The 54,737-nt window shown below is 51.5% G+C and carries 63 protein-coding genes and 1 pseudogene (1 of these 64 running past the window's edge); 40 read left to right on the top strand and 24 right to left on the bottom strand.

Going from position 1 to position 54,737, the window contains the following annotated elements; translation table 11 throughout:
* Nucleotides 1-230: the 5' end (the start) of a transcriptional regulator CecR gene (gene cecR, locus OGX80_RS11505; protein WP_049011134.1), read on the bottom strand. The gene continues 448 nt to the left of window position 1, outside the view; only the first 230 of its 678 coding nucleotides appear in the window; its start codon is at nt 228-230; the stop codon falls past the left edge of the window.
* Nucleotides 231-459: 229 nt separating this feature from the next.
* Here cecR and rhlE point away from each other — a divergent pair, with 229 nt between their 5' ends.
* Nucleotides 460-1,818, top strand: coding sequence for an ATP-dependent RNA helicase RhlE (rhlE, locus tag OGX80_RS11500; protein ID WP_115181812.1), 1,359 nt, complete (start codon nt 460-462; stop codon nt 1,816-1,818).
* A 96-nt stretch (nt 1,819-1,914) separates the two neighbouring features.
* Nucleotides 1,915-4,092, top strand: coding sequence for an ATP-dependent DNA helicase DinG (gene dinG, locus OGX80_RS11495; RefSeq protein ID WP_012133178.1), 2,178 nt, complete (start codon nt 1,915-1,917; stop codon nt 4,090-4,092).
* On the opposite strand, the gene OGX80_RS11490 is transcribed toward dinG, so the two are convergent.
* The 5 genes and pseudogenes from OGX80_RS11490 to OGX80_RS11470 form a co-directional block, all read right to left on the bottom strand.
* Nucleotides 4,079-4,582, bottom strand: coding sequence for a fimbrial protein (locus OGX80_RS11490; RefSeq protein WP_115182345.1), 504 nt, complete (start codon nt 4,580-4,582; stop codon nt 4,079-4,081). The genes dinG and OGX80_RS11490 overlap by 14 nt on opposite strands.
* A gap of 5 nt (nt 4,583-4,587) precedes the next feature.
* Nucleotides 4,588-5,577: a fimbrial protein gene (locus OGX80_RS11485; protein ID WP_115181811.1), complete on the bottom strand. Its 990-nt coding sequence runs from the start codon at nt 5,575-5,577 to the stop codon at nt 4,588-4,590.
* A gap of 22 nt (nt 5,578-5,599) precedes the next feature.
* On the bottom strand, nt 5,600-8,143 hold the full coding sequence (locus OGX80_RS11480) for a fimbria/pilus outer membrane usher protein (RefSeq protein WP_142757159.1): 2,544 nt from the start codon (nt 8,141-8,143) through the stop codon (nt 5,600-5,602).
* A gap of 30 nt (nt 8,144-8,173) precedes the next feature.
* Entirely contained in the window at nt 8,174-8,848 is a 675-nt protein-coding gene (locus tag OGX80_RS11475; RefSeq protein WP_115181810.1) for a fimbrial biogenesis chaperone, read from the bottom strand.
* A gap of 69 nt (nt 8,849-8,917) precedes the next feature.
* A pseudogene (locus OGX80_RS11470) lies at nt 8,918-9,452 on the bottom strand (fimbrial protein).
* Nucleotides 9,453-9,705: 253 nt separating this feature from the next.
* Between OGX80_RS11470 and ybiB the strand changes: the two are divergent.
* Nucleotides 9,706-10,674, top strand: a complete 969-nt coding sequence (gene ybiB, locus OGX80_RS11465) for a DNA-binding protein YbiB (protein WP_012133171.1) — start codon at nt 9,706-9,708, stop codon at nt 10,672-10,674.
* A gap of 121 nt (nt 10,675-10,795) precedes the next feature.
* Here ybiB and ybiJ read toward each other — a convergent pair whose 3' ends face one another.
* The 3 genes from ybiJ to mcbA all read right to left on the bottom strand — a co-directional run bounded on the left by ybiJ (nt 10,796) and on the right by mcbA (nt 12,062).
* On the bottom strand, nt 10,796-11,056 hold the full coding sequence (gene ybiJ, locus OGX80_RS11460; RefSeq protein ID WP_012133170.1) for a DUF1471 family protein YbiJ: 261 nt from the start codon (nt 11,054-11,056) through the stop codon (nt 10,796-10,798).
* Between the two features lie 287 nt (nt 11,057-11,343).
* Nucleotides 11,344-11,610 (bottom strand): DksA/TraR family C4-type zinc finger protein, encoded by a 267-nt coding sequence (locus OGX80_RS11455; protein WP_047457957.1) that lies wholly within the window; start codon nt 11,608-11,610, stop codon nt 11,344-11,346.
* Nucleotides 11,611-11,801: 191 nt separating this feature from the next.
* Nucleotides 11,802-12,062 (bottom strand): DUF1471 family periplasmic protein McbA, encoded by a 261-nt coding sequence (gene mcbA, locus OGX80_RS11450; protein ID WP_012133167.1) that lies wholly within the window; start codon nt 12,060-12,062, stop codon nt 11,802-11,804.
* Nucleotides 12,063-12,349: 287 nt separating this feature from the next.
* On the opposite strand from mcbA, the gene rlmF reads away from it, so the two are divergent.
* Nucleotides 12,350-13,276 (top strand): 23S rRNA (adenine(1618)-N(6))-methyltransferase RlmF, encoded by a 927-nt coding sequence (rlmF, locus tag OGX80_RS11445; protein WP_115181809.1) that lies wholly within the window; start codon nt 12,350-12,352, stop codon nt 13,274-13,276.
* Here rlmF and ybiO read toward each other — a convergent pair.
* The 6 genes from ybiO to rhtA all read right to left on the bottom strand — a co-directional run bounded on the left by ybiO (nt 13,273) and on the right by rhtA (nt 19,904).
* Nucleotides 13,273-15,507, bottom strand: coding sequence for a mechanosensitive channel protein (gene ybiO / locus OGX80_RS11440; protein WP_115181808.1), 2,235 nt, complete (start codon nt 15,505-15,507; stop codon nt 13,273-13,275). The genes rlmF and ybiO overlap by 4 nt on opposite strands.
* Before the next feature lie 118 nt (nt 15,508-15,625).
* On the bottom strand, nt 15,626-16,348 hold the full coding sequence (glnQ, locus tag OGX80_RS11435) for a glutamine ABC transporter ATP-binding protein GlnQ (RefSeq protein ID WP_012133163.1): 723 nt from the start codon (nt 16,346-16,348) through the stop codon (nt 15,626-15,628).
* Nucleotides 16,345-17,004, bottom strand: coding sequence for a glutamine ABC transporter permease GlnP (gene glnP, locus OGX80_RS11430; RefSeq protein WP_012133162.1), 660 nt, complete (start codon nt 17,002-17,004; stop codon nt 16,345-16,347). The genes glnQ and glnP overlap by 4 nt, the downstream gene beginning before the upstream one ends.
* A gap of 95 nt (nt 17,005-17,099) precedes the next feature.
* A complete protein-coding gene (glnH, locus tag OGX80_RS11425) occupies nt 17,100-17,846 on the bottom strand; it encodes a glutamine ABC transporter substrate-binding protein GlnH (RefSeq protein ID WP_012133160.1) in 747 nt (248 codons plus the stop codon).
* A 364-nt stretch (nt 17,847-18,210) separates the two neighbouring features.
* The gene (dps, locus tag OGX80_RS11420) at nt 18,211-18,714 is read right to left on the bottom strand and encodes a DNA starvation/stationary phase protection protein Dps (protein ID WP_012133159.1); all 504 of its coding nucleotides are present in this window, start codon (nt 18,712-18,714) and stop codon (nt 18,211-18,213) included.
* Between the two features lie 305 nt (nt 18,715-19,019).
* Entirely contained in the window at nt 19,020-19,904 is an 885-nt protein-coding gene (gene rhtA, locus OGX80_RS11415; RefSeq protein ID WP_012133156.1) for a threonine/homoserine exporter RhtA, read from the bottom strand.
* Between the two features lie 353 nt (nt 19,905-20,257).
* Here rhtA and ompX point away from each other — a divergent pair, with 353 nt between their 5' ends.
* Nucleotides 20,258-20,773 (top strand): outer membrane protein OmpX, encoded by a 516-nt coding sequence (ompX, locus tag OGX80_RS11410; RefSeq protein ID WP_012133153.1) that lies wholly within the window; start codon nt 20,258-20,260, stop codon nt 20,771-20,773.
* A 151-nt stretch (nt 20,774-20,924) separates the two neighbouring features.
* Here the strand turns inward: ompX and OGX80_RS11405 are convergent, their stop codons facing one another.
* The 5 genes from OGX80_RS11405 to OGX80_RS11385 all read right to left on the bottom strand — a co-directional run bounded on the left by OGX80_RS11405 (nt 20,925) and on the right by OGX80_RS11385 (nt 25,480).
* A complete protein-coding gene (locus OGX80_RS11405) occupies nt 20,925-22,511 on the bottom strand; it encodes a phosphoethanolamine transferase (protein ID WP_115181807.1) in 1,587 nt (528 codons plus the stop codon).
* 287 nt (nt 22,512-22,798) lie between these two features.
* Complete coding sequence (mntS, locus tag OGX80_RS11400) at nt 22,799-22,927, bottom strand: manganase accumulation protein MntS (RefSeq protein ID WP_047457949.1); 129 nt, start codon at nt 22,925-22,927, stop codon at nt 22,799-22,801.
* Nucleotides 22,928-23,095: 168 nt separating this feature from the next.
* Complete coding sequence (locus OGX80_RS11395; protein WP_286451992.1) at nt 23,096-24,136, bottom strand: phage integrase; 1,041 nt, start codon at nt 24,134-24,136, stop codon at nt 23,096-23,098.
* Nucleotides 24,137-24,154: 18 nt separating this feature from the next.
* Nucleotides 24,155-24,874 carry a hypothetical protein gene (locus tag OGX80_RS11390; protein WP_286451993.1) on the bottom strand — a complete coding sequence of 240 codons (720 nt, stop codon included), beginning with the start codon at nt 24,872-24,874 and terminating at the stop codon, nt 24,155-24,157.
* A gap of 24 nt (nt 24,875-24,898) precedes the next feature.
* Nucleotides 24,899-25,480 carry a phage repressor protein CI gene (locus tag OGX80_RS11385; protein WP_286452001.1) on the bottom strand — a complete coding sequence of 194 codons (582 nt, stop codon included), beginning with the start codon at nt 25,478-25,480 and terminating at the stop codon, nt 24,899-24,901.
* Between the two features lie 145 nt (nt 25,481-25,625).
* Here OGX80_RS11385 and OGX80_RS11380 point away from each other — a divergent pair, with 145 nt between their 5' ends.
* The 10 genes from OGX80_RS11380 to OGX80_RS11335 all read left to right on the top strand — a co-directional run bounded on the left by OGX80_RS11380 (nt 25,626) and on the right by OGX80_RS11335 (nt 31,145).
* Nucleotides 25,626-25,847 carry a regulator gene (locus OGX80_RS11380; protein WP_200089712.1) on the top strand — a complete coding sequence of 74 codons (222 nt, stop codon included), beginning with the start codon at nt 25,626-25,628 and terminating at the stop codon, nt 25,845-25,847.
* Between the two features lie 30 nt (nt 25,848-25,877).
* Entirely contained in the window at nt 25,878-26,381 is a 504-nt protein-coding gene (locus tag OGX80_RS11375) for a phage regulatory CII family protein (protein WP_200089710.1), read from the top strand.
* An 8-nt stretch (nt 26,382-26,389) separates the two neighbouring features.
* Nucleotides 26,390-26,617 carry a phage filamentation protein Fil family protein gene (locus OGX80_RS11370; RefSeq protein ID WP_160880273.1) on the top strand — a complete coding sequence of 76 codons (228 nt, stop codon included), beginning with the start codon at nt 26,390-26,392 and terminating at the stop codon, nt 26,615-26,617.
* Nucleotides 26,607-27,035, top strand: coding sequence for a hypothetical protein (locus tag OGX80_RS11365; protein ID WP_160880271.1), 429 nt, complete (start codon nt 26,607-26,609; stop codon nt 27,033-27,035). Before OGX80_RS11370 ends, OGX80_RS11365 begins: the two co-directional genes overlap by 11 nt.
* Nucleotides 27,035-27,436, top strand: coding sequence for a hypothetical protein (locus OGX80_RS11360; protein WP_160880269.1), 402 nt, complete (start codon nt 27,035-27,037; stop codon nt 27,434-27,436). The genes OGX80_RS11365 and OGX80_RS11360 overlap by 1 nt, the downstream gene beginning before the upstream one ends.
* 67 nt (nt 27,437-27,503) lie before the next feature.
* Nucleotides 27,504-27,737, top strand: a complete 234-nt coding sequence (locus tag OGX80_RS11355) for a DUF2732 family protein (RefSeq protein WP_286471224.1) — start codon at nt 27,504-27,506, stop codon at nt 27,735-27,737.
* On the top strand, nt 27,728-28,057 hold the full coding sequence (locus tag OGX80_RS11350) for a DUF3850 domain-containing protein (protein ID WP_286471223.1): 330 nt from the start codon (nt 27,728-27,730) through the stop codon (nt 28,055-28,057). The genes OGX80_RS11355 and OGX80_RS11350 overlap by 10 nt, the downstream gene beginning before the upstream one ends.
* On the top strand, nt 28,047-28,913 hold the full coding sequence (locus OGX80_RS11345; protein WP_286471222.1) for a DNA adenine methylase: 867 nt from the start codon (nt 28,047-28,049) through the stop codon (nt 28,911-28,913). Before OGX80_RS11350 ends, OGX80_RS11345 begins: the two co-directional genes overlap by 11 nt.
* Nucleotides 28,910-29,122: a hypothetical protein gene (locus OGX80_RS11340; RefSeq protein WP_160880259.1), complete on the top strand. Its 213-nt coding sequence runs from the start codon at nt 28,910-28,912 to the stop codon at nt 29,120-29,122. Before OGX80_RS11345 ends, OGX80_RS11340 begins: the two co-directional genes overlap by 4 nt.
* A gap of 1 nt (nt 29,123) precedes the next feature.
* Nucleotides 29,124-31,145: a replication endonuclease gene (locus OGX80_RS11335; protein ID WP_160880294.1), complete on the top strand. Its 2,022-nt coding sequence runs from the start codon at nt 29,124-29,126 to the stop codon at nt 31,143-31,145.
* Between the two features lie 297 nt (nt 31,146-31,442).
* On the opposite strand, the gene OGX80_RS11325 is transcribed toward OGX80_RS11335, so the two are convergent.
* From OGX80_RS11325 to OGX80_RS11315, 3 genes are read right to left on the bottom strand one after another with little or no spacing between them, the layout of a single operon-like run.
* A complete protein-coding gene (locus tag OGX80_RS11325) occupies nt 31,443-31,766 on the bottom strand; it encodes an Ogr/Delta-like zinc finger protein (protein WP_160880257.1) in 324 nt (107 codons plus the stop codon).
* Nucleotides 31,763-32,824, bottom strand: coding sequence for a phage portal protein (locus tag OGX80_RS11320; protein ID WP_286471220.1), 1,062 nt, complete (start codon nt 32,822-32,824; stop codon nt 31,763-31,765). The genes OGX80_RS11325 and OGX80_RS11320 overlap by 4 nt, the downstream gene beginning before the upstream one ends.
* Complete coding sequence (locus OGX80_RS11315; protein WP_172773937.1) at nt 32,821-34,608, bottom strand: terminase large subunit domain-containing protein; 1,788 nt, start codon at nt 34,606-34,608, stop codon at nt 32,821-32,823. Before OGX80_RS11315 ends, OGX80_RS11320 begins: the two co-directional genes overlap by 4 nt.
* Before the next feature lie 161 nt (nt 34,609-34,769).
* On the opposite strand from OGX80_RS11315, the gene OGX80_RS11310 reads away from it, so the two are divergent.
* The 23 genes from OGX80_RS11310 to OGX80_RS11205 all read left to right on the top strand — a co-directional run bounded on the left by OGX80_RS11310 (nt 34,770) and on the right by OGX80_RS11205 (nt 51,763).
* Nucleotides 34,770-35,573 (top strand): GPO family capsid scaffolding protein, encoded by an 804-nt coding sequence (locus OGX80_RS11310; protein ID WP_286471228.1) that lies wholly within the window; start codon nt 34,770-34,772, stop codon nt 35,571-35,573.
* Between the two features lie 62 nt (nt 35,574-35,635).
* Nucleotides 35,636-36,658, top strand: coding sequence for a phage major capsid protein, P2 family (locus OGX80_RS11305; protein ID WP_233644175.1), 1,023 nt, complete (start codon nt 35,636-35,638; stop codon nt 36,656-36,658).
* Nucleotides 36,659-36,661: 3 nt separating this feature from the next.
* Nucleotides 36,662-37,360, top strand: a complete 699-nt coding sequence (gene gpM / locus OGX80_RS11300) for a phage terminase small subunit (RefSeq protein WP_172773934.1) — start codon at nt 36,662-36,664, stop codon at nt 37,358-37,360.
* 99 nt (nt 37,361-37,459) lie between these two features.
* On the top strand, nt 37,460-37,912 hold the full coding sequence (locus OGX80_RS11295) for a head completion/stabilization protein (protein ID WP_172773933.1): 453 nt from the start codon (nt 37,460-37,462) through the stop codon (nt 37,910-37,912).
* Nucleotides 37,909-38,415 (top strand): phage tail protein, encoded by a 507-nt coding sequence (locus OGX80_RS11290; protein WP_172773932.1) that lies wholly within the window; start codon nt 37,909-37,911, stop codon nt 38,413-38,415. Before OGX80_RS11295 ends, OGX80_RS11290 begins: the two co-directional genes overlap by 4 nt.
* Nucleotides 38,412-39,119, top strand: coding sequence for a hypothetical protein (locus OGX80_RS11285; RefSeq protein ID WP_160880244.1), 708 nt, complete (start codon nt 38,412-38,414; stop codon nt 39,117-39,119). The genes OGX80_RS11290 and OGX80_RS11285 overlap by 4 nt, the downstream gene beginning before the upstream one ends.
* The gene (locus OGX80_RS11280; RefSeq protein WP_286471218.1) at nt 39,116-40,243 is read left to right on the top strand and encodes a DUF2586 domain-containing protein; all 1,128 of its coding nucleotides are present in this window, start codon (nt 39,116-39,118) and stop codon (nt 40,241-40,243) included. Before OGX80_RS11285 ends, OGX80_RS11280 begins: the two co-directional genes overlap by 4 nt.
* Nucleotides 40,240-40,695: a phage protein gene (locus tag OGX80_RS11275; RefSeq protein ID WP_172773929.1), complete on the top strand. Its 456-nt coding sequence runs from the start codon at nt 40,240-40,242 to the stop codon at nt 40,693-40,695. Before OGX80_RS11280 ends, OGX80_RS11275 begins: the two co-directional genes overlap by 4 nt.
* 10 nt (nt 40,696-40,705) lie before the next feature.
* Complete coding sequence (locus tag OGX80_RS11270; RefSeq protein WP_160880241.1) at nt 40,706-41,002, top strand: phage holin family protein; 297 nt, start codon at nt 40,706-40,708, stop codon at nt 41,000-41,002.
* The gene (locus tag OGX80_RS11265; RefSeq protein WP_000175564.1) at nt 40,999-41,340 is read left to right on the top strand and encodes a M15 family metallopeptidase; all 342 of its coding nucleotides are present in this window, start codon (nt 40,999-41,001) and stop codon (nt 41,338-41,340) included. The genes OGX80_RS11270 and OGX80_RS11265 overlap by 4 nt, the downstream gene beginning before the upstream one ends.
* Nucleotides 41,340-41,678 carry a hypothetical protein gene (locus OGX80_RS11260; RefSeq protein WP_172773928.1) on the top strand — a complete coding sequence of 113 codons (339 nt, stop codon included), beginning with the start codon at nt 41,340-41,342 and terminating at the stop codon, nt 41,676-41,678. Before OGX80_RS11265 ends, OGX80_RS11260 begins: the two co-directional genes overlap by 1 nt.
* The gene (locus OGX80_RS11255) at nt 41,650-41,838 is read left to right on the top strand and encodes a hypothetical protein (protein WP_160880239.1); all 189 of its coding nucleotides are present in this window, start codon (nt 41,650-41,652) and stop codon (nt 41,836-41,838) included. The genes OGX80_RS11260 and OGX80_RS11255 overlap by 29 nt, the downstream gene beginning before the upstream one ends.
* A complete protein-coding gene (locus OGX80_RS11250) occupies nt 41,825-42,082 on the top strand; it encodes a putative phage tail assembly chaperone (protein WP_172773927.1) in 258 nt (85 codons plus the stop codon). The genes OGX80_RS11255 and OGX80_RS11250 overlap by 14 nt, the downstream gene beginning before the upstream one ends.
* Nucleotides 42,079-42,273: a DUF6890 family protein gene (locus OGX80_RS22410; RefSeq protein WP_419866916.1), complete on the top strand. Its 195-nt coding sequence runs from the start codon at nt 42,079-42,081 to the stop codon at nt 42,271-42,273. Before OGX80_RS11250 ends, OGX80_RS22410 begins: the two co-directional genes overlap by 4 nt.
* The gene (locus tag OGX80_RS11245) at nt 42,270-44,237 is read left to right on the top strand and encodes a phage tail tape measure protein (protein ID WP_286471217.1); all 1,968 of its coding nucleotides are present in this window, start codon (nt 42,270-42,272) and stop codon (nt 44,235-44,237) included. The genes OGX80_RS22410 and OGX80_RS11245 overlap by 4 nt, the downstream gene beginning before the upstream one ends.
* Nucleotides 44,234-44,563, top strand: a complete 330-nt coding sequence (locus tag OGX80_RS11240) for a DUF2590 family protein (RefSeq protein ID WP_172773925.1) — start codon at nt 44,234-44,236, stop codon at nt 44,561-44,563. Before OGX80_RS11245 ends, OGX80_RS11240 begins: the two co-directional genes overlap by 4 nt.
* Complete coding sequence (locus tag OGX80_RS11235) at nt 44,560-45,744, top strand: baseplate J/gp47 family protein (protein WP_286471216.1); 1,185 nt, start codon at nt 44,560-44,562, stop codon at nt 45,742-45,744. Before OGX80_RS11240 ends, OGX80_RS11235 begins: the two co-directional genes overlap by 4 nt.
* Nucleotides 45,737-46,324 carry a phage tail protein gene (locus tag OGX80_RS11230; RefSeq protein ID WP_160880234.1) on the top strand — a complete coding sequence of 196 codons (588 nt, stop codon included), beginning with the start codon at nt 45,737-45,739 and terminating at the stop codon, nt 46,322-46,324. Before OGX80_RS11235 ends, OGX80_RS11230 begins: the two co-directional genes overlap by 8 nt.
* 9 nt (nt 46,325-46,333) lie before the next feature.
* A complete protein-coding gene (locus tag OGX80_RS11225) occupies nt 46,334-48,268 on the top strand; it encodes a phage tail protein (RefSeq protein WP_286471215.1) in 1,935 nt (644 codons plus the stop codon).
* A 14-nt stretch (nt 48,269-48,282) separates the two neighbouring features.
* Nucleotides 48,283-48,828 (top strand): tail fiber assembly protein, encoded by a 546-nt coding sequence (locus OGX80_RS11220; RefSeq protein WP_233644163.1) that lies wholly within the window; start codon nt 48,283-48,285, stop codon nt 48,826-48,828.
* A complete protein-coding gene (locus tag OGX80_RS11215) occupies nt 48,818-49,543 on the top strand; it encodes a hypothetical protein (protein ID WP_286471212.1) in 726 nt (241 codons plus the stop codon). The genes OGX80_RS11220 and OGX80_RS11215 overlap by 11 nt, the downstream gene beginning before the upstream one ends.
* Nucleotides 49,515-50,060 (top strand): baseplate complex protein, encoded by a 546-nt coding sequence (locus OGX80_RS11210; protein WP_233644161.1) that lies wholly within the window; start codon nt 49,515-49,517, stop codon nt 50,058-50,060. Before OGX80_RS11215 ends, OGX80_RS11210 begins: the two co-directional genes overlap by 29 nt.
* Nucleotides 50,060-51,763, top strand: coding sequence for a hypothetical protein (locus OGX80_RS11205; RefSeq protein ID WP_233644160.1), 1,704 nt, complete (start codon nt 50,060-50,062; stop codon nt 51,761-51,763). Before OGX80_RS11210 ends, OGX80_RS11205 begins: the two co-directional genes overlap by 1 nt.
* 518 nt (nt 51,764-52,281) lie before the next feature.
* On the opposite strand, the gene OGX80_RS11200 is transcribed toward OGX80_RS11205, so the two are convergent.
* Entirely contained in the window at nt 52,282-52,779 is a 498-nt protein-coding gene (locus tag OGX80_RS11200; protein ID WP_160880228.1) for a hypothetical protein, read from the bottom strand.
* Between the two features lie 305 nt (nt 52,780-53,084).
* Here OGX80_RS11200 and mntR point away from each other — a divergent pair, with 305 nt between their 5' ends.
* Nucleotides 53,085-53,558, top strand: a complete 474-nt coding sequence (gene mntR / locus OGX80_RS11195) for a manganese-binding transcriptional regulator MntR (RefSeq protein WP_115181806.1) — start codon at nt 53,085-53,087, stop codon at nt 53,556-53,558.
* On the top strand, nt 53,555-54,664 hold the full coding sequence (locus OGX80_RS11190; protein ID WP_115181805.1) for an anion transporter: 1,110 nt from the start codon (nt 53,555-53,557) through the stop codon (nt 54,662-54,664). Before mntR ends, OGX80_RS11190 begins: the two co-directional genes overlap by 4 nt.
* The last annotated feature ends 73 nt before the right edge of the window (nt 54,665-54,737 follow it).

The following is a 54,737-nucleotide window of genomic DNA, read 5'->3' as shown; positions in this document are numbered from 1 at the left end:
TGAGGGCGAAACTGGGCGCCGATGAAATCGGCTATCCACTGGGCGCAGGCGAGGTATAAATCCTCTTTGGAGCCAAAGTAGTAAGTGATGGCGGCGATATTTTGTCCGGCCTGGGCGGCAATGTCGCGCGTGGTGGCATGGAGGCCGTATTCGCCAAACTGCGCCAGCGCAGCGGCGATAAGCTGGCTTTTGGCCTGTTCGCCTTTCGTCGTCATGGTTGGGGTATTCATCGCGCAACCCAATTCTTAATCAATCGATTGATTAAGATTATGACCGATAATTGTTCTTGTCCAGTGTGGTGGTTTATTTTGTTTTTTCCAGTCACGGGGATAATTTATGCGGTATGTCACAAAAACTGCTACACTCCGCCCCTTCATGACATTGTGGTTTTTGTCATCCCTCTTGTGAGTATCTCCCTGAAAACTACACCGGTAACGGTCGGGGCGGTTCGGAGTAGTTATGTCTTTTGATTCCCTTGGGTTGAATCCTGATATTTTGCGCGCGATTGCCGAGCAGGGTTACCGTGAACCTACCCCTATTCAGCAGCAGGCGATCCCTGCGGTGCTGGAAGGCCGCGACCTGATGGCCAGCGCCCAGACGGGGACGGGTAAAACAGCCGGTTTTACGCTGCCGCTGTTACAACATCTGATCACGCAGCAGCCGCACGCGAAGGGCCGTCGCCCGGTACGCGCGTTGATTCTGACGCCGACCCGTGAGCTGGCGGCGCAAATTGGCGAAAACGTCCGGGATTACAGTAAATACCTGAACATTCGCTCTCTGGTCGTGTTTGGCGGCGTCAGCATTAACCCGCAGATGATGAAACTGCGCGGCGGCGTTGACGTGCTGGTGGCAACGCCGGGGCGTTTGCTCGACCTGGAACATCAAAACGCGGTGAAGCTGGATCAGATTGAGATTCTGGTGCTGGATGAAGCTGACCGTATGCTCGACATGGGCTTTATCCACGATATTCGCCGCGTGCTGGCAAAACTGCCGCCGAAACGCCAGAACCTGCTGTTCTCCGCCACATTCTCCGATGACATTAAAGCGCTTGCTGAGAAGCTGTTGCATAACCCGCTGGAAATTGAAGTGGCGCGCCGTAATACCGCTTCTGAGCAGGTGACCCAGCACGTTCATTTCGTGGATAAAAAACGCAAGCGTGAACTGTTGTCGCAGATGATTGGCAAAGGCAACTGGCAGCAGGTGCTGGTCTTTACCCGTACCAAACACGGCGCTAACCATCTGGCGGAACAGCTGAATAAAGACGGCATTCGCAGTGCGGCGATCCACGGTAATAAATCTCAGGGCGCGCGTACCCGCGCACTGGCTGATTTCAAATCCGGCGATATCCGCGTCCTGGTGGCGACCGACATCGCGGCGCGCGGGCTGGATATCGAAGAGCTGCCGCATGTGGTGAACTATGAGCTGCCAAACGTCCCGGAAGATTACGTGCACCGTATCGGCCGTACCGGCCGTGCCGCCGCGACCGGCGAAGCGTTATCGCTGGTCTGCGTTGATGAACACAAACTGCTGCGTGATATCGAGAAGCTGCTGAAAAAAGAGATCCCGCGCATCACCACGCCGGGTTATGAACCGGACCCGTCAATTAAAGCGGAGCCGATTCAGAACGGTCGCCAGCAGCAGCGTAGCGGCGGTGGTCGCGGCCGAGGCCAGGGACAGGGACAGGGCGGAGCAGGCCGTGCCCAGCAACCGCGTCGCAATGATGGCGGGGCGCCGAAAGCCAAACCGCGCAGCGGAGAAGGTAAGCCAGGCGGCGATAAACCGCGTCCGCCGCGCCGCCCGCGCAGACTGGCGGATTAATTGCGAGCCCGGCCGAAAGGTCGGGCTTTTCTTTTTGCGACCCGCGCCAGAAAGTGCCACAATAGTGGCTGTTTATACAGTATTTCAGGTTTTCTCATGGCATTGACCGCTGCGCTTAAAGCGCAAATCGCCGCCTGGTATAAGGCGCTTCAGGAGCAGATCCCCGACTTTATCCCCCGTGCGCCGCAGCGGCAGATGATTGCCGATGTCGCCAAAACGCTGGCGGGTGAAGAAGGGCGTCATCTGGCGATTGAGGCGCCGACCGGGGTCGGGAAAACCCTCTCTTACCTTATTCCCGGTATCGCCATCGCCCGCGAAGAACAAAAAACGCTGGTGGTGAGCACCGCCAACGTGGCGTTGCAGGATCAGATCTACAGCAAAGATCTCCCGCTGCTGCGCAAAATCATTCCTGACTTGCGGTTTACCGCCGCGTTTGGTCGTGGGCGCTACGTTTGCCCGCGTAATCTGGCGGCGCTGGCCAGCAGCGAACCGAATCAACAGGATCTGCTCGCGTTTCTGGATGACGAACTGACGCCGAATAATCAGGAAGAGCAAAAGCGCTGCGCCAGGCTAAAGGGCGATCTTGACAGCTACAAGTGGGACGGGTTGCGCGATCATACCGATATCGCCATTGACGACGCGCTCTGGAAGCGCCTGAGCACCGATAAAGCCAGCTGCCTGAACCGCAATTGCCATTACTACCGCGAATGCCCTTTTTTTGTCGCCCGACGGGAAATTCAGGAAGCTGAAGTGGTGGTGGCGAACCATGCGCTGGTGATGGCGGCGATGGAGAGCGAAGCGGTGCTGCCGGAGCCGAAAAATCTTCTGCTGGTGCTGGACGAAGGCCACCATCTGCCGGATGTCGCGCGCGACGCGCTGGAGATGAGCGCTGAGATCTCCGCCCCCTGGTATCGCCTGCAACTGGATCTGTTCACTAAGCTGGTGGCGACCTGCCTGGAACAGTTCCGCCCGAAAACCACGCCGCCGCTGGCGAATCCTGAGCGCCTGAATGCGCACTGCGAAGAGTTGTACGAGCTGATTGCCTCGCTCAACAACATCCTGAATCTGTATATGCCCGCGACGCAGGACGCTGAGCACCGCTTTGCGATGGGCGAGTTACCGGATGAGATCATGGCGATCTGCCAGCGACTGGCGAAGCTGACGGAAATGCTGCGTGGGCTGGCGGAGCTGTTCCTTAACGATCTCAGCGAGAAAACCGGCTCGCACGATATTGTGCGCCTGCACCGGGTGATTTTGCAGATGAACCGCGCGCTGGGCATGTTTGAGGCGCAAAGCAAGCTCTGGCGGCTGGCGTCGCTGGCGCAGTCTTCCGGTGCGCCGGTCTCGAAGTGGGCCACGCGGGAGGCGCGCGATGGGCAGATACACGTCTGGTTCCACTGTGTGGGCATTCGCGTCAGCGATCAGCTTGAAAGGCTGCTCTGGCGCAGCGTGCCGCATATTATTGTAACGTCGGCGACCCTGCGTTCGCTTAACAGCTTCTCGCGCTTGCAGGAGATGAGCGGCCTGAAGGAGAAAGCGGGCGATCGCTTTGTGGCGCTGGACTCCCCCTTTAATCATGTGGAGCAGGGTAAAATTGTCATTCCGCAGATGCGCTATGAGCCGTTGATTGATAACGAAGAGCAGCATATTGCGGAGATGGCGGCCTATTTCCGTCAGGCGCTGGAAAGCAAAAAACACCACGGCATGTTGGTTTTGTTTGCCAGCGGACGGGCGATGCAGCGCTTTCTGGAGCATGTGACCGATTTGCGTCTTTTGCTGCTGGTTCAGGGCGATCAGCCGCGCTATCGCCTGGTGGAACTGCACCGTAAGCGGGTGGCGAACGGCGAGCGCAGCGTGCTGATTGGCCTGCAATCTTTTGCCGAGGGGTTGGATCTGAAAGGCGACCTGCTGACTCAGGTGCATATTCACAAGATTGCGTTTCCTCCCATCGACAGCCCGGTGGTGATCACCGAAGGCGAGTGGCTGAAAAGCCTGAATCGCTACCCGTTTGAAGTGCAGAGCCTGCCAAGCGCGTCGTTTAACCTGATCCAGCAGGTGGGCCGTTTGATTCGTAGCCACGGCTGCTGGGGAGAGGTGGTGATTTACGACAAGCGTCTGTTAACCAAAAGCTACGGGCAGCGTTTGCTGAATGCGCTCCCGGTATTTCCGATTGAACGCCCGGAAGTGCCGGAGGTAAAAAAACGCCCGACAAAAGTGGTTGCCGGGCGTAAAAAAAGCATCCGTGCGAAGGGGCGCGCTCCTACTGATAGGTAAACGTGACCTGTATAACGCTATCGAACGAGCCCGCGCTGACGGGCATGGACGTGGCGTAATAGCGGGCGGCTAACGGGAAAGTGGCCGTGTGATCGCTTTGGTTGATCAGCACGTTAAAACTTGCCTGCGGGGCGATGAGAATATTGTCCTGCCGATCGGCCAGCTCCAGCGCAAGCCCTTTCGCGCTGCCGCTGTTGGCAAATTTGGTCGGGTGTACGCTATCGGCCTGTCCGTAAAAAAACGCGTTGGCCAGTGTGAGTGTTTTTGGGCAATGCGTTACTTCCAGGGAAAACGCTTTCCATTCGCCGGTATCGCCTACGTCTTTGAAATCACTGGATGACGCCTGCCCTAAATCGACGGTTAAATCTTTACTGGCGCTGTCCACGGAGCAGGTGTTGGCATAGATGTTACCCACCATTTGCACCTGGATATCATCTGCGCAGGCATACGTCATCAGACCTGCGGTGAGTAAGAAAATAATTTTTTTCATCGCGATCACTTATAGGCCAGCGTAATCGTGGCGACGGTATTTGCCGGGCCTGGCGTAACGTCGTCGCTGATTTGCTCATAGCGGACCTGGAACGGAATATCCAGCGTTTCGTTGGCTTTTGCCTCGCTTTGCGTGTTGACGTAGTTGTCGAAGGTGGCGATATTGCCATCAAACAGCATTCTGACGCCGACGCCGGTCGCCATCCCGCTTTGCTGAGTCAGTTTCATCACGCCGGCAAAACCCGATTCGTAGCCATTCGCACTGGTGATCTTCACTTCAGGCTGTACGGTGGAATTACAATTGACCGTAACGTTAAAATTCTGTGCTGGCATCGAGAGGGTGCCTACTCCCATAAAATCACTGATCGGAAAGTCGCCCAGATTGACGGTCAGGTTTTTCGGTAACACGGAGCAGGTTACGGTTTCAAGATCCACATTGCCGGCATAGGCAATGTGGTTAGGACTCCCGATACCTTCGTGACCAAACACGCCAATCCCAAACTCTGTTTGCGCCTGCGCCAGTGTACCGGAGGTCACGTCACTGCCGGTTTTCACCAGCTCAAGCGTGACGTTGAAGTTAAATGACTGCTGCCCATCGCTGGATACATAACCGATCGGCGTGCCGCGTGAATCGCACTGTACGCCGCCTGCGCCGCTGATCCGCTGGCCTTGCTCGTTCATCAGCGCGATGCCAACGCCGGGCACCCCGGAGTCGTACACCCCTCTCAGGCCTGGTATCTCAGCGCCTGTTCCGTAATAGCAGGAGACAATTTCCAGACCGCTATCAATACTTTGATCGCACTGTCCGGCAACGTGTACGGTTTGCTCTGTTCCTGGAATGGTCTCACCAATCGCCAGCGTCGTCGGTACGGAAACAGATGCCACGTTGATCATTTTGGGCATATCCGGCGTTGTGCAGGCCGCCTTTGCATGCGGCATAAACAAGGCTGCGCTGGCCAAAATCAGGAGGAAAAAACACTGTTTAATCATTTGCATAATGTTGAGTCTGCATGGTGAATCAATGACACTGCGCGGCAGCGTTAATGATGCTGGTTTTATGTTTCTCATCCGTTAGCGTGTACTCTGCGACGCAGTGTTCGCTGGCATCCTGACCCCACGACACGAAGAGCGTTCCGTGCTGAGGTAAACCGGAGAGATAAGTCTGACCGCCGTTGCCAACAATAAACTCGCTGTCTTTATCGTCGGTGGTGACGGTTGCGCCAAAGGGCAACGGCTTACCGTTTTGCGTGAGCATCATTAAAACCCTGCTGCCCACGCGGGTGTTAAAACTGGCGCGGACTACCGCGCCGCGCGTTGGGGTTACTATTCGCGCTGCATGGGTTACGTCGGCATCGTCTGGCAGTGTTTCTGTGTCCAGGGCAATCGTGTTGTGGCGGTAGGCTGATACAAATGGCACAACGGTATAGCCGCGAAAATCGGTTTTGACGCCGGTCTGATTGGTAATATGCGTGCCATGTGTTCCCGGTGCTTTCACCAGCGCGATGGTTTCACCGAGCGGTTGCGTCAGAGTGATGCCGTTGGCGTGCGCCACAACGCCGCCTTGCAGACCCACATTAACGCTCCGTTGATGGCTGTCCTGGCTGACGCCGCCGCTCACTTCGCCATAGGTTCCTTTGTAATCGGCATTCATACTGGTTGAGTTGCCGCTTCCGGTATTGCTCACGCCTTCCTGGATATTCCAGTTCAGGTTGTCTTCGGCCAGAGCAGTACCGTTAAGGCCAATGTTTTGCGTGGTGCCGTCTTGACTGTTGTTCAGGTTGTACGTCGCCCAGGTGTTGTGCATCCAGTGGTCGAGTGGAACCGAAACGCTCAGCGCGAACTGGTTGTCATGGGTAACGGACTCACCGTTTTCATCGCTGTCGCTGGTGTTTTTGTTCATGCTGTAACTCAGGCTATAGCTCACGCCATGCCAGCTGTTGTTGTAGCTGAGGCTCATGGAGGTCATATCCTGGCGCTGGCTCCAGTAGGTCTCTTTGACCAGACTCAGCGTAAAAGACCCCCAGCTTTCGCCGAGCGTCTGATCGACAGTGGCTTCGGTACGCGCGCGGCGCTGCTGCGGGGCGGACCAGTCGCTGGCGCGGGTATAGGACTCCATTGTGTCTTCCAGGGTGTAAAACCCCTTACTGTTATAGCGATACCCGGCCAGGGAAAAGTTGGTGCCTGCGCCTGCAAAATCTTTGCTGTAACGCACGCGCCATGACTGCCCCGTGCTGGCCTGCTGCTGTTTCAGCAATGCTTTGGCCCGCGTGACGTCGACAGAAAACGCGCCTAAATCCCCCAGGTTTTTCCCGGTGCCGATCGCCTGCGACTGGTAATGGCGGCTTTGCTGTACGCCGCCATAGGCGGTAAAACCATAAGGTAGACCGTAGATTGCGCTCCCCTGAGCAAATGGAGTTTGCTCGACGTCTTTGTCATAGGCGCGATAGCGACCGGCAGTCACGCTGTAGCGCAGATTTTTTTCACGCTGCAACACGGGTACGGAGGCGTAGGGCACCACGAAATGGCTTTCGCTACCGTCCGTCTCTTTGACGGTGACCTGCAAGTCGCCGCTGCTGCCCGTCGGGTAGAGATCGTTAATTTCAAATGCGCCTGGCGCTACGGTGTTCTGATAAATGACGTAGCCGTTCTGACGAACCATCACCAGGGCGTTACTGTGTGCGGTGCCACGGATAATCGGCGCATAGCCTTTTTCGCTATCCGGCAGCATGTCGCTGTCGGAATTGAGTTGTACGCCGGTATAAGGCACGCTGTCGAACACGTCCGCCGGAGAGGCGCTTTGCCCTACCGTGAGATCGCTTTTCATCGCCACGATATCGCGCTGCGCGTAGGTATAAACCGACGAGAATTTCTGCTGTTCGTCATGGCCCGTGACGTTACGATTCCAGGTTGAGTAATTGCGCACGCGCCAGGCGCCGATGTTGAACCCGGGACGCAGGTTGACATACTGGCTGCTGTTATCCTGTTCACCCTGCCGGCGGGCGTCGCTCTGACTGGCGTTGGCGCTGTAGTTCAGTAGACCGGCGGTAATGCCTTCATCGAACGTTTTTGGGTCGATATAACCGCGCGGAATCTGGCCCAGTGCTGACTGGGGAATACTGAGCAATAGCTGCTGGTTGCGCACGCGGAACGTGGCGGAGGCGGCGGGAATGACGCTTAAATCTGCACATTTTCCTAGTGCCATGAGCTTCGGAAACGCCTTCGTTTTAATGCCGAGACTCTTTAAATCATCCAGGCTGAAACAGGGCTGGAGTGAACGGTTGCCCTTAACATCTTTCTGTAATTTAAATGTGACATCGCGGGTGTCGACTTTATTATTATCAATAAAGATTGATACCTGGTATTTTCCTGGTGCTTGTCCTGGACCTTTTTCATATACCGATAAATCGGTTTTTTCCTGTCGGGGATTATCAATATCCAGGAGCGCCGGGTTAAAATAATCATCTGCCCGCGTTTGCTGCGCAAAACAGAACACTGCCAGGCCACATAACAGGGGCAGCAGTGTGAATAATTTGCAGGAAAATGGCTTTTTATCGCGGTACATGATTATTTTAGTTGCCTGTGCGCCGTTATCTTAATGGACAGGCTTAGACCAGGTTCGGCTGATGCTGCCGTAATCAGTAATAATGGAATAGGTCACGGTGTTACCGTCAGTATTGGTGGGCAGAGCCATGTGGGTTGCCGTTTCAGGTACTGCCCAGGTCGCTTTACTGATTTTATGACCATTAATCATCACGCTCTGGAAATTCATATAAAACGGCGTCGGGTTATTGACGACCAGATCGTGACCTTCACGATGCCATTCCAGTTTGTCAGCAACCTCTTCTGGCTTACCTTTCACGGAGGATGGGCGATACAATAATTTAATACGCGTGTTGATCGCGATTTGCAGGGTATTTACCCCCTCAACGTGTTTTGAAGATGGAATAGCCTTGATATTCAGCCAGTACAGCGATTCACGATCCTCGGGCAGATTGCCGCCTGTGCGAATAACCCGCAGAACGTTGTCTTCTTTCGCATTCAGGCGAAACAGCGGCGGCGTAATCAGAAAGGGGGTGTTGCCCGGATTTTTACTGCCGGAATCGACCCAGGATTGTACCAGATAGTCCGTTGAATCTGGGTTTGAAAGACCAAGCGAGGATTCCTTTTTGTCTCCCTGGTAAACAAGACGGGTGCCGTTAATAATAACGCCAGCATGCGCTGTCGCTGCTACCAGAAAAAGAGTGCCCAGTAAATAACCGTGACGCATAAATATTTCTCAGCATGAATAAAAGATATTAGCCCTGAAGAAAGGGCTAATATCTTCGGATGGATAATATCAGTTATAGATAACGGTAAAGGTAGATACGGAATTTGCCGGGCCGGCCGTAACGGCAGCCTGAGTCTGAATATAACGCGCTGCAAATTCCAGATCGTTTACCGTGCTTCCTGCCGTCAGTGGATATTGACGGGAAGGGGTATATAAGCTGACGGGTTGCTCTGACGAGTCGAGCAACTGAATTGCCACACCGGTCCGTCTCCGTGTCTGGCGTTAATGCCAGGGTCGTGCTGTTATCCGTATCCGGCGTACCGCCAAAATTAATGGCGGCAGAGGTCACCGTTTCCGGGCAGTCTTTTAACTGAATATCGAATTTCGTTGGTGTGCTGGTAGAGCCTGCGCCAGAAAATACGGTTTTAGACACTCTGCCCAACTCGACATTTAGCGGGTTACTTAACCCATTAACGACCTGACAAGCGGAGTCAATGATTTCACCCGTAAAGTTAATCTGACCTTCGCCATTTGTTGCCGCAAATGCGGATGCGGAACATCCTACTGTTGCAGCGATGAATAAACCTAAAGCAACCTTGTTCATCATAAATCCTGGTGTATAAGTGGTGAAAACCAGCCTGAACGTTTTCACCGTGGACCCTCAATAACTCTTCGCCGGATATTTAATCAGATTGTTTACGGATTAGAATCGTGTATAAAAATCACAAATATTTGAACTAATGCTTGCGTTTTAATAATTACTACAAAAACAGGTGATTGATGACTGAGATAAAAAACTAACGGCCGGGTCTCCAGAGGGGCTATATTGTTAAAAAAATGTCGCAGTGGAGAATGTCATGGATTATCGCAAAATCATCAAAGAGGTCGGTCGAGGTAAAAATCACGCCCGCGACCTGGATCAGGATACCGCGCGCGGCCTGTATACCCATATGTTGAATGGCGATGTGCCCGAACTGGAAATGGGCGGCGTGTTGATCGCGTTGCGTATTAAAGGGGAAGGCGAAGCGGAGATGCTGGGCTTTTATGAAGCCATGCAGAACCACACGATTACGCTTACGCCGCCGGTCGCCAAACCGATGCCGATTGTCATCCCCAGCTACAACGGGGCGCGCAAACAGGCGAACCTGACGCCGTTGCTGGCGATTCTGCTGCATAAACTGGGCTTTCCGGTGGTGGTACATGGCGTAAGCGAAGATCCGACGCGCGTACTGACGGAGACCATTTTCGAACTGATGGGGATTGCGCCGACGCTGCACGCCGGTCAGGCTCAGGCGAAACTGGATGGGCACGAGCCGGTGTTTATTCCTGTTGGTACGCTGTGCCCACCGCTGGAAAAACAGCTGGCAATGCGCTGGCGGCTGGGCGTGCGTAACAGCGCGCACACGCTGGCGAAGTTAGCGACGCCGTTTGCGGAAGATGCCGCCTTGCGGTTGTCCAGCGTCTCGCACCCGGAGTACGTTCCGCGCGTCGCGAAATTTTTTGCCGACATCGGCGGGCGCGGTTTGCTGATGCACGGCACGGAAGGGGAGGTGTATGCCAATCCACAGCGTTGCCCGCAAATCAGCCTGATCGACCGTTCCGGCGTGCAGGTGCTTCAGGATCGCCAGAGCGAGATGCCCGACGAGCCGGTGCCGCTGCCTGCGGCAAAAGACCCGGAAACCACCGCTCGCTGGATTGAGCGCTGCCTGGCGGGAAGCGAGCCGATCCCGGCTTCCCTGAAAATTCAGATGGCGTGCTGTCTGGTGGCTACGGGAGAAGCGGCGACGTTAACGGAAGGGCTTGCGCGGGTAGCGCAGCATTTTTAAACGTCAGGCAAAAAAAAGCCCGTCCAGTGGCGGACGGGCGAACAAGGGTAACACAGGTTCAATGAGGGTTGGAGCAGTGTGTCTGTCGGCAAACAGACGGGTATAACAGAAACGTGTGAAATTATTTGTAGATAACAGCAGTGCCGCTCATTTTGTTGTTGTTGGTTGCGGAAGTGATGCTATAACCGGTTGCGCCGGCAGCTGCCGCTTTCTCAGCCAGTTTCGCTTCCAGGCCATCCAGAGTGGTGGCGCCTTCCGCAGAAACAACACCGATTTTATTCATGCTTTGCGCCTGGGAAGCCGTTACCGGCTCGGCAGCGAAAACGCCAAATGACAGGGTAGACAGAGCGATAGCAGCAACAGCATATTTGATATTTTTCATGATTAATCTCTCGCAGGTTATTCTTGTGTAGTAAGACGTTGTTCCGTCGATGTGATAAGTATCACGGTTTTTTGCGGGAGATAAAATCGAATAGAATTGACGTCATCCATCAAATAATTTGAATGACAAATAACTTATTGATTATTAATAAATTCAAAACATGGATTTACGCTTCTTGCCGTTTCACTTTACAGAAGAGAGAGTAACGGCACATTTTGCCACGCAGAAGGTGAAAAAGCATGAGAGTAAAAGAACATGCTTACGCTGTTGTTTTACGTAAAGAAAAGTTAGCGTAACTGGCTATCTTTCGATCCTCTGCGATTATATCCTGAGAATGTTGCGTTATGTAAATCTTTCTCCTGCTGGCAGGCAATGCATAGCCTTACTCCCGGAACGGCTTTACGCCGCGCTTCCGGGATAGGATCGCCGCACTCTTCACATTCATACAGGCTTTCGCCTTGAGGAATTTCGCCGCGAGCGCGGGCGACAGCATCTTCAATGGTATTGTTGATTTGTTCATTAACGGCGTCGTCGTTCGCCCACCCGGATGCCATATACCGGTTCCTCCCCCTTTATTCCACACGGTAAGTGTAGTGAATATGGGGTCAAAAATCGTACAGTCAATAGCGCAGAAGCAGGCCGGTATATCAGTCAGCGAAAAACATCAGCGAATGAAAGAGACGGGGGAAGTTTTCCATGCTAAGGAAAACTGCATTCGGTGGGAATGCAGTTACCTGGTAGGGGGTTATTTGTAGATAGTGGCAGTGCCATACATTTGGTTATCGCCACCGGCAGAATTGACGACAAAACCTTTGGCGCCTTGTTCACGCGCTTTTTCTGCCAGTTTATTTTCAAGTTCGCTCAGCGTCGTCGCGCCCGTCGCCGAGACGGTTCCGGCGGGTCTGAGCTGGCCTGCTTCTGAGCTGCTAAGCGGCTGCGCGGCGAATGCACTAAAACTCATGCCAGTGAGCAGAGCAGCAGCCAGTACGGTGAGGCATTTTTTCATAACGGCATCCTCTTAGAAACAACAGGTGGTGCCTCATAAGTTTAGGACGTTGATGACGCAAAATTAACGCAAAAAATTGATTATGATGTGCTTGTTTTTTGAACGATATTTTTTGACGAATATTGACAAATCAATGACATACAGATTATTGATTTTCCAGGATTTTGTCGCTAAGCGCTGCGGAGCGACCCGTGTTCGTTTGCGGTATAAGCGGGCTTTCTCCGTCAGGTTTGTTTACCGCGTTGCGTTATGCGAGTATCTTACGCCGCTGCTAAAAGGAGAATGCCATGTCTGCCCAGAAACCGGGATTGCACCCACGTAATCGCCATCATCATCGTTACGATCTCGCGACGTTATGCCAGGTCACGCCAGAACTGGCGCAATTTCTTACCCGTACGCCTGCGGGTGAGCAAAGCGTTGATTTCGCGAATCCTCTGGCAGTCAAGGCGCTCAATAAAGCGCTGCTGGCGTATTTCTATCAGGTGGCAAACTGGGATATTCCCGAAGGCTTTCTGTGCCCGCCGGTGCCAGGCCGCGCCGATTATATTCACCATCTGGCGGATCTGCTGGGCGAAACCACAGGCGCGATTCCGGCGGATGCGAGCGTGCTGGATGTGGGGACAGGAGCGAACTGCATTTACCCGCTTATCGGCGTGCATGAATACGGCTGGCGCTTTACCGGCAGCGAAGTCCATGCGCAGGCGCTGGCCAGCGCCCAGACGATCATCAGCGGCAACCCAGGATTAACCCGATCGATTCGTCTGCGTCGGCAGAAAGATCCTGCGGCAATCTTCAACGGCATCATTCATAAGAATGAACAGTATGACGCTACGCTGTGCAATCCGCCGTTCCACGATTCGGCAGCTTCTGCCCGTGCGGGAAGCGAGCGCAAACGTCGCAATCTGGGGCAGGATAAAAACGATGCCCTGAATTTTGGCGGCCAGCAGCAGGAACTCTGGTGCGAAGGTGGGGAAGTGGCGTTTATCAAAACGATGATCGCGGAAAGCCAGGCCTTTGGCCGCCAGGTGATGTGGTTCACCACGTTAGTGTCGCGCGGCGAAAATTTGCCGCCGCTGTACCGCGCGCTGACGGACGTCGGGGCGGTAAAAGTGGTCAAAAAGGAGATGGCCCAGGGGCAAAAGCAGAGCCGCTTTATTGCCTGGACCTTTATGGATGACGATCAGCGTCGCCGTTTTATGGCGCGTAAGCGCTAAAGCGTGGGTTCGCTCGGCGGCAGGGGGTCTGTCGCTGGCGCCTGACCGATCGTCGGTGCGGGCAGTACCTGATACGTTTGCACCGGCGCGCGAACGCCTGCCAGATCGAAATGTTTTTTCACCTGGCTGTCGAGCGCGAAGCGTACCGTCCACTGTTTTAAGGGCAAGGTGGTAAAGGAGACCCGCAGCGTAAAAGCGGTATTGGTCAGCCCGACGATCCCGGAGAATGACGGTTCTCCGATAATCAACCCGCGAATATCTTCCGTCTCCATCACCGCAGCCACCGCGTCCTTCAATGCCTGATTGGCTTTATCCGCATCTTCATGGCGATCCACGTCATAGTTAGCCACGACCGAACCAATGCCGCGCACAAAGTTCGCGAAGGTGGTAATCGAAGACCACGGAATAATGTGGTACGCCCCGGTATCCTGACGCACGCCTACCGAGCGAATCGACATTCGTTCCACCGTACCGGTCAGCGGGCCGATAGTCACCAGATCGCCGGTATTCATCCCATTTTCAAACTGGATGAATACGCCGGTAATTATATCTTTCACCAGCGTTTGCGAACCGAACGAAATCGCCAGCCCCAGCGCCCCGGCGCCGGCCAGTAAGGGGGCAATGTTCACGCCAATCTCTGACAGCACGATCATGATAGTGATTGTACTGATGATCACCGCCAGGGCGTTACGAAACAGCGTAAGCAGGGTTCGGGTACGCGCGCTGGGCAAGGGGCGGCCGTGAATATCTGACGCCAGGCGGTTCTCAATCAGGCTGGCGAGGATGGTCCATCCGACCGCAGAGAAAAAGAGGATCAGCGCAATGCGGATCAGAATATCGACGGTTTTTTCTCCCGCGCCGTTGTGCAGCCAGTTCCAGAAGTCGAATAACCCCCAGGCGTTGAGCAACAGCATGATCGCCACGCAAACCGTCAAGATTCGCGCGGCTTTCAGGGCGGTTGACAGCCAGCCGTTCAGCCGTTTTTGCAGCTCAGGATAGTTGCGCTGCGTAGGGGGCGACAGCGTAATGGTTTTGGCTATCCAGCGTGAGAACATGCCGGAAACAAACGCGGCGACACCGATAATGAGCAGGCTGCGTACCGTCGCGCCCATCATAAACTTCAGGCTGTTGCCCGGGTCGAACAATGAGAAGAAAAACAGCACGATAAAATAGGCGCTGGCCAGCCAGTGCCACACCAGCGCGAAGGCGCGAATAAACAGACTGAAAAAGGCCAGCGACCGTTCCGCGAGATTCAGCAGATGTTGGGTGATCTCTTTTTTGTTTTTGAAGATCAGATACAGCGCCCACAGCGTAATGCACAGCATGATGATGACGTTTGCCATCGCGCCGACCTGGACGTTGACCTGGTTGGAGATAATCGGCACGGCGACGATCAGACCATAGCCGATCAGGCTACTGAGCGAACTCAGACGGCGATTCCAGTAGCGTGCGCTGGCGTCCTGAATCGTGAACGGACGCAACTCCGCTACGTTAGGGCAAAAGATCAGGCGCAGAATGGCTTTGAAAAACTCAATCAGGGCAAACGCGTTCAGGAACAGACTTTGTTGAAAGGCGATGGTTCGGCTGCCGGCGTTCATTCTGTCGCTCAGTATCTGCCCGACAAACAGGGTCAGCGCCAGCAGGAGCAGATCGATGATAAATGCGCCGATAATCATTGCGGGAAGCTGTAGCCAGTTGCTGCGGTCGCGATTTTTTTTGCGCGCCCACTGACCCATTTTGCGATACAGCGGCAGCGCGCAAAGCCGTATCAGCCAGTAAAAGACAAATACCGAAGCTGCCAGCATCAGGAAGTGGGTCAGGGCATTGGTAAATGTCTGCGTGTTAAACGGCTTATGCGGCGAGTCGGTGATGTTACGATAAAGCTGGGCAAAGCGCCCGGAGAGGGCTTCTCCGTAACGCCGGCTGATGTCGGTTACTTTCTCCAGTACCGTTTTTTCTTCCGTAACCGTGGGCGGTGTTATCGTGGGGACGGGCTCTGGCGGCGGCGTGGCGGCGACTTTTCGTAGCTGGTCGATGAGCTCCTTGCGAGAGGTCTCGTTTTCCAGCACATCCGCCAGCGCTGCGTAGGCGGCTTTCTTTTGTTCGACATCGGGTTCAGCCGCAGGCGCGGCCTCCTGACTGCCTGAGGCGTCCGTTGTGACGCCGGGGATCGCGACCGCATGCGCGGGGGCGCCCAGCAGTAAAAAGAGGATGAACAGGATCCGCCGCATGACTCCTCCTGTGAGAAATATAAGCAAAAAGATAAGTATAGATGCTTAAAGAGGAGGGATTTGAAATGGGAGGATTCCGGGGAAACCCTCCCTTCCGGGCGGAAGGGAGGGGCGTGCCTCAGGAAACGTGCTGCAAGAACTCCTGCAAACGCTGGCTGGGCGGATTTTCAATCAGGGTTTGCGGATTACCGTCTTCCGCAATGCGCCCTTTATCGATGAAAATCAGACGGGAGGCCACTTTCTCGGCAAAGCCGATTTCGTGGGTCACAATGACCATTGTCATCCCTTCTTCCGCCAGATCCTGCATGACTTTCAGCACTTCGTGACGCAGTTCCGGGTCCAGCGCGGAGGTCGGTTCGTCAAACAGCATCATTTTCGGCTTCACCGCCAGCGCGCGGGCAATCGCCACACGCTGCTGCTGACCGCCGGAAAGTTCGGAAGGGTAGTGATGCGCGCGCTCTGCCAGCCCGACTTTCGCTAATAACTCTTTGGCCTGCTTTTCGGCATCTTCTTTCTTCGCGCCGCGCACGCGCAGCGGCCCGAACATGACGTTTTCCAGCGCCGTCAGATGCGGGAAGAGATAGAACTGCTGGAACACCATGCCGGCTTCCTGACGGATTAACCGCTCATCCACCTTCGGATCGTTCACTTTCAGACCATCAACAATCAACTCGCCGGACGTGATCTCTTCCAGTTTGTTGATGCAGCGCAGCAGAGTGGACTTCCCGGAGCCGGATGGCCCGATGATGACCACCACTTCACCCTGTTTGATGTTCAGATCAATATTGTGCAGCACCTGGGTTGGCCCAAAATGCTTGGAGACGTTTTTAAATTCAATCACAGGATTTTCATCCTTCTTTCCAGACGACGCAGAATGAAGCTCAGCACCAGCGTAATGATCAGATAGAACACCGCAACGGCACTCCAGATTTCCAGCGCGCGGAAGTTACCGGCGATGATTTCCTGCCCCTGACGAGTCAGTTCAGCGACGCCGATAACAATAAACAGCGAGGTATCTTTGATGCTGATAATCCACTGATTACCGAGCGGCGGCAGCATACGGCGCAGCGCGAGCGGTAAAATAACGTGGCGAATGGTTTCGCCGCGAGACAGCCCTAACGCCAGGCCCGCTTCGCGAAAACCTTTGTGGATAGACAGCACCGCACCGCGCGTGATTTCTGCAATGTACGCGCCCGAGTTAATCATGATGGTGACAACGGCGGCGCTGAAGGGATCAATTCGCAGATCGTTAAACGCCATCGGCAACGCGAAGTAGATAAACATCACCTGCACAACGATAGGCGTACCGCGAATCACTTCGATAAAGACCAGCGCAACGTGGTTGGCGATCCAACCACCAAAGGTGCGCGCAAAACCCGCAAGCAGCCCGATGACCAGGCCGCCAGCCAGACCAAGGATTGAAATCCACAGGGTCATTTTGGCGCCTTCAATCAATAGCGGGATGGCGGGCCAGATGGCACTCCAGTCAAACTCCATAAATTGTTCCTGTTACCGTGGTGAAAATACTCAAAGGCCTGTACGCCCGGTAAGCGCAAGCGCCACCGGGCGTAACAAGCTAAAATACAGCGTTATTATTTAGGTTCAGTACCGAACCATTTTTTGTAGATTTCGTTATAGGTGCCGTTTTCACGCAGCGTTTTCAGCGCGCCGTTCACTTTCTCACGCAGTTCGTCGCTGCCTTTCGGGAAGGCGATGCCGTATTGCTGCGCTTCCAGAGACTCACCTACCGCTTTAAACTGACCATTGCCCGCGGTTTTGATGAAATAGAGGATGTTTGGCGTATCGTGCAGAACGGCGTCTGCGCGGTTGGTGCCCAGTTCCATGTAGGCGTTATCGATGTTCGGGAACTGACGCAGATCTTTGGTTTTGATGTTTGCTTTCGCGTAATCGACAGAACCGGTGCCGCTCTTCACCGCAACCACTTTGCCGTCGAGGTCTTTCACGCTTTTCACATCGTTGTTATTGGCTTTCACCATGACCAACAGACCGCTTTTGTAATAGCCGTCAGAGAAGTCGATCGCTTTTTTACGTTCGTCGGTGATCGTGATGCCTGCCAGCGCCAGGTCGACGTTTTTGGTTTGCAGCGCCGGGATGATGCCGCTGAAATCCATCGGTTTCAGGGTGTAGTCCAGATTCAGCTCTTTCGCGACAGCGGCCCACAGATCCACATCAAAGCCAACGTATTTGTCGCCCTGTTTGAATTCAAACGGAACGAACGCCGTGTCGGTTGCCACGACGAGTTTCTTATCCGCGGCGTGAGAAGACACCGCAAAAGCCAGGGTAAGTGCAGCCAGTGAAACTTTTAATACAGACTTCATAGCATTTCCTTTTATATCCACGGGGCGATCCCCTGCGAGAACATATGGCGTAATGAAAGAATCGTGCCAATTATGCAACTCATTGTTTTAAAAAGAAGGCGTTTCATTTTAATGCACAATAAGCGTGGCAAAACTGACGGATTGCACCGTTTTGGGGCACTGATTTAGTGCAGACCGAATCGGGTGCAAACGGTATGACTATTTAGCGCAAAAATTGTTGCTAAAACAATCTCTCGTTAACGATTGTGTGAGGTGATTATTACAAATATTTTACTTTACGGCAGGGCGGAAGAAATTTGATGCACTATAAAAGTGCAAAACCCCCGCCGAAGCGAGGGTTCATAGGTCTTACTTATCATGCTGCTTATTCGATGTTGGCTTCGATGAACCACAGGAATTTATCGAGGTCGCGGGAAGCAGCGGTAAAGATATCAGCAGTGTCTTCGTCTTTGGCTTCGCTGATGGCTTTACGAACATCATTGGCGACAACAGAGTAACGATCCGCCAGCTCTTTCAGGTGATCCTGAACGCTATGGATATCCAGCGGGTAGCTTTTCAGCGGTGTTTTGCTGTTAATCACTTGCGTTGTCCCTAATGCCACGCCACCCAGCTGTACGGCACGTTCTGCCATGGTATCAAGGTGGTCGGTCAGCGCTGTACGGAAGCCATCCAGCATCTCATGTACGGCAATAAAGTTAGCACCGCGCATATTCCAGTGAGCCTGCTTAGTGATCAGTGACAGGTCAATGAACTGGATCACCTGACGATTCAGCAACTCAACCGTCGCTTTCTTATCGCTGTCTGATACATCGTTGCGGGTATAAAGCAGATTAGACGCTTTCGTTTTTACCAGTTTAGCGGTACTCATAATCTCATATCCTCTTGATGTTTTGTGTCCCAGGTAATTAACGAAACTAAGTATAGCACCGGTTTTTCATTTTGCTTTTCTGTCTGTGCCTATCACTTTAATAGTGCAGAAAGTGTTTAATATTGAAAATGATTAAAAATCAATGTGTTATTAAATTAAGTGTCAGCATGTTAATAATTCTCATTCACTGTGAGCGATAAACATAAATAGGTTTGCAGGCAGCAGAAAAATAGCGGAGATAATAATAATGAGAAGGATGAAAGCAATATTCTGCATGATTATGCAAATCATGCAGAATTGTAACGTTAATTAATGTCGACTTGCTGAATTTTCGTTTCCCGCCGGATGGTGAGCGTGGACCCCATCGAGGCGGCAATGATGGCGGCCAGGGCCAGAAGCTGCACCAGCGTCAGCGTTTCTCCCAGGAAAATCATCCCCGAAACGGCAGCCAGCGCGGGCTCCATGCTCATCAGCGTCCCAAACGTTCGCGTGGGCAGTCGCGTCAGCGCGATCATTTCCAGCGAGTAGGGCAGCGCCGTTGACAGCACGGCGACAGCCAGACCCAGTGGGAGAATCGACCAGTGCCATAATGCCTCTCCCGCCTGTAGCGCGCCAACCGGAACGAAAACGATCGCCGCAATGAGCGAGCCTACCGCCACGGTCGCGGGGCCGTGTTCTTCACCCGCCCGCTGCCCGGTCAGAATATAGATAGCCCAGCAGGCGCCTGCGCCGAGCGCCAGCGCGGCACCCGTTAAATCAACATGCGATACGCCCTGACCAAGCGGCAACAGGAACCAGAGTCCAAGCACGGCCAGCACAACCCAGATGAAATCGACAGGCCGTCTGGACGAGAACAGCGCGACCGCCAGCGGCCCGGTGAACTCCAGCGCAACGGCGATGCCGAGCGGCACCGTCTGAATCGACAGGTAAAACAGGTAGTTCATCCCGCCAAGCGACAGACCGTAAAACAGGAGCGGCAGCCGCTGTTCTCTGGCAAAGCGCAGACGCCAGGGCTTAAAGAACGCAATCAGGATTAGCGTGCCTAGTGCCAGACGCAGTGCGGTAACGCCCGGCGCCCCGACGAGAGGGAACAGCGATTTCGCCAGCGAGGCTCCGCTCTGAATAGAGGACATCGCAATGAGCAAAACCAAAATAGGCAGCCAGACTGGCTTACGTGACGACCCCGGCATCCTTTCTCCTGTCAATTAATGTCAATAGAAGTAAAAAAGGCAGTGTAATAGAAATAACCTCTGACGGTTGAGTATTCGTTGAAAAAAAATCCCGGAGAATCCGTAAAATATCGATGAATTGATGGATTAATAAACTGCGTAATTAGGAATTATCTGGATGAATGTACCATATTGTGCGCGTAATAATGGTGCGCTTCACCGGAAAAGTGATGTTATTTGAAAGAGATAGCGGGTTATGGAAATGTTCTGTTACACGAAAAGACCCGTTAGACATCGCGAATCGCAAAGAGTTTCTCATCAATTTTTGATATATTTATAACTTAGGATTTACTTGAAGCACATTTGAGGTGGTTATGAAAAAAATTGCATGTCTTTCAGCACTGGCCGCTGTTCTGGCTATTTCCGCAGGTACTGCTGTAGCTGCTACTTCTACCGTTACGGGTGGTTACGCTCAGAGCGATGCTCAGGGCGCAGCGAACAAAATGAACGGTTTTAACCTGAAGTATCGCTACGAGCAGGACAACAACCCGCTGGGCGTAATCGGTTCCTTCACCTACACAGAAAAAGATCGTACTAACGGTGCTGGCGATTACAACAAAACTCAGTACTACGGCCTCACCGCCGGTCCTGCTTACCGTCTGAACGACTGGGCAAGCATCTACGGTGTTGTTGGTGTGGGTTACGGTAAATTCCAGACTGCTGCCACCCCGGCTGACAAACACGACACCAGCGACTACGGTTTCTCCTACGGTGCCGGTTTGCAGTTCAACCCGATCGAAAACGTTGCGCTGGACTTCTCTTATGAGCAGAGCCGTATCCGTAACGTGGACGTCGGCACCTGGATCGCCGGTGTTGGTTACCGCTTCTAATCACTTCGGTGATATGAAAAATCCGCCCCGAGGGGCGGATTTTTTTTGTCTGATGTGTAGGCCGGATAAGGTATTTATGCCGCCATCCGGCAATGCCTGATGGCGACGCTGAGGCGTCTTATCAGGCCTACAACATTATCAGGACTACAGGTTAGCGCTGTTTGGTACTAAAAATATCCGTACCCAGATGGTTGTAATCCACCTTCTGCAACTTGAAGTTGGTGATGAAGACCGGTCCGGCTTTCTGCTCAGAGATAAAACGGTATTTGGTTTTAATCTCTTTCGCGCTGATCCCCGTCCATTGCGAGAAAAAGCCTAAGAAATCATTTGCCGAGCGGCGCGCTTTAATCACGTGATGCGCTTTGTCATCGCTGGAAAGCACCATAAACGGCACCTGAAAATTCTGCTGATACCTGTCGTCATGCGCCAGATACTGCACCTCTTTCCCGCGCTCTTTAAATGCGAGACCATGATCCGAGAAGTAGACCATAGAGAAGCTGTCGCCGCTGTTACGCAACTGCGCGTACAGTTTTCCCAGCAGCGCGTCCGTTTGGGTCATGGTGTACAGGTAGCAAGAGGTCTCTTTCGACTGCACGAAAACGTCGTATTTTCCCTGCGTGCGATCGCAGGCCTGCGGGTGCGAGCCCATCAGGTGCAGCACAATTAACTGCGGCTGCGTGCGTTCTGTCTCCAGTACCTGAGCGGTCATTTTTAACAGCGCATCGTCACGCGTATTCTTGTCGGCTTCGAAGTCTCCGCTTTTCAGGAAGTGCGCTTCATCGGCACGTTTCGCGATGCTGGCGATAGCCGTATCGTATTCGCCGATTTGCCCCTGATTCGAGAACCACCAGGTCTGGAAACCGGCACGGTTGGCCAGCGTCACAAAGTTATCCTGGAATTGCGGCTTGTTGTCGACCACGCGGTTGAGCGTTAAACCGAGCGATTTTTGCGTTGAGCCGCTGGCGGCAACGTAATCCATGAAAAAATAACCGTTGGCGGTACTGGCGAACGGGGTGTTATCCCAGTGACCGCCGAATGCGCCCATTGCGTCACGCCGCGCGCTTTCACCGATCACCACCACGTAGGTATGGTATTGGGGCTTAACCGCAGTGACCGTCCAGGTATCCTTCATCCCGGATAGCTTCGCCATCCGCTCTTGCTCCTCAATCACCTCATTGTTGTTGACGATGACATCCTTCACGAAGCGAAAAACCGGGTAGCCGGTGTCTTTTAATTTAAACACGCCGCCCCACGCCAGGTTTTGCACCGGCGCGACAAAAAAGGCGATGACGCTGAACAGCAGACACACGCTGTCCACAATGCGCCAGGCTTTTTTCTCCGCCTCTTGCTTACGGCGAACGGCAATCACGCCCAGCGCAAAGATAAAGAGGCCTACCAGATAGTTGTACCACGGGAAGATGGTCAGGATTTCGGTGGACTCTTCCACATTGGTCGAATGCAGCGCCAGCAGCGTATTAAAGTTTGGCGAGCCGTAGGCCTGGCCGAACGGGAAATACATGGCGGCGATCAGCGAGCATAGCCCGATCAACACCTTTTGCGCGCGCGGCGAGGTGCGCCAGAGCAACAGCAATAGGCAGGTAAAGGCCGCTGTATAGAACAGGCTAAACGGGTAGCCCGACGCGAGGTTAATCAGCAGCGACTGTAAAAAGTAGAAGCCAGTCCACGGGCTAATGGCCCTGCTGCGGGCAATAAGCGAGTCTTTGAGGGTTAAATTCATATGCCACTATTGCAAAAACGCCATGTGCTCACCCTGGCGTTAAGGGTCAATACCTGCCGGAAAGTGCGTGAAGAGGGGATGGGGTCCGCATCTGCGAGCCGCAATATATGCAGGGCTGCGCAACGATAGAGCGTGTGTATAAGAAGGTCAACTACTACAAGGAAAATGTTTTGCGAAGGGGGCAGCAAAACCGACAAAAAGAAAGGGTATTGAGATAAAACACAGCTCGAGCGCACCTTGATGCGAGAAGATGGCGTCAAAATGGAGCGGCGTACCGCGACGCCGCGTTATTTTGACGAGGGCTGATCCTGCTCGGGTTTGCCGTTGATCATGTCACACAGCATGGACAGCAGCATTAACCGTACTTTAAAGGGAGAGTGGCTAAACACGCGCATACACCTCTTAAATTCGTTCATAGAAACCTCCTGACTTTACGATCCCATCGATCCGTGAAGGATGCCTGCATTACATACAGATATAGCACAGGCTATATTATAAAGCATCAACTATCTACGAAAAACAATAACTTAGAGTTTTATCAATAGGTTACGTTAGTTAATGTTCGTCATTATTCGGCAGTATTTCTAAGTTGTCGCGACAATTTTGCGACATTTTAGTGGGTTAAGCCGCACGGCATCTTCAAGGTGGCTTGGGGCGAAATGCGCATAACGCATCGTCATAGTGATATCGGCATGACCGAGTATTTTTTGCAGGACGAGTATATTCCCACCGTTCATCATAAAGTGGCTTGCAAATGTATGGCGCAGTACATGAGTAAGCTGGCCGGAGGGGAGTTCAATGCTTGCGCGTTCCAGCGCAGAGCGGAACGCGTTATAGCAGGGCTTAGGGAACAGAGCTCCTTTCGTTTCAGGCAATTCGGATAGAAGTTCATCATCAAGGGGGATCGTTCTGTTACGCTTCCCTTTGGTTTTGACGAATGTGACTTTACCGCCAGCGATCTGAGAGCTTTTAAGCGTTGCCGCTTCATTCCATCTTGCGCCGGTAGCAAGACAGATTTTCACGACTAGCTCTAAGTATTTTACTTTGCTTCGTTTGCATTCCAGCAAAAGCCGATCAATTTCTTCAGCTGTGAGGAAAGCCATTTCGGTTTCATCTGTGCGGTATTGTCTGACGTTCTCCAGTGGGTTAGGTGCTGACCACTCACCGATCCGTTTCAGCTCATTGAACATAGCTAGGAAATAAGCGTGTTCAAGGTTCATTGTTTTAGGTGAAACCTTAGAAACACGGTTAGTACGGGCATAATGCCCTTCAAGCCTTTTGGCGCGGTATGCTGTAAACAGCTGGGCATTAAACTCAGTGGCCAGCGGAAAACCCATACACTCCGCTGCCCAGGTCATTGCGTCTTTACGCTTTTCACCATTGCGCAGGGCAACGCCGTGGCGCTCGTACCACATTGTAATCAGGTCGATTAAAGTTCGTTTATCTTTCCCTTCACCTAACCACGGCGCACTATCTACCTTTTGAAGCGTGTGATTCTCAAATGCCAGGGCTTCCCCCTTCGTGGCAAATTTTTTACGTATACGCTTCCCGCTCTTACCATTACTACGGTTGACGGTGTAGAAGTCGGCGATCCACTGTCCATTGGGAGTTTTTCGTACTGACATATTTTTCCCACGAAATAATTATTTATTGTTGGTTGTCTGATTTTCTTTTATTAATTTAAGATATTCATATTTGAAAATACATATTGAATGATCTTTCAATGATAGGGCAAATGCTTTGTCTGCAAAAGCGTCAATATATCTGTAATTGTTATTAGCGCTGCTGCTACATATGGAGTTGGACTCTATTAAAAAGGTGTCCTTCCCCGACTTGATTCTCTCTCCTTCGAATACACCGCGTGAAAGAAAAAGTATAGGAAGAACACAGATTATGCTATAAGAAAGGGATTTGTTTTTGAACGGAATATACTCCATCAAGGCACTGTTTCTACTGGTTGTAAAATAAAAAATAGTGGATAGCGCCCAGCCAAAGGAAACGTACCTTTGCATTTTACTGCCAGTAATAAAATTGTATAGAATAGCACCAATAGTTATAGCAGCCATTAGTAATATGTAGCTAAAACGAATTATTATATCAATTTTCTCACCTTTTGTTTTTGAAGAGAAATTTTCAGTAGAGTTAGCTTTGGGGCCATTGAATATATTTAAGGCAACTTGCGTAAGATACATCACAATAGCTATTATCATTGGCCATATAGCAGATTTTATTATATCTGACACACCAATGTAATTAAGGATGTTAATATCAAAATGTCCCCAGAATCCCCATAGATAGGCGGTACTCAACATTAAGAGATATGCTGAAATGACAGTACTGTTTAGAATTGTTTTTTTTTCCATTGTAGTGATATTCCTTTAAATTAATTATTTAATTTTAAGTACCACTCGGCCAATAACGGTTATATCGTCAATTCCACAATCAAAAGCCATTCCTACGCCGCTAACTCTAACTTTCCGTACAGGTATACGCGTAAGGGTTCTGATGCTGTGCTTGCCCTCAACATTAACCAGCCAATCATCATCATAAATTTCAGTGAAATTTTGTTCGACAATGAATTGCGTGGCGTTATCAATAACGCAGATAGGATTTTGCGGTAATGGTTTTCCCGGTAAAAAAGTAACCTTGTCTAACAGGAGTATTCCTGATTCGTACAGTTGCCCATCCACTATTTTACGGCGTGGAATCTTTAATATGTCTAATTCTTCGTCGTTATACTTGCGCCCGTTGCCGGTTGCTAGCCACTCCAGGTTAACACCGGTTTCAGCGACACATCTCACAACCATATCCGCAGGAAAGCCGCCGCGTTTGTACCTTCCCGCCAAACTGCTGGAGGCCATATCAAAATGGTCTGCGAGCATCAATTTCGAAGTAAAACCATATGCCTCAATGACCCGGTCTAAAACTTCACTGCTATGTCCGATTTGTTCTAAAGGGAATTTGCTCATTACATCAATGGCGACTCGTAAAATGCGAAAAAAAACTTGATTTGTCGCTTTTTGCGATATAGCCTCTCCGGTGTTGTAGTTTTTTACGAATATTGACGTTTTTAGACCTGTATTGCCGTACAGGTTAACTTGTGGAGTTTGCCTTATGCGTCCAAACATTACAATCATCATCCCAGAACCATACCTGCCTTTAGACGAGTATTGCCGCCGTACTGGCACCAACAAAGAAACCGCCAGGAACCTGATCGAATACGGGAAATTACCTATCAAGCCGAAGGGTAAGCAAAAGAAAGGTCTGGTCGAAGTCAATATGGCAGCGCTCACCGTTCAGGCGTTAAGCGAATGTGATATTTCGCTTAACGCGTAATCCATCCTACGGATTAGGGAGAGGCAAACAATGTTTGATTACCAGACCTCTAAACATGCGCACTTTGATGCGGCTTGCCGAGCATTTGCAATTGAGCACAATCTTGAAGATGTGGCCGCTGCCGTTGGTATGAGGTCGCAGATCCTGCGCAACAAACTGAACCCAGCGCAACCGCACCGCCTAACCTGTGATGAGCTTTTGGCTATCACGGATTACACCGAAGATGCGCGTTTACTTGATGGGATGTTAGGTCAGATTAACTGCCTTCCATCCGTGCCGGTGAACAATGCCACTGAAGCCAATATGCAACTGTGTGCGCTTAGCGCCACTGCGTGTGTGGGCGCGATTGCTGGGGAAGCCGTATCAACTGGCCATATGACCGCCGCCCGCCGTACACAAATTCTTGATCGCGCCCGCGATGCTATCCGTAGCCTTTCTGTGCTGGCTTATACCGTTGAAACCCGCATTCACTCTGCGCCGGTTCTGGCCGCTGCGGTGGATCTGGTGACAACCAGCGCCACAGGCATGATGTGAGGAACAACATGAAAGCATTTGTTACTTACCTGAAAAAAGAATCACCCGCCATGCAACGGCCAAGCGGTTCAACGGGCTGGATAGAACTGCCGAACGGTCAGCGCTGGAACCCTGGCCACACGTATAAATTCAATGCGCATGAGCCTGTTCGAATGAAAGGCGGGGTGGTTTTACGTTTCTTGTCTACAAAAGCCCGTCGCCTGGTTGGGTGTATAGGGGGGCGCTATGGCGATTAGCCAGGAACAACAAAAGCGCGGACTGGAACATTTAAAACAGATTCGCCGCAAATATTTCAGCAATAGCAGCGAAGCCGCTGACTGGTGGGACAAATTAACTCCTGAATGGCGGGGTGTTGTTCTTCATGCAGCCGCAGTGACTTCTGGAACTGGGGTGTTTAAAGCCCACTTAAGTAAATGCTGCTGGCGAGAGCTTTTTGAACGCCTGGACTACAGAGCAATGATCCAACTGCGTCAGGGCATAGCCCGCGCGCGTCTTACGCTTGATGGTTTTGGGTCGTTGCGTGACAGCGATTTTTCCACCCGGTCAGCAAGCCGTCCAATCAAAAAGGCACACCCGATCAGCAGTCGTAACGGGGTGCAGATGATTATTGCTCCTCACATCGTTAATAAGTTACAGCAACAGGGGAATCACTAATGACCATTATTTCAGTTGAAGGAAAAATGTTGGGGGCGGAGCTGGCCGCGTGGGGTGTCCCACATAATTACGCTGTTACCTTTGCAGCGAAAAGCACTGCGAAAGATGGGCGTATCGCGTTGCATCCGTTCTTCTTTAACGACACAGAACACATGACAAGTCCGCGCCACTGGCTGGCCATTAATGCGGCTTTCTGGTGCTGCGTTTACCGCGAGGCGGAAAACAAAGAAGCGCAGATTGAAGCACTGGCCGGAATCCGTGCACTTTTCTATGCAGCTGGTGCGTTGGGCGTTGGCGAAATTAAGGCGCTGATCCAGGAGTGGTGGCGACACACTTACGAGTTGCACCAGGTTCCTGCGCCGAACTATTCAGCCGTCACTGTTCAACCCATTTTTCACTAATTAACTACCAGAAATTTTTGGCCACAGCTCAAGTGGCCGGGGATTCTTTTGCCTTAAGGAAACCAAAATGCACATGACACGTCAGGATTTACCTGCAACAAAATCAGGCGCTGACCTGCTGGCCATGCTCACCAAAGCCACGCAGGAAGGTAAAGCCGCAGCTGCTGATCTGTGTTCCACTCGTCTGGAAAAGCTGGCCACCCATGCAGCCAGTGAAGGTTTAAGTGCAACGGAAATCGTTGAGTTAATCCGCGAAGAGGCCGCAGCTATTTGCAGCAAAGGGGGTGCAGCATGGCAGTGAAAATTCATGCGGTAAAGGTTGCCCCTAAATATCTCAATGCTGTTGTAGCTGGCCAGAAAAGGGCGGAGCTGCGTAGGAATGATCGTAACTATAAAACAGGTGATGTTCTTTCGCTGTGTGAGTGGAAGCACGGGAAATACACTGGGCGAGAGTGGGCGGCGGTTATCACTCATGTTTTGCCGGTGAATGAAATTATCGCTGGTGTAGACCGCTGGGTAGTTCTGTCCATTCGTTCAATGTCACCGCTTGAAGTGATGGAGTACATCATTTCTAACGGCGTATCAGGGCTGCTTTTAAACGGGGTTGAATATGGCCATTAAAACTCCGCTTAAATGGGTGGGCAGTAAAGCCCGCCTTATGCCAAAGCTACGTCCTCATTTACCAAAGGGAAAGCGTCTGGTTGAGCCGTTCGCTGGTTCGTGCGCCGTCATGATGAATACGGATTATGACGAGTATCTGATCGCTGATGTAAATCCTGATCTGGTTAATCTGTATAAGACGATGGCTTATCACACTGATGCGTTGCTCATTGAGCTGGAGGGTTTATTTTCTGCCGGTTCACTAGGCGATGAAGAAAGCCGGGCAATTTTCTATTACGCGGTGCGTGATGCCTTCAACCAGTCCGGCAAATCCTTTGGTTCTGAATCTGTGGAAGCTGCTGCGCGTTTCCTGTTCCTGAACCGGCACTGCTTCAATGGCCTGTGCCGATACAATCGCCGTGGCCAGTTTAATGTCCCGTTTGGGAAGTATAAAAAGCCCTATTTCCCAGTTGATGAGATCCGCGCGTTTGCAGATAAAGCCAAACGAGCAACGTTTATCACTGCCAATTATTCAGAAACGCTTGATTTGGTGCGGCCTGGCGATGTGGTGTATTGCGATCCGCCATATCTGACCGATGCCGATAATTTCACGGCTTACCATGAGCGTGGTTTTTCGCATATGGATCATGGTCGGCTGGCGCGTAAGTTGCGAAAGCTGGCGATGAAGGGTGTTAGTGTCGTCGCATCAAATAGCGATCTTGAAATGGTGCATTACCTTTACGCCGGTTTTAAATCAGTGCGTATTAATGCGCCGCGCAGTGTTGGTGCAGCAGCTGCAAGTCAGAAATCAGCAGCTGAATTGATTATTAAGTCCCCCATCAACGTAACGAACGATGTTCAGGTGGTGGGGGCATGATGATGGAAATCCTGATCGGCGTTTATGCCTTATTTGCCTGTATTACCTTTGTTTTTCTCTTATGGGATGAACAGCAGGATGACTTCAGTCATGATGTTGATGACTTTTTGCTGATCACTTTAAGTGCAGTTTTCTGGCTACCACTGGTCGCGGCCGTGCTGGTGGCATTCCTGATTGATTTCTGGAAAAAATGGGTTAATCGTGGCTGATATGCTGGATATTGGCCAACATCACGCCGTCGATGCCTGGCGGCGTGAAACCTTTGCGCCGGGAACGCCAGCAGATGCCACTATCACAGAGCGCCGTTTATGGGCTGTTAATCCAGAGGATTATGAATGGCGCTCCCAGTACCTGCATGAGATACCCGACTGGTTAGCTGGGTATTTTGGCAACCGTTATGAAAAGCTGCTGGCTGGTCGTGACGGGCGTCGCCGTGCCAATACATTTCTGCGTCAGACTATCGGCGGGAATGTATTGCCACGTCTGCGCAAAGTGGCCGCACGTTACAAGCTGGCCGCTGATGCACTTGATCTTCCTTTTGGTAAGTCGCTGGAGCGACTGCCATCACTTGACCGTCCAGATCTTAAAAAACTGTCTGGACAGATATCTGGCTGGATCTCCCAGTCACTGTATGACTTCACCGATCAGTTTATGGGCAGCACTGAAGATGCCGCAGAGCTGCGCCGCCGTACGCTGGAGTCTTATCGCCATTTGTGCGCCTGTTCACTGATGCTGAATAATCAGCCTCCGTACTGGGCGGAACATGAAGCCAGTGACGGCCAACTGGAAACACGCAAGGCTGAATCCGGCATTCTGCGCATGATGGCGCCAGAGTGGTGGTATCAGCGCCTTAAGCGTGCGCGTGATGTACAGCGTGAGCATCTGGCTATAGCTGTGGGGCAGGTACAGAAAGCAGCCAGTGCTTATGTGTCCCGTAAAACGCTGGGCGAATGGATAGAACAGAAAAAGCGCAACGCTGAGTTTTTTAAAAAATTCGACCTGATAAATGAGCATGGGGATCGCGTAGCGCTGGCTGATATGGTTCATGGTAGCGTGGCCAATCCTGCGATACGTCGTTGTGAATTGATGGTTCGTATGCGCGGATTTGAAGATATTGCCAATGACGAACGGCTGGCCGGTGAGTTTTATACCATCACCGCACCATCACGTTTCCATGCAGTGCACAGTAAAGGCGGCTTTGTTTCTCAATGGAATGGATACACGCCGCAGGATACCCAGCGCTATCTATGTGGTGTATGGGCAAAAGCCCGTGCAGCGCTCTCCCGCGCTGGTATCCATGTCTTCGGGTTTCGGGTTGTAGAGCCTCACCATGATGGGACTCCCCACTGGCATATGTTGCTTTTTATGCGCCCACAGGATGTGGACACGGTACGCGATATTCTTTGCTATCACGCACGTATCACTGATTCTGAAGAACTACAAACACCCCACGCGCTTAAGGCGCGTTTTCATGTTGAGCCTATCGATCCTAAAAAGGGGTCGGCCACTGGCTATATCGCTAAATACATATCAAAAAATATTGATGGCTTTTCGCTCGATGGCGAAAAAGATGATGAGACCGGGGAAAACCTGCGCGATATGGCTAAAGCCGTTTCAGCATGGGCATCACGCTGGCGCATTAGACAGTTCCAGCAGATAGGCGGTGCGCCGGTGACGGTATGGCGTGAGTTGCGCCGTCTGCCAGGTGATGGACAGATTTTACCAACTGAAGATATGGATAACGTGCGTTTTGCAGCAGACGTGGGCGACTGGCGAGCTTATACCGAGTGCCAGGGGGGCGCGTTTGTTATGCGTAAGGATCTGACCGTCCGCCTGGCGTATGAGGTAACTGAGCAGGGTAACGAATACGCAGAGGACGTGCAGCGCGTACAGGGCATCTACTCGCCACATATTCCAGATTCTGAGGTATGTACGCGTCTGGTGAAGTGGCAGAAGGTTACGAAGTTGGCCGAAGCGTCAGCGGAGGCGGGTTTTGACCTTGACCTTAAACACCCTTGGAGTTCTGTCAATAACTGTACTGAGGGGGGAACCCGCAGACGGTTAAAACTGGAGTTACGCAGTCGTGGTTTTGATGGTTCTGATGAGGAAATCACCATACTGACGCGGGGGAGTGGTTTAAGGTTTGGCCATACAGCCCTGATTTATCGTAATGGCAGGTTGCAGGAAGCGCGAAAAGAGCCAGTCCAGGAGTTATGGCCGGGATGGGTATAGTGTTGTAAGTCTGTGAAACACCTTCTTTTTGTCGGTAGATAGCAGGAAATTAAATTTCACAATTTGTGCTTAAAGGTGTACTGTATGTATATCCAGTTATTTTATGTTTTTGGGGGCTAAATGGATCTTTTGGAAGCGTCGGCACAGCTGGAGCGCATTGAGTTATTGGCCAAAATTGCCCATGTTTACGAAAGTGACCAGAGAGAGAAAACGATCGCTTTGGCCTGGATTGGTGAAATCGCGGGAGAAATGCGGGAAATGGTCAGGAAAGAAGTGAAAAGCCCCCAGTCAGGGGGCTTAAGCGGCGGGTGTCGCTTTCAGTAGGTCTAATGCCATCTGACGCTGATCGGGTGAAAGTGCACCCAGTATTTTTTGCACCATTGCATCACCCGTTTTAGCGCTGGGGCTGAGAGTGTGGGAGAACGTCAGATTCATGACAAACGTATGACCACACTCCACATCTGAACAGGCGCAGTAAATATCGGCAATCTGTCGGTGTTTCCGGTTTGTTTTACGAATAACAGCCTTTGAGCCGCATTCCGGGCATTCGATTTTCAGAACTCGCATATTCCATGCTCCAGCTGTTAAATAATGCCTGGATTTTAGCCTTTTTCGTCTCATACCGCATCCTTATCTGTTGATTCTGCGTAACTTAAATCAAAGTTAAGGTGCAGTCTTTCCGGTATTTCGGGATCGTTGTTAACGGCCAGCATGAACCGGCGCTGAATGGGCGCAACTTCGCTTTTCTTGTAAATACGTTCAACCTTTTCAACGTCGCCCAGTCCGGCAGTGTTCTGCGGAACGATTCCGGAAAGGCCAGCAGGAAAGCGGTGTGCATTCAGAATGTCCTGGGCGCTGATATTCTTGACGTTTGCAAACTCATCCTTTGCGGAAATATCACCCATTTCAATGAACTTGATAGCGTCACCGTCGCCACCAGGAATATTTACCAGAATGGTGGAGAAGTTGCCGATCCCTTTACTGTCACGCAGCTGCTGTTCAATCTCTTCTTCCATTTCGTCCGTCATGCTGGGGTCGCGGGTGTATAGAATACCGCCCGTGTGCGCACCGTTGTGGTAATAACGGCGCCGGAAAATGACAGCTTCACTGTTGAGTAACGCAGAATGCACACCGCCGATGTAATCCGGTAGCCCGTAGATGTGCTGTTGCGGGTCGTACATCTTAATGAAAATAATATCTTCCTGCGGCCATACCTCCGGTTCCCCTTCCTGTAATACCACGTAATCGCCAGGCTGATCCGTGGCATTGTCCCTGACCTTCCGGCGACGGATATACAGTCCGGGGAGAGGTTCAAGGCCGATCACGTCTCCCCAGCCATTGCGGATTTTACCAATTGCGATATCACCAAACGTTATATAGTCGAATGCTGCCGCCTCAAGCTGGTCATGAATCAGGCCACCTCCTTTGTAGTCGGAGATAATCATATTCTTGCGGGCGTGGATGATGCCGCCATGCTGCCCGTTAAGGTTAATCAGCTGTGCCAGCGCCAGCCGGTCAATCGGTTGTGTGAAATGATCGGCGGCGTTGTCGTACCAGATATCACGGTAGTCTGTGCCGGTAGTCAGTACCGGTTCAGGCTTGCCGAATGTGATAATGCTCATTTTTTTGGACTTATCGCCGCGCTGGTCGCGCTTAATGAAGCGTTTCTTTTTACTCATGCTGCCTTTTTCCTTACGCCCCAGCGGGACTGCGGTTTGTTTTCATAGTTAAGAGGTTCGTTATGTAGCGCGTGGGTAATTGCCCAGAATGCTTCCGCATGTCCGGTATCCTGACTGCGGTCAGCGACAAATGTCATCGCGTTACCGCTTTGGGTTGTTGTACGGCGCACGGCCATGAAGCTGGCCGGGATCTCCTTAAGGTTTTTGTCCCATTCGATACGCTGGCTTTCCACCACGTCCGCTGCTTTCAGTACCAGCTTATTTTTGGTGTTCAGGTCGTAACGAATTGCGACGGCCACGCGCATGGCAAAGTGCTGGATGTTGTCAAAAACACCCTGGCCAATGCCGGTCACGTCAACGCCCAGATAAGAAAAGTTGTACTGGCTGAACAGTTTTTCTATCTGCTTTGCCTGGTATCGGAAGTTCATGCCCTTCCAGTAAATAACTCTCAGAACGCGGAATTTCTCCACGGCGAGCAGTGGCGGAGCGATAATCACAAAACAGGACAAATCCCCGCTGCGTGCCGGGTCAAAACCTCCCCATACCGGGCGATCACCGAATGGCCGCGCCGCATCGGGGTTGTGATCCTGCCAGGTGTCCACCTCCACGCCGCAGGCTTCCAGGTCGGAAAAGCTGAAAACGGAATCCTTGCTGTCAACGAACACGCACATGTAGAGCATGTTGAATGTGGCGGTGTTGTAGCGGTTGCGCAGTTTCTCTATGTTGGCCAGGTTGAAGCCGCCCGCAATGGCATCCTCCATCGTAATGACATAGCGCCACTGTCCATCCGGGCAGAGTCGCCCGCCATCACGCATTTCGTCAAAGGACGGGAACTTAATGGCCGCACGTTTCTTGCTGCCCTGTTTCCATTCATCGCCTGTCCAGAACGGGTACGCCTGGTGTGTCTTTGCTGACGGTGTTGAAAAATAGGTGGTACGCCACTTGTCATGTGTGGCCATTGCGCTGGCCACTTCGTTAAGTCTGGCGAAGTTTGGCACCCAAAAATATTCATCGCAGTACAGGTGGCCGCTGTAGGACTGTGCAGTGTTTTTGTTGGTGGACAGAAAGCGCAGTTCTGCGCCGTTGCTTAAACGGATCGGGTTGCCGGTCAGCGTGATACCGAAATACTGCTCTGCAATGTTCACGATGTAAGACCGGAACACTTCAGCCTGAGCCTTTGATGCGGACAGAAATATTTGCGGATCGCCGGTCATCACCGCGTTTTCAAACGCTTCAAACGCAAAATACCAGGTCGCACCGATCTGACGGCTTTTCAGTATGTTCCTGACTTGCTGGCCAATGTTATTGCGCAGGTGTTTCTGATATTCAAAAAGATGTTCATCAGCCCATGCGTCAAAGTCCTCCTGCGTCAGCGATGAGATATCATTTTTCTTGTATTTGCGTTTCCCTTTCCGGCTTTCGTCGTGAACAGCGTATTCCCCTGTTTGTTCGCTGTTCTGATTTCCCCCCTGGCTGTTGGCCATCTTCTCTTTATGCTTATTACTTTGCGCACGCAGTTTCGTGGCATGTGCGATAAGCATGTCCATTTCTTTCAGGTCGAGATCGGTTTTGTTGTCGCGGCTGGCCAGCAGCTGGTAACGGCGTTCAATTGCTTCCTCTGTGCTTTCAAAACTGAGCAAATCCGCCCAGCTATATTTCTCCGCCCAGTAGTAAACGATCCGCGCATTCGGCAGATTTAATTCAGATGCAATTTCCTTTGGCGTATAGCGGCGCAGATAAAGTGCGCGGACAACGCCTTTTAATTCTTCAGAGTATTTAGCCATGCGGATAATTATGCCGTGGCTGTAATGAAAAAACGGTGGTGTTAATTCGTGTCTGTTCGGTAAAGCGTTATAACCGAACTGAACAGAATAAAGCGTAATGCGGTGGCGGTATTTATTGGCAATAATTGATTTGCAGCGTCAGGGAGTGGAGCAGGGGGGATATGTCACATTTAAAAACTGACTGGCTGTGTGTTGCTACCGAAGGTGATACCGTTGATGGCAGAGTAATTAAACGGCAGTGGATTATAGATATGGGTGAAACCTATGACTATAACCACTGGGTTGCTTTAATCTGGCCAGAACATGAGGACGATTGCGGTAATTTCGGTGAGGTGCTGGAAGCCACCTGGAGTGATGGTGATGATGGTCTGGCGCGGTTATATGTCAGCCTTTGCCCGAATATGCGCCTGATTTTCGCCAACCATGAAGATCAGCTTTTATTTTTCTCCATTGAGCCGGAAGAGAACTGGCGCGGTAGCGGACGGACTTACCTGAAAGGGCTGGCGGTAACAGACACGCCAGCCAGTATTGGCACCACACGGCTGCGCTTTAGTAGTCGGCGTAAAAAATTATCTGAACAGGGCTATTACAGCTGTGTAATTTCCCGTGACGGAAAAATAAAACAGGAAGGAAAAATGAAGAACTGGCAAAAATTGTTTGGTATCAAGCCGAAATTTGAAGATGAAACCACGCAGGATAATCCTGCGCCGGATGATGATAAGTTACAGGCGCTTGCTAATGTGGTAAACGATCTGGAAGCACGTGTCGCAAAAATTGAAAGTCAGATTAATGACGTTCAGGATGATGTTGATACCATTTCCGAAGTGGTTGACACGGAAGAATTTGCCGCTATTCGTGATAATGCGAAAGATATCGTTAAACGTTTTAACGATTTAGGTAGTAAATCAACCCGTTCACCTGGGCGTAAAATTTCGGAAAGAGCCGGGAAGTTTAATTTTCTGTAATCCGCTTTAACGCTGAATAACGCAGGTTAATTTTTATTATCGCTTAATTGCGAGGGAGTTTTATGCACCTTAATAATCGTGCGCGGGATTTACTCGATAAATATTCGGTGGGAATGGCCGAGCAAATGGGTACTCGTGATCCAAGCCGCTTTTTCTCACTAAATGACCCGCAGGAAAATGCGCTGCGTCTGGCCATGCTGGAATCAGTTGAATTTCTGGAAATGATTACCTGTCTTGACGTAGACCAGCTTTCTGGCCAGGTGATTTCTGTGGGCGCATCGCGGCTTCATACTGGCCGTAATGCAGCAGGGCGCTTTGTTCGTCAGGTTGGTGTGGATGGTAATACCTACGATCTGGTTGAAACGGACAGCTGCGCCGCGTTGCGCTGGGATTTGCTTTCCGTATGGGCTAACGCCGGTAAAGAAGAAAATGAGTTCTTCAATCTGGTGCAATCCTTTTCAACCCAGATTTTCGCTCTGGACATGTTGCGCATTGGTTTCAACGGTACGCATCGTGCGGCCACTACCGATGCTGAAGCCAACCCAAACGGTGAGGATGTGAACATCGGTTGGCATGAACGCATGAAAACACTGCTCGACGGTAATCAGATTATGAATGATGAAGTCGTACTGGATCAGGCCGGTGACTACAAATCACTGGATGCTATGGCGCAGGATTTGATTAACGCCAAAATTCCGGCGCAGTACCGTAATGATCCGCGTCTGGTTGTGCTGGTTGGTGCAGACCTGGTTGCTGCTGAACAGTATCGGTTGTATCAGGCAGCTGACCGTCCAACAGAGAAAATTGCAGCGCAGATGCTGGGTAGCACCATTGCCGGGCGCAAAGCGATTATTCCGCCATTCATGCCGGGTAAACGTATGGTGGTTACGCCACTGAGTAACCTGCACATCTATACCCAGCGTAATACGCGCCAGCGTAAAGCCCGCTTTGAGGATGATCGCAAACAATACGAAAACAGTTACCTGCGCAACGAAGGTTACGCCATTGAAGTGCCGGAACTGTATGCAGCCATTGATGAATCGGCGGTGACCATCGGCGCAGTATCTGAACCAGCGGAGGGTTGATAAATGGCACTTTCTCCCGCACAGCGTCATAGCCAGCGCATTCTGGCTGAACAGCAACTGAAAAAGCGTCGGGCGATTGAAACGCTGGAGAGTCTGCATGTGCAAATCCAGATCCTGAATCAGGATATCGCGTTTTTACGTGGACTCCCGACGATTGCAGATCGTGTGACATACAAGCGCGATGAGCTGATTCCACGCTGGAAGCCGACTGTTGATGAATATCTGACAGGTGAAAGCGTGTATGAAAACCCGGTCTTTGCCTGGTTCGTTGTGTGGATGTTCGATGTTGGTGAGCTTGATGAGGCGTTGCGCCTGGCTGATATCGCGATTGAGCAGCAACAGCCAACGCCGGAGAACATTAAGAGCCGCTTTCCGGTATTTGTCGCTGATACGGTGATGGAGTGGGCGGAAAGCACGGCAGCAGCGGGGGAAAGTGTCGAGCCATATTTTTCACAGGTTTTTGAGAAAGTGACTCAGCGCTGGCGGCTTCATGAAGAGATTACCGCCAAGTGGTTTAAATTTGCCGGATTGATGCTGTTACGCGACGACAACGGCCAGCCACGCGCTACGGCAGTGGAAGATGTTGACACGTTGTTAAAGGCCAATGAACTGCTGGCCTGTGCTGAAAATCTCTATAAGCGCATAGGTGTAACTACTATGCGAGCACAGATTGCGGCACGCATTCGCAGTCTGACGAAATAAAAACGACTACCGCAAGCCAGGCGGACGCGGTGGAGGGCAGAACACCTTGTGTGTAACTGCGCCGTGGAAACCGGTCAGTCCGCCTTTTTCGGGGGAATTATGTTTAGCGGAAAGCCGCTGGATTATCAGGATGAGCCGCTGACAAATAACGGCTTCTGGCCGGATCTGAACCTGAAAGACTTTCAGGCGCAGCGGTCACTGCCGCCAGATATTGACGCGGACACAATCAGCCAGGCGCTGCTTGCAGCTGTAGCGGAGGTCAATGCGGAGCTGGAGAATGTGGAAGCCATCTGGAAAACAAAAGGATATGTGCTGGCTGCGGATGTGCCGGGCGTAAAAATGGGCGGGCTTAACAGTCTGTGCGCCCAGTACATGAAAGCTGTATTTGCCAGGGCAAAAGCGGATCTGCTGGGGGAGTTTGCCACAATCGGGCGGCGTGATTCTCATCCTGGACAGGAAAGCCAGGAAACCCGCGCCGGATTACTTGCTGAGGCTTCAGTTGTGATCCGCCGTATGAAAGGGCTGAAAAGGGCAACGGTGAAAAAAGTATGAGCCAGACGCAGATTCAAAGCCTGACCGAATTTTTTAAAGAGAACGTCCCGCCCCGCGCGATGCAGTCGTTTGACAGCGTGCTGGATGAGATGAAGTTCATTCCTGCGGCGAAGGATTACGGGTTGGGACAATACCGCCAGGCTGTGATCCGGTATGACGCGGTGCTGAGCTGGGGGCGTTTCCCTTATCGCCTGTGTCCTCCGCAGCTGCTTATGTCCTTACTGGCGGCGTGGCTGGATGATGCGGACAGGGAACTACTGGATGAAGTGGGGCTGAGTGAGGCGGAACCAGACTGGGATGTATCGGTAGAGGATGAGGAAACGGCCACTGTTGTGCTGACCGTGCCGATGGTGGAAGAACTGGTGATCAGGCGGGACGATAACGGGGCTATTCCGTGGCAGGGGGAGCGCTGGTCACTGGTTGAGCCTGAAATCTGGACGGCGCTGACTGCCAGCATTTACAGCGTGGATGAGGCTGGTGCGCCGGTAGGTGAGGGGGAATGATTGTCGGTGGCGAGCTGAATAAAAAGCAGCTGGCCGAATTGCGCAAGGCGCTGGCCAGCATGGATCTGCCGCCGAGAAAACGGCAGCGTCTGATCTGGCGTCTGGCCAAATATGGCGTGATCGCTGCGGCGAAACGGCATGTGCGCAATCAGGAATCACCGGATGGCCAGAAGTGGCCAGGGCGTAAGACAAAACGCAAAGGGAAGATGCTGCGTAACCTGCCAAAGCTGCTGCATATCCGTGAAATGCCAGAAATTCAGGCTGTGCGGATCTATTTGCAGGGTGGTGGCTACCGGAACGGGGAAACACCGGTTCCGGCCGGGACAGTCGGTTACGCACAGCAAAACGGAATGCGCGTGACCGTCAGTCGTCGCAATCAGTCACGGAAGGCAGAGGCCGGGAAAATGGCCACGCCAGCACAGGCCAAAAAACTGAGGGCGCTGGGCTATCGGGTACGTACTGGCAAGCGCTGGAAAAAGCCCACACTGGGTGAGATTACGCAGACGATGCCTTACAACCAGGCGGGGCTGTTGATTCGGAAGTTAAGCGGTAAAGCGGTGAAAACCAGCTGGACAGTGGAACTTCCTGCCCGTGTATTCCTGGGCATGAATGACGATGAATTTGATAAAGCGCTGGCGCGTCAGCTTCAGGCCATTGGCTTTGGCTGGAATGTTAAGGCGCAGGATATTAAGGGGAAAACATGACCTGGCCAAATGTGACAGTGAACCAGGTAAATCAGCTTCTGGGCGAAACCAATGAAGTGGAACGCACGCTGCTGTTTATCGGTACGGGTACCAAAAATGTAGGGAAAACGCTGGCGGTGAATGCCCAGAGTGATTTTGATTCACTGCTGGGTGAGGAGGCCAGCCCGCTGAAAAATGATGTTCTGGCTGCGCTGGCGAATGCTGGCCAGAACTGGTGGGGATTCATTCACGTCCTGTCAGCTGAAGCGGAGGAGGGCGCCTGGGTTAAAGCGGTTCTGGCCGCGCAGGTGGTGTGCTCTGTGGAAGGCGTGGTGTTGTCTGATGATGTAGCCACTAAAGCGCAGGTAAATCAGGCCGTGACGTTACGATCCACGCTGATTTCAAAGTATGGCCGCTGGGTGTGGTTCATTCTGGCCGCGCAGGGGATGCAGAACGAAGAAGCACAGGCGGATTATCTGGTACGCATGGCCACCCTTCAGGATGGTATTGCCGAAAAGTCAGTACAGCTGGTTCCGCGTCTGTGGGGGAATGAACCGGGTGTGCTGGCGGGGCGTCTGTGTAGCCGTGCAGTGACTATCGCAGACAGTCCAGCCCGTGTGAAAACCGGGGCGCTGCTGAACCTGGGCAGTGATGAAATGCCGGTTGATGGTGCCGGAGCTGTGATGGAACTGGCCACACTTCAGGCACTGGAAGCGCAGCGCTTTAGTGTGCCGATGTGGTACCCGGACTATGACGGCTTTTATTGGTCTGACGGGCGCACGCTTGATGTGGAAGGGGGTGATTACCAGTCAATTGAAACCCTGCGTGTTGCCGATAAAGCGGCGCGTCGTGTGCGTTTGCTGGCTATCAGCAAAATCGCAGATCGTTCACTGAACAGCACGCCGGGCAGCATTGCTGCACACCAGACGCTGTTTGCACGTCCGCTGCGTGAAATGTCTACTGCCGCCAGTATTAATGGGGTGTCATTTCCGGGGGAAGTGAAGCCGCCGCAGGATGGTGATGTGACCATTGTCTGGAAGAACAAAAAGACGGTGGATATTTATCTGGTGGTGCGCACCTGGGAAGTTCCGCTGCAAATCACTATCAGTCTGTTACTTGATGCCAGTCTGGAGGCCGCTGCATGAGTAGACGTATTTCGGGCATGTCATTTGATACCTACCTTGACGGTGATCTGATCCATATCGAGAAAATCACACTTGATATCACGGATAACAGCACCGCCGCCCAGACCCGTGGTGTGCCGGATGGTCATGTTGATGGTGATGTGGCCGCAGAGGGAGAAATTGAGGTCAGTTCAAAGGTTCTGGGCGTACTGACGGCTAAAGCCCGCGCCGCAGGTTCGTGGCGTGGTATTGAACCACTGGATTTTCTTTTCTATGCCAAAGCGGGCAGCGAGGAAATGAAAGTGGAATCGTTCGGCAACAAACTCCAGCTAAGTAATCTTCTGGATATTGATCCGAAGGGTGGCGGTGTGGCGACGCACAAAATCAAATATTTTGTGACCAGCCCCAAGTTCGTGAGCATCAACGGCGTGCCGTATCTGGAAGCGGAAGCCACGGAAAATCTGATCGGATAAGGAAGCCATAATGCAGGAGTATGAAAAGGGGTTCATTGCACTGGTAGTAATGGGGGCGGTGATTGCACTGGGTAAGTTGCTCAATAGTGACGAGCCGATCACTTTTCGCCTGGTTGCCGGGCGCGTTATTGTCGGCAGCGGGTTGACGTTGATCGCCGGGGTAGCGTTGTATTTTGTCCCGGATATCCATCCTCTGGCAATTGCCGGTTTTGGTTCTGCTTTGGGTATTCTCGGCCAGAACGTGGTTGAGGCATGGCTGCGCAAGCGTGGTTTTTCAGGGATTTTTGATAAAGGGGCAGGAAGATGACACTAAGTGAAAAACAACAACGTTTTACGTCGATGATTGCGTTGTTAATTCAGTATGCAAATGCGAATGGCATGTGGTTGACGTTTGGTGAAGCGTACCGCACACCAGAACAAGCTGCGCTGAATGCGAAGAAAGGCAGCGGTATTTCAAACAGTCTGCACACCCTGCGTCTGGCTGTAGATTTTAATCTGTTCGTGAAAGGGGAATACAAAACCCGTACTGAAGATTATCTGCCGCTGGGGGAATATTGGGAATCTTTAGGCGGCAGCTGGGGCGGGCGCTTCAAATCAAGGCCGGATGGTAATCATTTCAGCCTGGAACATAACGGGGTGCGCTGATGAGCAGCGGGCAGTGGCTGGTTGTGGTGGCGCTGGCGTTTGTCTGGGGCTGGCTGACTGCGGACTGGCGGCGCGACAGTCTGGAGCTGGCAATCAACACGGCTGCACAGGTGGCGGGCGATAAATCGCGGAAGGTGATGCAGGATGTTGCCAGTGATTCCGCCAGAACGCTGGAAGATAAACTGGAGGCGTTGAAAGATGCGCAACCGCGCGAAATTCGCACTGAGGTGCTTAAGCCTGTGTTTACCAATGTTTGTCTGTCTGATGAGTTTGTCAGCATGTACAACAGCGCTGCAGCCAGTACCGAACGTGCGCTATCAGGAAAACCTGAAAACTAAATGTGCCACGCAGCTACCACGCCTGAATGGTGCAACAGGTAAAGACGCAGCAGAATTACTGACGATTTATCTTGAAATTTATGGCCAGTGTGCCGCGCGTCATAATCAGTTAGTAGACGAAATTAATTTAAGAGAGAATATTAACTATGGAAAAAATTAAATTGTGTGTTTGTGGTGTGGATATTGTTTTTGAACCGAACCAGACCGCATACAATAAATTTATTAATGAAATGGCAATGGATAATAAAATTGCCCCTGCGCATAATTATCTGACGCGTATTGTTTCGACTGAAAGTAAAGATGCGCTTACGGAAGTATTGAAACGACCGGGCGCCGCACTTCAACTGGTCAGTAAAGTAAATGATATTTACGCGCCAGAACTGGAGATTGAAGTAAAAAACTGACAAAGCGAGTCCATGATATTGAACGAAATGGACTCGAACAGTATTTAATTCTCCGTCGTCATTATTTGCCACATGGTCAGGATTCCATTGACGATATTGCCGCAGCTATATGGCTGGATAACCGTCACTGGGAATATACGGGAATAGCCGTGGCTAATGGCGTGGCTAAAGCATTTAAAGGCACAGAATGAAGCAATTAGATTTTACATTAAGCCTGATTGATAAATTGTCCCGCCCGTTAAAACAGGCGCAGGGCAACGTAACGGGCTTTGCTGAAAAATCAAAAGCAGCCTTTATGCAAATTGGTGGCGGTGGGCTGGCGCTGGCGGGTACAGGTATGGCCATTAAAGGTGCGCTGATGCCCGCCATTGAAATGTATGACGCGCTGAATGATGCGGCTGCAAAAGGGATTGATGATTCTGCGCTTAAAACTGTTCAGCGTGATGCGCTGCGCTTCAGTACAACATACGGTGCCAGCTCGGTGGAGTTTGTTAAGTCCACTGAAAATATTAACGCCTCTATTGCCGGGCTGACGGGCAATGAGCTGCCGAAAGTGACGAAAGTCGCCAATATTCTGGCTTTTGCGCTGAAGTCTACCGCTGCGGATACAGCGGAGTTTATGGGGCAAATGTTCGGTAACTTTTCCGCCGATGCTCAAAGGCTGGGCAAGGTTGAATTTGCTGAACAACTTGCCGGGAAAATGGTGTACATGCGTAAAACCTTTGGCACAGAAATGGCCACTATCAAAGACTTGATGGAAGGTGCTCGCGGAGTCGGGACTAACTACGGCGTGGGGCTGGATGAACAGCTGGCCGTACTGGGTCAGTTAAACCGTACGCTGGGTACGGAGGCAAGTAGCGCTTACGAGGGCTTTATGACAGGCGCTATTGACGGGGCTAAAAAGTTGGGGCTGTCCTTCACTGACTCAACCGGAAAAATGCTCTCGATGCCGGAAATGCTGATCAAGTTGCAGGGCAAATACGGGAAAAGCCTGGAAGGAAACCTGAAAGCACAGGCGGAGCTTGATGCGGCATTTGGTGACAGTTCAGCCGTGGTGAAGCACCTTTACGGCAATGTAGCGTTGCTACAGCGGAATATCACAGAACTGGGAGGGGCGGACGGGCTGAAGCGTACCCAGGAAATGGCGCAGAAAATGGTTAAGCCGTGGGATCGCTTTGTCGAAATCCTTAAAGCCATCCAGACTGTCATTGGACTGACGCTGATCCCGGTGCTGTATCCGTTGCTCAACCGCCTGGCGGATATGGGACAGACTTTTGCCCGCTGGATGCAACTGTTTCCCAACATTGCGCGTGTCGTTGGTTATGCAGCAATGGCCTTACTCAGCTTTGCCGCAGTGGGGGCTGTGGCAAATATCGTGATGGGTGTATCCAAATTTATCATGATGGGTTTACGTGGGATCTGGTCTGCGCTGACGGCTGTTACGAAGGTATATACCGCCACGGTATGGCTGGCTAATATGGCCGTGATTGCCTGGAACGCTACGCTGAAATTTCTGCGCGGTGCGTTGCTGGCGGTTCGTATGGCGGCAATGATGGCCGGGATTGGTATCAATCTGATGAGCTGGCCGATTCTGCTTGTGATTGGTGCGATAGCTCTGCTTGCTGCTGGTTGTTATCTGTTGATTAAGCACTGGGATGCGGTTAAAGCCGCAGTGATGAATACTGACGCATTTCAGGCATGTGCGGAGGTTGTTGAGTGGCTTGCAGGGGTGTTTGCTTCAGCCTGGCAGTTTATCAGTGAGGGCTGGAATAGTTTTATTTCATTGTTGACCAGTTTTTCTCCTTCTCAGGCATTAAGTGGGCTGGCCACGGGTATCGTGTCGCTGTTTGATAATGTCTGGCTATCCGTTAAAAACGGTTTTTTGAAATCATGGAACTGGATTATAGAGAAAATAAATAAAATTCCCGGAGTGGATATATCATTGGCGACAGATACCGCGCCATCTTTGACAGGTAACACTCTTTCTACTGGTGGAGATTTAAAGGGAGTTGACAGGGGCGGCATTAATAAAACCATCAGCAGTAATTCAAAATCTGTGACTGATAACAGCCGGAAAATTGGTGTGGTGAATGTTTATCCAAAAGAAATGGTAACGCCTGGTCAGTTAATGGAGTTTCAGGAGCTTGGAGCATGAATGAGAGTCTTTATATTGATTTACTTATTCAGAATGGTGATTTTGTTCTGAATACTGGCCGCGAACCTGAGTTGTGTAATAACCGTCAAAGTATAGGGCAGGATATTACTCATTCTATTATCGAAAGTGGATTAGCAACGGAACTAATTGCTGAACGTAGCCCAACTATGCGGGCTGATATTTTTACTCGCATGGAATTACTGATTGAAGATGATGAGCGTATTGTGCCTGGAACGGTAGAAATCAGTGAGGAAAGTCAGAAACGATTATGGATCACTGCCAGCACATATGATTTTGGCGGAATTTCTGCGCAGGTGGATTTATGACGGAAAAACCACAGGTTGATTTTGAAGAGGTGGTGAAAGCCAGCGGAATGCCGGTGACGGAATCTGAAGTACGGGATCGCTTTAATGCGATTGCGGCTGATGAGGGAATGATCACCAACACATCCCGCATGTCACCGTTCTGGCGGTTAATTACGGCCATTGTGACTGCGCCGGTGATTTGGCTGAAAGAGGTTCTGGTGTCCGCGGTGCTGGCCAATATGTTTGTGGCCACGGCCAGCGGGAGCATGTTGCGTCTGCTGGCCTGGGCGGTGAACGTGACGGCGAAACCCGCCAGCGCTGCGCAGGGCGTGATCCGCTTCTTTAAGGAAGATGCCAGAGCTGTTGTGACGGTGAAGGCCGGGACGGTTATCCAGACTGAACGCATCAACGGCAGGGTGTACGAACTGGCGACCACGGGCGATGTGGTGATCCCATCTGGCACGGCCAGCGCATTGCTGCCTGTGAAAGCCACCGGAACCGGGGGAGCCTATAACCTTGCGCCAGGGTATTACCGTATTCTGCCAGTTGCTGTTGATGGTATCAGCCACGCCGCCAGTGAAGAGGACTGGCTGACTGTACCGGGGGCGGATGAGGAAAGTGATGATGAATTGCGTGAACGCTGCCGGAATCAGTTCAACCTTGTGGGGAATTACCATACTGATGCCGTATACCGGTCAATGATTGCCGGAGTTGCTGGGCTGAGTATTGATCGGATTTTCTTTGAGCATGAAGCACCGAGGGGGCCGGGAACCGCCAATGCGTATCTGCTGCTTGATAGCGGGGTGGCATCTGCGCCGTTCGTTGATGCCGTCAATGACTATATCAATAGCCAGGGACACCACGGCCACGGTGATGATATGCAGTGCTACGCAATGCCGGAAACGCTTCACGATCTGTCCGTCACTGTTTACGTCAAAAACCTGAGCAATTTAAGCGATGACGAAATAAAAACGCTGAAGGATGGCGTTGAAAACATGATTCGCTGCGCATTTCGTGAAAATGCTGATTTCGACGTCAGAAAGACGTGGCCGTATTCGCGTTTTTCGTTTTCCCAGCTTGGGCGGGAGATCCACAAAACATTTTCGCTGACGGAATCACTGACGTTTTCTCTGGGTGACATTACCAGTGATCTGAGTGTTCCGCGTCTGAAATCACTGGTTGTGAGCATAGAAAATGAATGAGTTCCTGAAAAAGCTGGCGGGGATGGTGCTTCCGTCATGGATGAATAAAGGTGAACCCGCAAAGCTGCTTAAAGTTGCTCGCCGGTACTGGACGGAAGTTTACGGCTGGATCACATGGCCGTTGAATCAGTTTGATCCGCTGACGTGTACACCAGCATTACTGAACCTGCTGGCATATGACCGCGATATAACCCGTTTTGACGGGGAACCGCTGGCGCTGTTTCGTAAGCGCGTGGCGTATGCCTTTGTTAATGCCCGTGATGCCGGTTCTGTAGAGGGATTCATCAATATTTTTGAGCGGCTGGGGATTGGGTATGTGGAGTTACAGGAGCGTCAGCCGGATATTGACTGGGACGTGATTCTTGTTCGCGTCACAGACAGTCAGATAGCGGACAACACGCAGCTGTTGATCCAGATTATCCGGCAGTACGGCCGTACATGTCGTCGTTATCAGTTTGAAGTGATTACGTCTGAAAGCCTGGTTATCCGGGCAGGATGGGATCAGGGGGAATACGTTGTTTATCCGGCACGGCTGGTCGATGCGGAAAACAACGGCGCAACATTCAGCGCGAGTTTATAGGGAGTAAGTATGTCACAGACAGTTATCACGCTGGCGTTTGAGACGTGGAAAGCCAGCCAGGCCGTGACGGGTGAACCCGTACTGCTGGATGAGTTTGTTTTTGCGAATGTACCAGGGCTTGATCCTGCCCTGCCGATTGACCGTAGCGAGACATTGCCGCCTGTGGCGCAGATTGTTCACCGACAGGCTGTAAGCCGTAAAGGTGTTGTGAGTGAAAATGCGGTGGTGCATTCCGTTGTTTTGGGTGCAGATGTTGGTGATTTCTCGTTTAACTGGATTGGACTCATTAACAAAGCTAGTGGCACGCTGGCTATGATCGTACATGCCCCGGAACAGCAAAAGCTGAAAACAGCGGAAGGACAGCAGGGCAACGTGCTGACGCGCTCATTCCTAATGGAATACAACGGCGCACAGGCTGAGACAGGGATTAATACGCCTGCGGAAACCTGGCAGATTGATTTCACTGCCCGCATGGCGGGGATTGATGAGCGTCAGCGCCTGGAAAATATTGATCTTTACGGTGCGGCTGCGTTCTTCGGTGACGGTTATCTGGTAGCGAAAACCGGCAATCAGTTTTTTGTCACCAAAGGCACCGGTTATGTTGCCGGATTACGCGCATCACTGGCCGAAAATCAGAATATTACTGTGACAACTAAGCCAGTAAAAATCTGGCTTGATGTGTGCTGGACTGGGACGCTGACAAGCGCATGGGGAGTTCAGAGCAAGATTACGGTAGCTGCAAATCTGGCTGATTATGTACAGAATGGCGTACAGCATTACGTATTTGCAGTGGCTTCTATTGATGCGAATGGCGTTATTACAGATTTGCGACCAAAAGGTACCCTGGGGGAACAACAGGCAAATAGTGATTTTGTCCGTAAAGACAAGAATCTTTCTGATATTAACGATAAGGCAAAGTCTTTATCAAATATCGGTGGAGTCCCGAAAACAACAAAAATTAATGGCTATTCGTTATCTGGTGATATTGATTTATCGTTTAATGATGTTGGTGCAATTCCCGTCGAAGTTCACGGCATTATTCGTAATAGCCAGACAATGGCATCAGCAAATAAGCCAGGATGGTGGCAGGTTGCGGTTCCGAATCCTTCAACGGTTTCTGATTTTCCGAAATATCCGAATGGAACCTACTTATACGGCTATGGTTATTTGTTTGTTGAAAAGACAGGTAATTCATGGATTCAGCACTATTACAGTCATCATGGCGTAAATGCGAAACGTCAGGAATGGAATGTTGAGCCAACCACTGATGTTTTGTGGGTTATTGATTACAATACAGCAAATAAACCGACTCCCGACGATATCGGCGCTTTATCTATTTCAGGCGGTCAACTTACTGGCGGTCTGTCGCTTCATCGCGGAATCCTTTTCTTTCCTGAGTCAGCTTATAAAAATAAAGCCGAGGGATTAACGGGAACGTATGCGACCGATACTCTGGATTATCGCTGGGAACTGTATGCGCGTAGTAAGGCAAACAGCAGTATTCGCTCTAATATCTTCACTGTTGATATTTCCGATATTTCGAAAGGTTCTACTGCTTCCGGTGGTGGTTCGAATAATACAACAACAATTACAATTCATGGCCGTATTGTCACGCCCTTTGCGATTCAACCGGGGGACTGGTCAAACTTTGATACGCGTTACCAGGCAAAAGGAAATTACACGCCAGCAGGTCAGGCTTATACAAAAGCGGAAAGCGATGGCAGGTATTACACAAAATCGCAGTCTGATGCACGCTATTTGCAGGGGATTCGCGTAAGTGCAACGCAAGTCAGGGAATTCCGTGACGGCGGCGGATACTCATCGAATGACGCGGCATTTGCAACCGCAATCGCTATGGTGGGTGGAAGTTCAAACGTTGGTTCTCTGCTTGTCAGGTATCTCCAGCGGAATATTAACGGCACCTGGGTAAATGTAGCTACGTAATCAGGGAGAATAAAATGCAGCATCTTAAAAATTTAAAGAAATATACTCCAGACGATGCATATAAATTGTTCTTAGTGGATGAGCATGGCGCAGAGTTTTTTATGTCTGAGGACGGGCGGGACTGGTACGAGTCGCAGACCGACTTTATGTCGGACACACTGAAAGTGGCATATGACGGCGCTGGAATTATTCGTTGTATCAGCAATGATGTGACAGCTATTTATCCGCGAGATTTTAGTATCGTGGAAGTTAAAGCCACGGCAAAAAATAAAATGGCGGATATTTCAGGGGAATGGGTATTTAAAGACGGAAAAATCCAGCCACGCCAGTATTCGCAAAATGAATTAGTTGAACAGGCGGAGGCAAAGAAAGCTGAGTTATTGTCAGCCGCAGCAGCTGCAATCGCGCCGTTGCAGGACGCGGTAGATATTGGTGAGGCAACCGAAGAAGAGTCCGCGCTTTTACTTGAGTGGAAAAAGTACCGGGTTCTGCTTAATCGCATTAAGCCAGCTGATGCGCCAGATATTAACTGGCCGGAGGTGCCAGAACATGTGGCGTGAAGCGCGTCTGGCATTTGATGATTCGGTTGCGGCGCTGAATTGCTCCATCGTTCCGGCGCATCCGTGGGTTTATGGACTGGGTCAACTGACTGAAAGCGGGGCATATTTGAGTCCCGTTAACGCAGTATCTTACCTTGCTGAAAAACTGGCCGGAACTGGTGGTGTGGCTGATGTAGTGATCTTCATGGTGACCGGGCAGACACATGAAAATTTTATGGCCAGTCTTGGTGGCCTGGTAGATGTATTCCCCGCCCCGGCATTCACACAGGTAAAGAGGCTGGCGCAATCAGCGGCGGATCTGGCCATTGAAAAAATGCAGATCCCGGCAAAATCAACTGCGGGTTTACCTGCACCTGTTCCGTTGTCTGTTCCTACCAGCAGGATGGCGTTATCAGCTGCTGCAATCAGTGCGGCGCAACAGGCGGCTGGTGCCGGATTTGATATAAGTGAATTAAAGCAACAACTGGGAGAGTTCACGCAGCTGCGCGACAAACTGATCGGTGATGTGGCCAGCGGACTGAATGAATTGCAGGGAAAAAGTGCCAGAGCGTGGGTTTTTACAGCCAGTGGAGACACCGCCACCATGTTGCTGGAACTGGTAAAAGGGATTCCGCAGCAGTCCGCTGTTTACACGGCGGCGATGATGCTGGTTGGCGATAATCTTGATGGAATAAAGGGAATGATTCATGACTTCGATCCCAACACTGGCGCTTAACGGCGAGGCGATACAGCTAAAAAATATGCGCGTGACTGTTTCACAGCAGTTTCAGGACAAAGACCAGTCCGGCCAGACCAGTGCGACGTCCAAATCAGAGCAGGGCGCAAAGGGTAAAGAGCTGCGCATTAGTGGAGAGATCCCCTTTAAAAACCCGGAGATCCTTAAACGCATCTTTGAGCTGGCCAGCGCCACCGACAGCGGCGGTAAGCGCCAGAAATACCGCGTTGCGCATGAGGTTGCCAGGGCGGTGAATTTTCGTGAAGCCACATTTACAGGCACGCTTGATGCCCCGCAGCAGGATGGGAAAATGGCCTGGCTGGTGACATTCACGCTGGCGGAACATATCAGCGTGCAGGAAAAGCGGGAAGCGAGGGCGACGGGCAAAACAACGGCGAAAAAACAGACTGCCGGAAGCGCCGGGAAGCCAGGCGGTCAGAATGCCGGTGAGGATGAAGAAAAACTGACGTGGTTTGAGCGTAAAGTGCTGAAGCCCGTAAATGATGCGCTGGGGTAATGATGAAACCAGTAAAACGCCTTTACCTTTCAACGGATGAAGTGCATCTGACTGATGCAAGTCTGGTTCTGGAGTTGAGCAGTTGCGGACGAGGTTTTATTACTGCTGAGACGACAAACGATTACACAGGGAAACTGGTGCGGCTGGATGTGGGGTATTCCGATCTGCTTTTGCGCTGGTTTACCGGCTATGTGGAACGCTCACAACCTGCCGAAAATGGTTTTCAGCGTCTGTTTGTACGCGAGCTGGTTGGCATATTTGAGAGAATGTGGCCATGTTCGTTTCAGCACCCAACTTTACGCCAGATCGCCAGCTGGCTGGAGGAAAACAGTGGAATTGCTGTCAGTGTGTCGGATGCCCCTTACAGCGATAAGCCGATCCCGCACTTCACCCATAACGGCACGGGCTATCAGCTGCTGAATAATCTGGGTAGGGCGTTCAGTATCCCGGATTACATCTGGTATCAGTTGCCTGATGGTTCCCTGTATGTGGGCGGCGCGGAAAAAGCGATGTTTGCTGATCGCCCGGTAGATATCCCGGCTGAGTTCAGTCAGGGGGCTGCGGGCGGTAATTCCATGACGTTGCCAGTGATCCAGAGTCTGCGTCCGGGTGTGGAGATGAACGGGGAACGCGTGACCAAAGTTCATCTGACCAATGACACAATGGCCATCACCTGGACACCCAGAAACCGCGCAACAGGTCAGCCATTACAGAAAACACCGGCACAGCGTCAGATTGAAAGCCATTACCCGGAACTAGCTTCCGGGCTGCATCTGCCAAAACAGGCCAGAGTGGTGGCACACAGTGAAGCCGTGAAAAGTGGTAATTTTGCCGATCCGTTCCGGCCGCGCTATGCCGTGGATGTGCAACTGCTTGACGCAGACGGAAACCCGGACAACAAGACGCCGGTTTATTCTGCTGTGCCGCTGCCGGTTCCTATGGCCGGTAATGATTCGGGCATGTTTCAGTTTCCGCCTGAAGGGACGCTGGTTGAAGTGGCATTTACTGGCGGGAGGCCGGATAAGCCTTTCATCCGGCAGACGCTACCGGATGGAACCAGTTTGCCCGATGTTAAGCCTGGCGAACAATTACAGCAGCAGCGCGAAGAAGTGTCACAGCGGGTTACTCAGGCTGGCGACTGGGTACGGCAGACCGATCAGACTATCAGTGAAAATTCGATGGTGCGAAGCGTTAAAGCTGATACAGAACAGCGCGAACTGGTCAGCCGTGAAACCACGGTAAAGGCCACGGATAAAACCACGGTACTGGGAACCGCCACGCTGCTGGCTGGGGCTATCCAGCAGGTAAGCGCCGGTGATTACAGCCAGGCAGTAAAAGGTAACAGGCTGGCCAGTATTGAAGGGAACGAAGAAACGGACATAACAGGACGGCAGTCCACCAAAGTGGGCGGAGCCGTGGATATTGAAGTGGGGGAATCCCTGACAGAAAAAATTGCCGCACTGCGTAAATCTGTAGCCGCTGGCGGTCAGCAGGTTATGGGGGCAACCGTTCATATTGGCAGTGAGAGTATCAACGCCCTGACCATGATGCTGGACACCATTGATTTACTGGCAGAACTGGCGCAGCAATGTGCGAGCCATTCGCACCCCAGTGTTGGTACGCCAACCAATGCCGGAGCATTTGCCCAGACGGCAGCGAAAGCCGGACAGACCCGCAGCAAATACCAGAGCATAATCGCCTGACCATCCAATCAGCCCGCGCATATTGCGGGCTTTTTTGTACTCACTCTCAGGCTTCACCAGACGCATTCTAAGCGCCTCTTTTATCTGACCACTACCGCGCAACACCGTAAAAGGATCTGTGCTGTCACGTTACGCTGGCGGCGCTACACGCTGACAAAATAAATCTTTCGCAGACAAAAACGGCGCTACACCGCACCCGCCTGCGGTTTTTGGATCGTAGAAATTTTTCAGTTTTATTTTTCTTCAAATCAGACCGCCAGACCGCGCCAGCGCTGGCGGATTGCGGGAAACACTAAACTGAAAACGTTGAAAAGAATTTCACTTTTTTTCAGTAAAAAGGATCAGTAGTGGATTTGATGAAATTGTTAACTTACAGATAAATAAGGGAAAAATAAATTTTATGTGGCTTTTGGGGATCTAATTACTCCGTGTGCTATAGACGGCAAAAAGCCCGCGATTCTAGGAATGGCGCGGGCTACGGTGTTCAGTTTGCAATTTTTAAAACTGAAAAACAGCGGTTAAAGTTTCCCTTCCGAAATATTGAAATCCACGACTTCTTTGGTTTTCAGATCCAGTGTACAGGCATAGGTCATGTTCATTTTTGCGTTGAAGCCGTTTGTAAATTTGACCTTATCACCGATGAAGGTTAACTGGTTCTTTTTGCTGTCAATCCTGCCATGAGAAAACATTGGATCTAACATTCCGTCAGTCCATTCAAATTCATACTTCGCGGAACGCTCAACCAATGGTTTGCATTTGGTCACAGCATCTACCAGGTTCTTATCAAAGTTGCACTGGGTGTCAGTGTTAGAACATACCTTTGGAGTTTCAGCTGCTTTTTCATCGTCACCACTACCAACGAAATACATGATTATTCCCACAATAATAATCAGTATCAGACAGCCGCTAAGTTTCTGCTTAGCACCAAAGCCCGGATCTTTTACGCCACAGTGTGGGCAAGTCTTTGCAGAGGTTGATACTTCTTTTTTGCATTCTTTGCATTTAGTGAGTGCCATAAACAATTCCTTATTAATTAAGCAGCTAGATGATAACCAGCTAAACCGTATGCTTACAAGGAACAAATGGCCATTGATAAATACTGTTGTGGATAGTGGTAAAGGAAGTTGTGCGACATTTTTGCGACACTTGGCAGTTGTTATTACCTTTAATGCGCCTATTTATAAGGATTTTCATGTGTTACGAAAGTTATATTATATAGCTATTGCTAAAACGTTAAATTTTTGAGCCTGTGCAACTCTGGTTTACAATGGGCCCACTCCAGCCAGATGCAATTAACGCGTCACAGTAACGAGGAAGCAGAATGAGTCGTCGCGCAGGTATGCCAACAACAAAAAAAGTGACGCAATTAGTGAATGTCGAAGAACACGTCGAAGGGTTCCGCCAGGTCAGGGAAGCGCATCGCCGTGAACTGATTGATGACTACGTTGAGCTGATTTCTGATTTAATTATCGAGGTCGGTGAAGCGCGTCAGGTTGATATGGCGGCGCGACTTGGCGTTTCCCAGCCGACGGTCGCCAAGATGCTCAAGCGTCTGGCGTCGGTAGGGCTTATCGAAATGATCCCCTGGCGCGGGGTATTCCTGACCGCAGAAGGCGAGAAGCTGGCGCAGGAAAGCCGTGAACGCCACCAGATCGTGGAAAACTTTTTACTGGTGCTGGGCGTCAGCCCGGAAATCGCACGCCGCGATGCGGAAGGGATGGAGCACCATGTAAGCCAGGAAACGCTTGAGGCTTTCCGCCTGTTTACGCAAAAGCACGGAACGCCTTCTGAATGAGTTTTCCTTTTCTGCGGGCATTAAGACGCGATCGTTTCCTGCTGTTATTACTCCTTGTCGGGGCCGGACTCAGTCTGTTCGTCCCGTTTACTCCCCGCACCTGGCCGGGTGCAATTGACTGGCACACCATTATTACGCTGAGCGGTTTGATGCTGCTGACCAAAGGCGTTGAGCTGAGCGGATATTTTGATGTGCTGGGCCGCAGAATGGTTCGTCGTTTTAAAACGGAACGCCGTCTGGCAATGTTTATGGTGCTGGCGGCGGCGGTGCTGTCAACGTTCCTGACCAACGATGTGGCGCTGTTTATCGTCGTTCCGCTGACTATTACCCTGAAAAGACTGTGTGCGATTCCGGTAAACCGGCTGATTATCTTTGAGGCGCTGGCGGTCAATGCCGGTTCGCTGCTCACGCCGATTGGCAATCCGCAAAATATTTTGTTGTGGGGGCGTTCCGGTCTCTCATTTGCGGCTTTTGTCTGGCAGATGGCGCCGCTTGCCGCCGTGATGATGCTGACGCTGTTGGTGCTGTGCAGCCTTTGTTTTCCGGGGAAGGCGTTGCAATACCATACCGGTACGCGCGCCCCTGAGTGGCAACCGCGCCTGGTGTGGAGCTGTTCTGGGTTGTATATCGTGTTTCTGACCGCGCTTGAACTGAAGCAGGAACTCTGGGGGCTGGCGATTGTGGCGGCAGGGTTCATCGTCCTGGCGCGCCGCGTGGTATTGAGCGTCGACTGGACGTTGCTGCTGGTGTTTATGGCGATGTTTATCGACGTGCATTTATTGATACAGCTACCGGTGTTACAGGGCGTACTGCGCCATGTTGAAACGCTCTCTGCGCCGGGGCTTTGGCTGACTGCGCTCGGTCTGTCGCAGTTTATCAGCAATGTGCCCGCCACGATTTTATTGCTCAACTACGTTCCACCGACCGCGTTGCTGGCCTGGGCGGTTAATATCGGTGGTTTTGGTTTGCTACCGGGATCGCTGGCGAATCTGATTGCATTGCGGATGGCAAATGATCGGCGTATCTGGTGGCGGTTTCATTGGTATTCGTTGCCGATGCTGCTCTGGGCGGCGCTGGTGGGATATGGATTGTTGCTGCTGAAGTGATGGCCCGATGGCGCTACGCTTATCGGGCCGATGCGGTAGGCCGGGTAAGGCGAGAGTCGCCACCCGGCACATG

The organism is Citrobacter sp. CK194 (genome assembly GCF_030333395.1).
Classification (GTDB): domain Bacteria; phylum Pseudomonadota; class Gammaproteobacteria; order Enterobacterales; family Enterobacteriaceae; genus Citrobacter_B; species Citrobacter_B koseri.
This window is presented reverse-complemented; position numbering and strand designations above follow the sequence as displayed.

Excerpts from the sequence above, each read along its gene's own strand:
- rhlE (WP_115181812.1), top strand. The coding sequence starts at position 460 with ATGTCTTTTGATTCCCTTGGGTTGAATCCTGATATTTTGCGCGCGATT.
- dinG (WP_012133178.1), top strand. The coding sequence starts at position 1,915 with ATGGCATTGACCGCTGCGCTTAAAGCGCAAATCGCCGCCTGGTATAAG.
- OGX80_RS11490 (WP_115182345.1), bottom strand. The coding sequence starts at position 4,582 with ATGAAAAAAATTATTTTCTTACTCACCGCAGGTCTGATGACGTATGCC.
- OGX80_RS11485 (WP_115181811.1), bottom strand. The coding sequence starts at position 5,577 with ATGCAAATGATTAAACAGTGTTTTTTCCTCCTGATTTTGGCCAGCGCA.
- OGX80_RS11480 (WP_142757159.1), bottom strand. The coding sequence starts at position 8,143 with ATGTACCGCGATAAAAAGCCATTTTCCTGCAAATTATTCACACTGCTG.
- OGX80_RS11475 (WP_115181810.1), bottom strand. The coding sequence starts at position 8,848 with ATGCGTCACGGTTATTTACTGGGCACTCTTTTTCTGGTAGCAGCGACA.
- ybiB (WP_012133171.1), top strand. The coding sequence starts at position 9,706 with ATGGATTATCGCAAAATCATCAAAGAGGTCGGTCGAGGTAAAAATCAC.
- ybiJ (WP_012133170.1), bottom strand. The coding sequence starts at position 11,056 with ATGAAAAATATCAAATATGCTGTTGCTGCTATCGCTCTGTCTACCCTG.
- OGX80_RS11455 (WP_047457957.1), bottom strand. The coding sequence starts at position 11,610 with ATGGCATCCGGGTGGGCGAACGACGACGCCGTTAATGAACAAATCAAC.
- mcbA (WP_012133167.1), bottom strand. The coding sequence starts at position 12,062 with ATGAAAAAATGCCTCACCGTACTGGCTGCTGCTCTGCTCACTGGCATG.
- rlmF (WP_115181809.1), top strand. The coding sequence starts at position 12,350 with ATGTCTGCCCAGAAACCGGGATTGCACCCACGTAATCGCCATCATCAT.
- ybiO (WP_115181808.1), bottom strand. The coding sequence starts at position 15,507 with ATGCGGCGGATCCTGTTCATCCTCTTTTTACTGCTGGGCGCCCCCGCG.
- glnP (WP_012133162.1), bottom strand. The coding sequence starts at position 17,004 with ATGGAGTTTGACTGGAGTGCCATCTGGCCCGCCATCCCGCTATTGATT.
- glnH (WP_012133160.1), bottom strand. The coding sequence starts at position 17,846 with ATGAAGTCTGTATTAAAAGTTTCACTGGCTGCACTTACCCTGGCTTTT.
- dps (WP_012133159.1), bottom strand. The coding sequence starts at position 18,714 with ATGAGTACCGCTAAACTGGTAAAAACGAAAGCGTCTAATCTGCTTTAT.
- rhtA (WP_012133156.1), bottom strand. The coding sequence starts at position 19,904 with ATGCCGGGGTCGTCACGTAAGCCAGTCTGGCTGCCTATTTTGGTTTTG.
- ompX (WP_012133153.1), top strand. The coding sequence starts at position 20,258 with ATGAAAAAAATTGCATGTCTTTCAGCACTGGCCGCTGTTCTGGCTATT.
- OGX80_RS11405 (WP_115181807.1), bottom strand. The coding sequence starts at position 22,511 with ATGAATTTAACCCTCAAAGACTCGCTTATTGCCCGCAGCAGGGCCATT.
- mntS (WP_047457949.1), bottom strand. The coding sequence starts at position 22,927 with ATGAACGAATTTAAGAGGTGTATGCGCGTGTTTAGCCACTCTCCCTTT.
- OGX80_RS11395 (WP_286451992.1), bottom strand. The coding sequence starts at position 24,136 with ATGTCAGTACGAAAAACTCCCAATGGACAGTGGATCGCCGACTTCTAC.
- OGX80_RS11390 (WP_286451993.1), bottom strand. The coding sequence starts at position 24,874 with ATGGAAAAAAAAACAATTCTAAACAGTACTGTCATTTCAGCATATCTC.
- OGX80_RS11385 (WP_286452001.1), bottom strand. The coding sequence starts at position 25,480 with ATGAGCAAATTCCCTTTAGAACAAATCGGACATAGCAGTGAAGTTTTA.
- OGX80_RS11380 (WP_200089712.1), top strand. The coding sequence starts at position 25,626 with ATGCGTCCAAACATTACAATCATCATCCCAGAACCATACCTGCCTTTA.
- OGX80_RS11375 (WP_200089710.1), top strand. The coding sequence starts at position 25,878 with ATGTTTGATTACCAGACCTCTAAACATGCGCACTTTGATGCGGCTTGC.
- OGX80_RS11370 (WP_160880273.1), top strand. The coding sequence starts at position 26,390 with ATGAAAGCATTTGTTACTTACCTGAAAAAAGAATCACCCGCCATGCAA.
- OGX80_RS11365 (WP_160880271.1), top strand. The coding sequence starts at position 26,607 with ATGGCGATTAGCCAGGAACAACAAAAGCGCGGACTGGAACATTTAAAA.
- OGX80_RS11360 (WP_160880269.1), top strand. The coding sequence starts at position 27,035 with ATGACCATTATTTCAGTTGAAGGAAAAATGTTGGGGGCGGAGCTGGCC.
- OGX80_RS11355 (WP_286471224.1), top strand. The coding sequence starts at position 27,504 with ATGCACATGACACGTCAGGATTTACCTGCAACAAAATCAGGCGCTGAC.
- OGX80_RS11350 (WP_286471223.1), top strand. The coding sequence starts at position 27,728 with ATGGCAGTGAAAATTCATGCGGTAAAGGTTGCCCCTAAATATCTCAAT.
- OGX80_RS11345 (WP_286471222.1), top strand. The coding sequence starts at position 28,047 with ATGGCCATTAAAACTCCGCTTAAATGGGTGGGCAGTAAAGCCCGCCTT.
- OGX80_RS11340 (WP_160880259.1), top strand. The coding sequence starts at position 28,910 with ATGATGATGGAAATCCTGATCGGCGTTTATGCCTTATTTGCCTGTATT.
- OGX80_RS11335 (WP_160880294.1), top strand. The coding sequence starts at position 29,124 with ATGCTGGATATTGGCCAACATCACGCCGTCGATGCCTGGCGGCGTGAA.
- OGX80_RS11325 (WP_160880257.1), bottom strand. The coding sequence starts at position 31,766 with ATGAGACGAAAAAGGCTAAAATCCAGGCATTATTTAACAGCTGGAGCA.
- OGX80_RS11320 (WP_286471220.1), bottom strand. The coding sequence starts at position 32,824 with ATGAGTAAAAAGAAACGCTTCATTAAGCGCGACCAGCGCGGCGATAAG.
- OGX80_RS11315 (WP_172773937.1), bottom strand. The coding sequence starts at position 34,608 with ATGGCTAAATACTCTGAAGAATTAAAAGGCGTTGTCCGCGCACTTTAT.
- OGX80_RS11310 (WP_286471228.1), top strand. The coding sequence starts at position 34,770 with ATGTCACATTTAAAAACTGACTGGCTGTGTGTTGCTACCGAAGGTGAT.
- OGX80_RS11305 (WP_233644175.1), top strand. The coding sequence starts at position 35,636 with ATGCACCTTAATAATCGTGCGCGGGATTTACTCGATAAATATTCGGTG.
- gpM (WP_172773934.1), top strand. The coding sequence starts at position 36,662 with ATGGCACTTTCTCCCGCACAGCGTCATAGCCAGCGCATTCTGGCTGAA.
- OGX80_RS11295 (WP_172773933.1), top strand. The coding sequence starts at position 37,460 with ATGTTTAGCGGAAAGCCGCTGGATTATCAGGATGAGCCGCTGACAAAT.
- OGX80_RS11290 (WP_172773932.1), top strand. The coding sequence starts at position 37,909 with ATGAGCCAGACGCAGATTCAAAGCCTGACCGAATTTTTTAAAGAGAAC.
- OGX80_RS11285 (WP_160880244.1), top strand. The coding sequence starts at position 38,412 with ATGATTGTCGGTGGCGAGCTGAATAAAAAGCAGCTGGCCGAATTGCGC.
- OGX80_RS11280 (WP_286471218.1), top strand. The coding sequence starts at position 39,116 with ATGACCTGGCCAAATGTGACAGTGAACCAGGTAAATCAGCTTCTGGGC.
- OGX80_RS11275 (WP_172773929.1), top strand. The coding sequence starts at position 40,240 with ATGAGTAGACGTATTTCGGGCATGTCATTTGATACCTACCTTGACGGT.
- OGX80_RS11270 (WP_160880241.1), top strand. The coding sequence starts at position 40,706 with ATGCAGGAGTATGAAAAGGGGTTCATTGCACTGGTAGTAATGGGGGCG.
- OGX80_RS11265 (WP_000175564.1), top strand. The coding sequence starts at position 40,999 with ATGACACTAAGTGAAAAACAACAACGTTTTACGTCGATGATTGCGTTG.
- OGX80_RS11260 (WP_172773928.1), top strand. The coding sequence starts at position 41,340 with ATGAGCAGCGGGCAGTGGCTGGTTGTGGTGGCGCTGGCGTTTGTCTGG.
- OGX80_RS11250 (WP_172773927.1), top strand. The coding sequence starts at position 41,825 with ATGGAAAAAATTAAATTGTGTGTTTGTGGTGTGGATATTGTTTTTGAA.
- OGX80_RS11245 (WP_286471217.1), top strand. The coding sequence starts at position 42,270 with ATGAAGCAATTAGATTTTACATTAAGCCTGATTGATAAATTGTCCCGC.
- OGX80_RS11240 (WP_172773925.1), top strand. The coding sequence starts at position 44,234 with ATGAATGAGAGTCTTTATATTGATTTACTTATTCAGAATGGTGATTTT.
- OGX80_RS11235 (WP_286471216.1), top strand. The coding sequence starts at position 44,560 with ATGACGGAAAAACCACAGGTTGATTTTGAAGAGGTGGTGAAAGCCAGC.
- OGX80_RS11230 (WP_160880234.1), top strand. The coding sequence starts at position 45,737 with ATGAATGAGTTCCTGAAAAAGCTGGCGGGGATGGTGCTTCCGTCATGG.
- OGX80_RS11225 (WP_286471215.1), top strand. The coding sequence starts at position 46,334 with ATGTCACAGACAGTTATCACGCTGGCGTTTGAGACGTGGAAAGCCAGC.
- OGX80_RS11220 (WP_233644163.1), top strand. The coding sequence starts at position 48,283 with ATGCAGCATCTTAAAAATTTAAAGAAATATACTCCAGACGATGCATAT.
- OGX80_RS11215 (WP_286471212.1), top strand. The coding sequence starts at position 48,818 with ATGTGGCGTGAAGCGCGTCTGGCATTTGATGATTCGGTTGCGGCGCTG.
- OGX80_RS11210 (WP_233644161.1), top strand. The coding sequence starts at position 49,515 with ATGACTTCGATCCCAACACTGGCGCTTAACGGCGAGGCGATACAGCTA.
- OGX80_RS11205 (WP_233644160.1), top strand. The coding sequence starts at position 50,060 with ATGATGAAACCAGTAAAACGCCTTTACCTTTCAACGGATGAAGTGCAT.
- OGX80_RS11200 (WP_160880228.1), bottom strand. The coding sequence starts at position 52,779 with ATGGCACTCACTAAATGCAAAGAATGCAAAAAAGAAGTATCAACCTCT.
- mntR (WP_115181806.1), top strand. The coding sequence starts at position 53,085 with ATGAGTCGTCGCGCAGGTATGCCAACAACAAAAAAAGTGACGCAATTA.
- OGX80_RS11190 (WP_115181805.1), top strand. The coding sequence starts at position 53,555 with ATGAGTTTTCCTTTTCTGCGGGCATTAAGACGCGATCGTTTCCTGCTG.